Genomic DNA, 57671 nt, shown 5'->3' with positions numbered 1-57671 from the left:
ACCGGCACCGTCTACTGTGCGGTCTGCGGCGAGAAGATCCGCGACGGCATCACGACGCCGGCCAAGGGCCATGTCTATGACGAGGGCAAGGTGACCAAGCAGCCCACGGCCACCGAGACCGGCATCCGGACCTACACCTGCACGGTCTGCCACGAGACCAAGGAGGAGATCATCCCCTGCCTGGGCGGACAGGCCCCGACGGTATCCCTCAAGGTGGAGGCCGCCGCCAACGGCCGCATCAAGATGACCGGCTGCTTTGAGGACTACGCCAATGTGGATTCCTACTACAACGTGACGGCGCACGGCCTGGTCTACTACTCGGCCGCCAAGCTGGGCACCAAGATGCTGAGCATCAACACGCCGGGCCGCACCCGCGTCAGCTTTACCAAGTACGGCGCCGACGGCACCTTCAGCTACACGATGACCCCCAGCGCGGCGTCCACCCGCTATGCGGTGCGTGCCTTCCTGACCTACACCGACCCCGACACCGGGCGCTCGGCCACGGTCTATTCCGACACGATGTACGTCAGCTACAACAATCTTTCCTGATCCGACAGCAACCACAATCCAATAAAAATGTGCCGCGCATCCCGGAAACGGGGTGCGCGGCACGCTTTTTGTCTTGGATAGGTTCAGGCGAGGATGTGGGCCTCACGGAGTTTGCCGAGGAATTCCTTCACGTCGGCGCGGAGCTGCGGCTCCTCAACGTCGTATTCCTCCAGCAGGGTGCGGACCAGGGATTCCTCGTCCGGGGCATCGGGCAGAAGCTCCCAGATGCGCGCCCCCACTTCGTTCAGGCCGGCCATCCCGTGAAAGGACTCGGCGGTCTCGCCGACCGGGACCAGGACATATTCGTCCAGGATCTGACGCAGGACGAATTGCTGTTGGATCTGCATGGAAAAAACCTCCTGTGCGCGAATGGTTCATTCTGCCTTTATTCTACGATACGGCGCACGCCGTGTCAAGCGTGGAAAACGTGGGCTTCCAGTCGGTCAAAGGCCTCCTGCACGCGGGAGAGCGGCAGCGCCAGGTTCATCCGGATGGAGCACGGACCGTGGAAGGGCCGGCCGTCCTGCCAGATCACGCCGACATCCCAGCCGGCGCGCAGCAGCTCGTCCAGCGTGCGGCCGTGTGCGGCGCACCAGTCGGTGCAGTCCAGGAACAGCATGTAGGTGCCCTGCGGCTTGCTGACCCGCACACCGTCAAAGTGCTCGGCGATGAAGCGGCAGGCATAGTCCACATTGCCGCCCAGCACCTCGCACAGCTCGTCCACCCACTGGGCGCCCTCCGGCTTGTAGGCGCCGATCAGCGCGTGCATCGACAGGACGTTCATCGAATTGTAGTGGGTCTTGGAGGAGACCGAGTCCACCCGGTCGCGCAGCGTCGGGTTGCAGATGATGTGGTAGCTGCCGATCAGGCCCGCCAGGTTGAAGGTCTTGCTGGGGGCATAGAGGGCCACCGTGCGGCTGCGGGCGTCCTCGCTGACCGAGAGGGTGGGAATGTGGGTGTGGCCGGGCAGGATGATGTCCGACCAGATCTCGTCCGAGATGACAATGCAGTCGTTGGCACGGTAGACTTCCATCGCCTTTTCCAGCTCCCAGCGCTCCCAGACGCGGCCGCAGGGGTTGTGCGGGCTGCAGAACACCGCCACATGGATGTGGTGCGCCTTGAGCTTGGCGTCCATGTCCTCGTAGTCCATCCGCCAGATGCCCTGCTCGTCGAGGCGCAGCGGCGAATGGACAATCGTGAAGCCGTTGTCCTCAATGCAGTGGGTGAAGCCGATGTAGGTCGGGCTGTGCAGCAGCACGGCGTCGCCGGGGGTCGCAAAGGCCCGCAGCGCCGACACAACGCCGCCCAGCACGCCGTTCTCATACCCGATGCAGTCGGCCGTCACGCCGGTCAGGCCGTGGCGCTCGCGCTGCCAGCGCAGAATGGACTCGGCATAGTCGGGCCGGGTCGAGAAATAGCCGTAGGCCGGATGGGAGGCGCGCTCGATGATCGCCTGCGGAATGGTCGGCACGGTGGGAAAGTTCATGTCGGCCACCCACATCGGGATCACATCAAAGCCCGAGCCGGGTTTGGGGGCGCCGGGGGCGAAACCGCCCTGGCCGGGTCCGTCCACCGCGATGGCATCCATGCCGTGCCGGTCCATGAGGGAAGTAAAATCGTACTGCATTCAGACAGCCTTCTTTCCGTTGAAAATCCCCGCGGGAAGCCCGCGGCAAAAAACAAAGTCCCCCGTGCCGGGCACGGGGGACTGGGTCAAACCGATTATTCCGGCTGGATTGCGCCAGTGGGGCAGACACCCTCACAGGCACCGCAATCGATGCAGGCGGAAGGATCGACAACAGCCTTGTCTTCCATGGTGATCGCACCAACGGGGCAGGTGTCAACACAAGCGCCGCAAGCGACACACTCGCTGCTAACCTTATGGGCCATGATATACTCCTTATCTCCGCACTGTCTTAGTTCCGACCGGGCCCTGTGCGGTGGGGTCGCCCCGCCCGGCACGCTTCTATGCGTTTATCCCATTTTAACACCAACGCCCTGTATTTGCAAGGGATTCGGCAAATTTTGTCACTTTCCGCGGCGGGCGTCCAGCGCGCGCTGGACGGCCTTGACCAGCTCGACAAGCGGCAGGATCAGCACGGCCAGCGCCAGCGCCGTCAGGTACTCGGGCAGCGACACCGGCGTGAATCCGAAGGCCGCCGCAATGGGCGGAACTTCCAGCACGACGGTGGTCAGCACCAGGCTGCCCAGCATCGCGCCCCACAGCACCGCGTTGTGGCTGTGCAGCGTAAAGACGCTGCGCCGCTGGCTGCGCATGTTGAAGCTGTGGATGATCTCACAGATGCTCATGGTCAGGAAGGCCATCGTCATGCCGTCGGGGCTGACGCCGTGCGGCATCTCGAACCGGCCGATCTCCATGCAGTGGCCGATGATGTAGGACGCCAGCGTGATCAGGGTGATCAGCACGCCCTGGTACAGGATGTCAAAGCCCATGCCGCCCGCAAAGATGCCGTCCTGCGAGCTGCGGGGCGGGCGGCGCATACTGTCGGGGTCGGCCTTCTCCATGCCGAGGGCCAGCGCCGGGAAACAGTCGGTGATCAGGTTGATGAAGAGCAGATGCACGGGGTTGAGCAGCGTGAAGCCGAGCAGCGTCGCCGTAAAGACGCCCAGCACCTCGCTCATGTTGGAGGCCAGCAGGAACTGGATGGAGCGGCGGATGTTGTCGTAGATGCGGCGGCCCTCGGCCACGGCGTTGACAATCGTCGCAAAGTTGTCGTCGGCCAGCACCATGTCGGCGACGTTCTTGGTCACGTCGGTGCCGGTGATGCCCATGCCCACGCCGATGTCCGCCGCCTTGATGGAGGGCGCGTCGTTGACGCCGTCGCCGGTCATCGCCGTGACGGCGCCGTTCTGCTTCCAGGCCTTGACGATCCGTACCTTGTGCTCGGGCTGCACCCGGGCATAGACGCTGATGCGGGGCACCAGGCGGCGCAGCTCGTCATCGCTCAGCCCGTCCAGCTCGGCGCCGGTCACGGCCTGGTCGGGGCTGTCCAGAATGCCCAGCTCGGTCGCAATGGCCACGGCGGTGTCGCGGTGGTCGCCGGTGATCATGACCGGACGGATGCCCGCCGACCGGCACTCGGCAATCGCGGGCTTGACCTCGGGCCGCACCGGGTCGATCATGCCGGTCAGGCCCAGGAAGCACAGATCCCGCTCCAGCTGTTCCGGCTCATGCCCGGCGGGGCGCTCCGGCCACAGGCGCTGCGCCGCGGCCAGCACCCGCAGCGCGCGGTCCGCCATCGCCTTGTTGGCGGCCAGGAACTCCCGGCGCTTCTCCTCGGTCATCGGCAGGACCTGACCGTTCTCCTCATAGCTCGTGCAGAGCGACAGAATCACGTCGGGCGCGCCCTTGGTGTACTGCACCCAGCCGGATTCCCGGCGGTGAATCGTGCTCATCCGCTTGCGCATCGAGTCAAAGGGCGCCTCGTCCACGCGGGGCTCCCGGGCTTCCAGCGCCGGCTTGTCCAGCCCGCGGGACGCCGCAAAGGCCACCAGCGCGGCCTCGGTCGGCTCGCCCTCCACGGTGCCGTCCTCCCGCAGCGAAGCGTCGCTGCACAGCGCCATCGCGGTGGCCACCCGGTCGGGGTCGCCGCACCAGTCCACCACCGTCATCCGGTTCTGGGTCAGCGTGCCGGTCTTGTCGGAACAGATCACCTGGGTGCAGCCCAGCGTCTCGACGGCGGTCAGACGCCGGATCACCGCATGGCGGCGGCTCATATTGGTCACGCCGATGGACAGCACGACCGTCACGACGGTGGCCAGCCCCTCGGGGATCGCCGCCACGGCCAGCGACACCGCCACCATGAAGGTGGACAGCACGCTGTCCAGCGTGAAGCTGCCCGCCGCCACAAGGTCAAACACAAAGATAAAGACGCAGATGGCCAGCACCAGCTTGGACAGCGTCCGGCCCAGCTCGTCCAGACGGCGCTGCAGCGGGGTCTGCTCGTCGCCGGTGTCGGCCAGGGCGCCGGCAATCTTGCCCATCTCGGTATCCATGCCGGTGTGGGTCACCAGCATCCGGCCGCGGCCGTACACCACCGACGACCCCATATACACCATGTTCTTGCGGTCGCCCAGCGGCACGTCCTTCTCGCCGGGGGCCAGCCCCAGCACCGACGCAATCTTGCCCACCGGCACGCTCTCGCCGGTCAGCGCCGATTCCTCCGCCTTGAGGCTGGCGCTCTCCAGCAGGCGGCCGTCCGCCGGCACACTGTCGCCGGCTTCCAGCAGCACCACGTCGCCGGGCACCAGCGTGTCGCTGTGCACGGTCAGCGTCCGGCCGCCCCGCACCACCCGGCAGGTGGCGGCCGTCATCGTCTGCAGCGCCTCAATCGCGGCCTCGGCCTTGCTCTCCTGAAAGACGCCCAGCACGGCGTTGAGCAGCACCACCACCAGAATGATGACGACATCGGCCATCCCTTCGCCGGACAGCGCGCTGGTCACGGCGGACACCGCCGCCGCACACAGCAGGATGATCAGCATCGGGTCGCGCAGCTGACCCAGAAACCGCTGCCACAGCGTCGGTTTCTCGGCGTCGCGCAGCTTGTTCGGACCGACGCGCTCCAGCCGGGCCGCGGCCTCCGCCTCGGTCAGGCCGTCCGGGCCGCTCTGCAGCTCGCGCAGCAGCTCGTCGGCTTCGCGGATGTACTCTTGCTTCATGACACTCTCTCCTTTTGTGGGGCTGACAGGGCCAAAAAAAAGACCCATGTACAGCCTGAACTGTACATGAGTCTCATTCAAAACCAGTTGTCCGGGCCCGCTGCGGGCCGTCATGACGGGCAGACTGCACGCGGATGCGCGGAATTACTCCCCCATGAATGCGGGACCTATTATACCGCGCTGCCCGGCAACTGTCAAGAAGATCATTCCTGTTCAGGGTCGGGGGCCACCGGAACCCGGCGCCCGCCGCGCAGATAGACGCATTCGCTGCGTTTGTAGATCTTGGGGGCCAGGCTTTCGATGTTGCTGCGCACCTTGAGGGTGCCTGCCACAACGTTGACCTCCATCACGGTGCCCTCGCCGTCCGGCGTCCGCACAATGCTGCCCGGCGTCGGGGTGATGGAATTCAGGTACTCATAGCTTTTCTGCTCGTAGGCCAGGCAGCACATCAGCCGGCCGCAGGCGCCGCTGATCTTGGCGGGGTTCAGGCTCAGGCCCTGTTCCTTGGCCATCTTGATGGAAACCGGCTGGAAATTCTTCAGGAACCGGCTGCAGCAGAAGGGCTGCCCGCAGACGCCCAGGCCGCCCAGCATCTTGCTCTCATCCCGCACGCCGATCTGCCGCAGCTCAATGCGGGTGCGGAACAGCCCGGCCAGGTCCTTGACCAGCTCGCGGAAATCCACCCGGTTGTCCGCCGTGAAATAGAACACCAGCTTGTTGCGGTCCAGCGTGTACTCGGCGTCCACCAGCTTCATCTGCAGGCCGTGCGCCGCAATCCGCTTTTCGCACAGCACAAAGGCGGATTTCTCATCGGCGCGGTTCTGCTGCATCCGGCGGATGTCAATGCCGTCCGCCATCCGGATCACCGGCTTGATCTCGTGCGGGAACCCGCCCGAGGGCAGCTCGTGGGGGGCACGGACGACCTCGCCGCATTCCACGCCGCGGGCGGTCTCGACGATCACATGGTCGCCCTCCCGCACCGCCAGCTCCTGCGGGTCGAAGTAGTAGGAGCGTCCGCTCTCCTTGAATTTTACCGATATGACTTTCATGGATTCTGTACTCCTTGTGTAAGGTCGATCGCGCAGATCGTCAGCGCCAGCCGGGCGTTGCCGTTGGCCCGCAGCGCGCGGTCCGCCGCCTCGGCTGCCCGCAGTACCCGGGCCGCCGTGTCGGGCTGCAGCCCGTCAAAGCCGGGCCGCCGCAGCGCCGCACCGGCCGACTGCCCCAGCTGCCACAGCACGGCCAGGGCGCCCTCGCGGTCCTTCTCATACCCGGCCAGCAGGGCGGCCGCCCGGTAGGTGTCCTGCTGGGACGCCTGCCGCGCCAGCTCCCGCGCCGCCGCCCGGGATGCCCGCGCCGCGTCCTCCTCGACCGCCCGCAGGCAGGTCCCGAGATGCCCCTCGTACAGAAAGGCCAGGTCCAGCGCCTGCCGCTCGCTCAGCTCGCCGTGGGCGGCGCGCAGCGCGTCGGCACATTCCGGCTCGGGCACCGGCGCCACCGTGTAGGCCGAACACCGGCTGCGGATGGTCGGCAGCACCGCCGCCGCACTGGAGGCCGTCAGCAGGAACAGCACCCCCTCGGGCGGTTCCTCGAGGATTTTCAGCAGCGCGTTGGCCGACGAGCCGTTGAGGTTCTGCGCACCGTAGAGAAAGAGCACCCGGCCCCGGGCGTCCGAGGAGAGCGCCGAGCGCTGGATGGCATCCCGCGCTTCCCGGATGCGCTCGACGCGGATCTGGCCCGAGGCGCCCTCCCCGCGGACGGTCAGACTTTCGGGGTCCTCCCCGCGCAGGACGGCCTCGGCATGGGCGCCGCCGTCCGGGTACAGATAGTCCGCGGCCAGACAGCGCGCGGCAAAGCCCGCCCCGCAGCCCGGCTCCCCCACAAGGAGCAGGCTGTGCGGCAGGCGGTCGGTGCGCAGCGCCGTCGTCAGGTCCGCTTTCAGCGCGCGGTTGCCCGCGAGCCGGTCCAGCATCGCCATTACAGTTTTTCAAACCGCTCCACGTTGGTCACAAAGACGGTGGCGCCGCCGACCGTGACCTGAATGGGCATCGTGCTCTCCAGCCCGACGCCGATCGAGGCGGTGCCGGGCACGATCTCGGTGCGCTGCTTGCAGCACTTGGAGATGCAGGCGATGCAGTCATCCACCCGCTCATCCTCGGTGCCGATCATCAGCGTCATGTTGCCGGCCATCAGAAAGCCGCCCGTCGTGGCCAGGCGGGTCACATAGAATTTGTGCTTGAGCAGCTCGTTGCAGACAGCGCGGGAATCTTCCTTGTTGACAATGGCAGTGACAAGTTTCATGATCATATCCTCCCAATACGATAGACAATCATTTGCGGCCGGTCCGTTTTTCCCAGTCCCGGCGGCGTCGATAACTCACGATTTCCTGACGGATGAAATGGAACATCTCCGGCCCGAAAAAGACCAGGAAGCCCGCAATGCCGAACAGCAGGCTCACCTTGGCGGAAAGCCCGCCCTGCAGGAATTCCAGCACCCAGACGGCCGCCGCCGCGTAGCCCATCCACTTCATCCGGATGGGAATCACGAAAAAGAGCAGCACCTGCTGGTCCGGCCACATCCAGGCGTAGGCGAAGAAGAGGCTCAGGAAGATGCCCGAGGCACTGCCCGCGCCGCTGATCAGGCAGCTCAGCACCGCGCCGATCACCCCGATGACCAGGTAGACGAGAAACCGGAAATCGCCCCAGGCACGCTCGAGGGCGTTGCCCACCCACCAGCGGAAATACAGCGTCAGCAGCAGCTGCAGGATGCTGGTGGTCAGCGGCGGCAGGAACAGGAAGCTCACCACCCGCCAGATCTGGCCGTGGGCCAGCCCGTCGCGGTAGAGCGGCAGCAGCACCAGCAGATCCTTGTTCACAAACAGGATCAGGAACCACACAAGAAACTGGCCGATCAGGATGGCGTTCATCAGGTTGGGAATGCCGTACCGGCCAAAACGGCGTTCCAGTCTGTCAATCCAGCGCATAGGACCTCCGGAAATGTGGAATTGCGGGCGGGTTTTCCACAATGGGTCCGCCCGTTCTTATTTTTGTATTGTACCATTTTATCGGTCGGAGTTCAATATTTTGTTGTCGAACCGGCAGCATTCCCCATCAAAAAACAACCTTTGCGTGTGGTTGGTGGAAAACCGGGCGGGTTTTCCACGGTTTCAACAGAGTTTTCAACAATTTCACAGTGGAAAGCCGCAATACAGAGTGTTATCAACCGCCCGGCCAGATACGAACTGTTGAAAACTGTTTTTCCGTCCGGGAATGTGCTATAATGCTCCCCGAAGGGAAGGGAAATATCATGACAGAAACACAGTCCGCACAATACCGCAAGATGACCCAGACGCCGGTGCCGCGCCTCATCGTACAGCTGGGCATCCCGACGACCATCTCGATGCTCGTCACCAACATTTATAATATGGCCGATACCTGGTTTGTCGGCCAGGTCGGCACCAGTGCCTCGGGCGCCGTCGGCGTGGTCTTCGGCCTGATGGCGGTCATCCAGGCCTTCGGGTTCATGTTCGGCCACGGCGCCGGCAGCATCATCAGCCGCCATCTGGGCGCCAAGGATGTCGGCAGCGCCACCCGCTATGCGACGACGAGCTTTTTCGGCTCCTTTGCGGCCGGCACGCTGATCGCCGTGCTGGGCTTTGCCTTCATGGACCCGTTCATGCGGCTGCTCGGCAGCACCGAGACCATCCTGCCCTACGCCCGCACCTACGGCGCCTGCATCCTGCTGGGCGCCCCCTTCATGGCCAGCTCCTGCGTGCTCAACAACATCCTGCGCTATGAGGGCCGCGCCGCCCTGGCGATGATCGGCCTGACCAGCGGCAGCCTGCTGAACATCTTCGGCGACTGGCTGCTCATGAACGTCTTCGGCCTCGAGGTGCTCGGTGCGGGCATCTCGACGGCGGTTTCCCAGCTGGTCAGCTTCTCGCTGCTCTTCTTCATGTTTTTGTCGGGCCGCACCCAGAGCAAGATCCGCCCGCGCTCGATGGGCAGTGTCTCCGACCTGCTGCAGATCTGCCGCACCGGCCTGCCCAGCCTGATCCGGCAGGGCATGGGCAGTGTCTCGACGATGACCCTCAACAGCTGCGCCCGCCTCTACGGCGACGCCGCCGTGGCCGCCATGAGCATCGTCACCCGCATTGCAACCTTCGTGTTCAGCGTCGCGCTGGGCATCGGCCAGGGCTTCCAGCCGGTCTCGGCCTTCAACTTCGGCGCCAGAAAGTACAGCCGGGTGCGCACCGGGTACTTCTTCACCCTCATCTCGTCGGAGATCCTGCTCGGCACCGTCGCGGCGGTGGGCTTCTTCTTCTGCGGCCCGCTCGTCGGCTTCTTCCGCAATGACCCCGAGGTCATCGCCATCGGCACCACCGCGCTGACCGCCCAGTTTGTCGCGCTCTTCTTCCAGCCGCTCACCATCTGTTCCAACATGCTGTTCCAGAGCATCGGCCACAACCGCGTCGCCTCACTGCTCGCCTCGCTGCGCAGCGGACTCTGCTTCCTGCCCGCCGTGCTGCTGCTCAGCACCGTGCTGGGGCTGCGCGGCATCCAGATTGCCCAGCCCGTCGCGGACATCTGCGCCTTCGTCATCACGCTGCCCTTCGTCGTGCGGTTCTTCCGCACGCTGCCGCCGGACGGCATGGACCTGTAAAACAAAAAGCGGGACGGTTCCTGCGGGGCAAAACCCCCGGGAACCGTCCCGTTTTTGGATCAGCCGGATTCCTTGGCCGCGGACTTGCCGTAGCCCGCATAGCCGCTGTACCCGCCGTAGCCCGAGCGCCCGTAGCCGCCGTAGCCGTAATGGCCGTATCCGTGGCGGCCGTAGCCGTACTGGCCCACGCTCTGGGAGGAGGCGTTGAAGACATAGCCGAGCAGTTTGGCCTTGTTGTCGGACAATGCCTGCAGGCTGGTGGAAATCTGGGAGGCGCTGACGGTGTCCTCCCGGATCACATAGACCACCCCGTCCGCAAAGGGCAGGAAGGGGGCGGCGTCGCTCAGCAGCCCGATGGGCGGCGTGTCGATGACGAGATACTGGGCCTCGGCCCGGAGCATCCCGATGATGCGTTCCAGCTTGTGGAAGTGGAGCAGCGAGGCCGGCGACCCGACCCTCGCCGCACCGGTGATGAGCTTGAGGGTCGTGCCGGGCAGCGACCGGGCGGCCGCCACCGGATCCGGCTCGGCGCTGCGGAGCAGCTCGGCCAGGCCGGGGCCTTTCTGCGAGATGCCGAAAAAGGCGTGCAGCGACTGAACGCGCAGGTCGGCGTCCAGCAGCACCACATGCTTGCCGGCCTGGGCCAGGCTCAGCGCCAGGTTGGCCGCCACGGTGGATTTGCCCTCGCCGGGCATCGTGCTGGTGACCATCAGCACCTTGCACTCCCCGTCGGCGGGCAGCCGGTGCAGCACACGGCTGCGCACCGTGCGCACGGCCTCCTGGTAGGCGGGGGAGAGCGCGTCATTCTGGATGGACAGCCCCGTCGTCTTGCCCTTGGAGCGCCGTTTGCTGCGCACCGAGGGGATCATGCCCAGGCAGGTCAGGTTGGTCAGGCGGCGGATCTCGGACGGCGAATGAACCGCCGTCCGGGTGCGGGAGAGCAGCAGCGTCAGCGCCAGCATGAGCACCACGCCGAGCAGCGCCCCCTTGACGGCCGCCGACTGCCAGTCGCGCGGATTGGTGGGCGCGGTGGGCAGTACCGGCTCCTCGATCAGCTCAATCTCGGTGTTGCCGATGACCAGCGCCGCAACCGAGGGATAACAGTCAATCACCGCCATCAGCACATCGTAGGCGCTCTGGGCGTCCGAGCTTGTGACGGTCAGGGTGAAGAGGTTGGAATTCGCAATGCTCTGCGGCACAATCGAGCCGTTGATCGTGTCGGTGCCCAGCCGGGCCAGCATCTGTTCGCGCATCGCGTCGGTCGTGATGATGCTCGAGAAGGTGCTCACGATCTGTTTGGTGCTCACCGTCGAGCTGTAGTTGCTGCCGTAGCTCTGGATGTCCGTCGCGTTGGTGTAGACGCTCGTGTACTGCGCCGACAGCACGGCCTGGCAGCGGTAGAGCGGCCGGTAGGACAGGTAGGACCTGGCGCCGGCCAGGGCGCCCAGCAGCGCCGCGGCCACCAGCACCAGCGGCCAGGTGCGGCCCAGCAGCCGGAAGAAACTGCGCAGAATGGCGATCAGGTCAATGGGCTGGAGGCTGGATTTTTCCTTGTCGCTCATGCTTCGCCTCCTTTGTCTTGCTCGGCGGCCTGCTCATACTTGGCATAGCCGCCGTATTTGCCATACTTGCCGTATTTGCCGTACCCGTAGCCGTAGTCCGACCCGTAGGGGGCCAGCACCGAGGGCATCAGCACCCGCACGTCGTTGAGCACGCAGCCCAGGAAACGGGCCCGCCGCTGCTTGAGGGTGTCGATCGCGTCGTTGATGACCGGCGCCGGAACCAGGTCCTGCCGCACCACCAGCACGCTGGCGGCGTCGAGGTCGGACAGCATCTCGGCGTCCGAGAAGAGTTCGAGCGGCGGGGTGTCCACGACCAGATAGCCGAAGGAGCTCTTGAGCTGGGCCAGCAGCCGGGAGAACCGGCCCGACACGAGCAGCCGCGACGGGTCCTTGAGCAGCGTGGGGCTGTACAGCACATAGAGGTTGGAGGACTTGACGTGCGCGCAGCAGAGCTTGAAGTCGTTGTAATCGTACTGCTGGACCTTCCAGTCCTTGGCCTTGTCACAGAAGCGGGAGCGCTTGCGGAAGTCCGCATCGACGAGCAGCACCGAGCGGTGCTTCTGCGCCAGCGAGAGCGCGACGTTCTCGGCCAGGGTGGATTTGCCCTCGTGCTCCATCACGCTGGTGAACAGGAAGATGTTGGTGCCCTCCGAGGCTTTCTCCTGTTCGAGCCGGGCGCGCAGCCGGTGCACCGATTCCGAGAAGGTGAAGCTCACCGTCGGCTCGGTCAGCAGCAGCGGACGCCGCCGCTTGCCGGAGCGGTTTTTCTCGTGCGCGATGCTCAATAGCAGCCGGGCGTCCAGCTTGTCCCGGGCGGCCTGGGTGGTCTGCACGGTGTCGTCGCGCAGCATCTCCAGCACGATGACCAGCACCACGACGGCGGCGCAGGCCAGCGCGGCCAGCAGCTCCATCCGGCGCAGACTCATCGGCAGCGTCGAGATCGTGTAGTTGATCGGGGCGTTGAGCACCGAGATGACCGCCCCGCGGAAGAGGTACTGGGTCAGCTGGTTGTAGTTCTTGGTGATGGAACGGATGACCAGAAAGGCTTCGCGGGCGGTGTCCGCCGTGACCGTGACGGTGATCAGGTTGGTGTCGGCGGTGTTGGCGGCGGTCAGCGTGCCGGAAAAGCTGTCCAGCCCGGCGCCCTCCAGGATCTGGCGGCGCATGAAGTCGCTGCCCAGCAGTTCCGAGAAGGTCGAGGCCACCGAGTTCGCCGTCGAGGCATCCTGCGAGGCCGAGGTGGAGGAACGGGACATCACCACAAGGGTCACCCGCGCGCCGTACCGGTCACGGAACTGGGTCCGGGCCAGCGTTGCGGCGGCCGCCACGCCGATCAGGGCTGCCAGCAGGATCATCCAGGCGCTGCGCAGCACCCGCGTCAGGACGCACCAGGGCTCCAGCGCGGACCAGGCGGAAGTTTCGCTGTTGTTCATCAGAATACCTTTCCCTTCTTATTGTTCCTCCACCACAACGGTCAGCGCCGTCATGGCCGTGCGGGCGGTCGTGCCGTCGCCGGACTGGTAGGTGTAGAACACCCGGTAGCTGCCCGGCGTGCCGGTATCGACGTTGGAATCCACCGTCACGGCGCCGCGCAGATCGACGGTCTGGGGCTCCTCGCCCTCCTCCTCGTCTCCGGCGGCCGTCGGGGCGTACAGCGGGTCGGTCACCTCGGCCAGGTAATCCTCGGCCCGGAAATCCGCCCCCACGGGCAGGTAGACCAGCGCGTCGGTCAGCGTGATCTCGGGGTCCTGCGGCGACAGCACCGCAAAGATCACCGGCAGCTCCAGCTGTGCGGCATCGCCCATGCTGTTGGTCACCTGGACCGTCAGCGTGCCGGTGCCCTCGGCCGTGTTGTTGAAGTTGGAGGACACCAGCCGGATGGACCCGCTCAGGTCGCCGTCCAGCACATCGTCGGCGCTCAGCCGGTCGGTCAGCGTGACGGTGGAGCCGACGCGGTAGATCAGCGGCTCGCTCAGCGCAAAGTGGGGGGAGCGGTAGTCGCTGTAGACGACATTGCGCGACGCCGTGCCGATGTTGTCCGCCGCGTCAAAGACAATGTAGCTGACCAGCGCGGTGCGCGGCTCGATGAACTGCGAGATGCTGCGCACCATGACCTGACCGCTCAGGTCGCCGTCGCGGTTGTCCTGGGCCGTGACGCCGGCCAGCAGGGCGGATTCGTCATCCCCGACGCTGACCGTGACGGTGTCACTGTCAAAGCTGATGACGGGGGCGGTGTGGTCGGTCAGCAGCGAGTCGCGCACCCGCACCGCACCGTACAGCCCAAACACGATGACGGCCACCACCGCCAGCAGGATCTTGAAAGACCTCATTGCGATACCTCAAATCTCATCCGGGGCCAGCAGCTCCCGGTTCATTACAATGCGGCGCGGATTGCGCAGCAGCAGCACCTCGGCGTAGGCGGGGGACCAGGTCCGCGCCAGCACCGACCGCACCTCGCTGAGCACCGTCGTGCGGCTGCGGGTGCCGTGGGCGTCGCTGGCCACCAGATGCGCCAGCCCCCGGTCGAGAATCCAGCGCACCGTGCGCTCCGGCCCCGGGCCGAACCGCCCCAGCACGCTGCCCTTGTTGACCTGGATCACACAGCCCCCGTCAAACCAGTCGGCAATCGGGCCGGGGTCCTCCTGAATCGTGAAATACCGCTCCGGGTGGGCCAGCACCGGCACCAGACCGTGGTCCTGCACCGCCTGCAGGCAGTCCGCCATGTACCCCGCCGAAGCGTCAAAATCAAACTCAATCAATAGATAGCGGGAGTCCGCCAGCGTCAGCAGCTGCCCGCTCTGCAGCGCGCGGTCCAGCCCCGGCGTGCACAGCACTTCCATGCCGGGGAACAGCCGCAGCTCCACCCGCTGCCGGGCAAGAATCTCGTTCATCAGCCCGGCGGCCCGGCGGATGCGCCGGGCCCGCGCCGCCAGCCCCGGATCGTCGGCGTTGCAGTGCGGCGTGCAGACAATCTGCCCCGTGCCGCTGTCGGCGGCCATCTCGGCCATCAGCAGCGAGGTGCGGGCGTCCGGCGAGCCGTCGTCCAGCGCCGGGAGAATATGACAGTGCAGATCGATCATCGCGGGATTCCTTTGCTCGGCTCCGGTCCTGAGAGCGGATCGGAAAAAATTTGTCTCTTGCGGAATGCTCTTATCATAGCATAATTCAAGGCCGAATTCAATGAAGGTTTGTCTCCCTCTGCAGCCCGCCGCACACCGGAAAACAGGAAAAAAGTGCGTATCGAGGAAGATTTTGGAAAAACAAAGGAGAAAATTGCCAGATAAAACGTTGATTTTTGTTCAATCGCGACAAAAACGCGGCAGCGGGAGGGAGAAATGTTCGACGACCTTACAAATAGGAATTATTTATAAATTTGGCTGGCATTTTTAGTTGAATTATGTTACAATAAATAAAGTCATTTGTCTTTGACAGAAGGGAGTGAGATACGCCGGATGAGCTGGAGCATCGGATTCAAGAACAAGCGCAAGCAGCTGCTCATGCTGACGGACCTTGTTCTCTACGCGGCGGTTTACCTGTTCGGCTACCTGATCATGGGGCTGTCCTCGGCAAGCTGCGATCTGCCGCCCGCACGGTACCTTCTCAACGCGCTGGTCTTTGCGGCGTTCATCTTCGGCATGCGGTTTGCGATGCGGGTGTACACCAACGTCTGGCGCTACGCGGATTCCAAGTCCTACCTGCAGCTGGTCTGCGCCGACCTCGCGGGCGGCCTGACGGCCACCGCGCTGACCTACGGCGTGCGATACATTTATATGGGGATCTGGCAGAGTGCCTCGCTGGTCGCGATGGTCAACGTCATCACGCTGACCTCGCGGTTTGTCTACCAGCGGTACTACCGCCACTGCAACGTGGACGGCACCGAAATGAACAAGATCGGCGTTGCCATCGTGGGCGCCGGCCAGGTCGGCGCGCTGCTCGCCGAGGAACTGACCTGCAGCAGCGCCTCGCATTACCGCCCGGTGTGCTACATCGACAAGGACCGCGCCAAGATCGGCGGCCGGGTTGCCGGCCTGCGGGTCTACGGCGAGGACGAGTCCATCATCGAGCGCCTCAAGGCGATGCCGGTGCAGGAAATCTTCATCGCGCTGCCCTCCATCGACGGCGACGCCGCGCGGCACCTCTACGACTTTTACAGCCGCACCGGCTGCAAGATCAAGCTCTATGATTTCCCGTTCACCGACGCCGGCACCGAACTCAACGCCGAGCGCCGCGTCATCCGGGAAATCAAGATCGAGGACCTGCTGTTCCGCGACAGCATGAAGATCGACGACGCGGCCAGCCGGGCGTTCTACGCCGGCAAGGTCGTGCTGATCACGGGCGGCGGCGGGTCGATCGGCAGCGAGCTGTGCCGCCAGGTTGCCCGGTGCGCACCGCGCCAGATTGTCATTTTTGACATCTACGAGAACAACGCCTACGCGATCCAGCAGGAGCTGATCCGCCGCTACGGCACCAGCCTTGACCTGGCCGTCGAGATCGGCTCGGTGCGGGACCGCGCCCGGCTGGAAAGCGTCTTTGCCCACTACCGGCCGCAGGTCGTCTTTCACGCGGCGGCCCACAAGCATGTGCCGCTGATGGAGCACAGCGGCTGCGACGCCGTCAAGAACAACGTGTTCGGTACTTACAACACCGCCGACATGGCGGAAAAGTACGGGGTCGGCAAGTTCATCCTGATCTCCACCGACAAGTCGGTCAACCCGACCAACATCATGGGCGCCACCAAGCGGCTGTGTGAAATGGTCATCCAGTGCCGCACCGACAGCAAGACCTCCTTTGCGGCCGTGCGGTTCGGCAACGTGCTGGGCAGCAACGGTTCGGTCATTCCGCTCTTCCAGAAACAGATCGAGAAGGGCGGTCCGCTCACCATCACCGACAAGCGCATCATCCGCTACTTCATGACCATCCCCGAGGCCAGTCAGCTGGTCATGCTGGCCGGCGCGATGGCCCGCCGCGGGGAGCTGTTTGTGCTCAACATGGGCAAGCCGGTGCGCATTCTGGACCTGGCCGAGAACATGATCCGGCTGTCCGGCCTGGTGCCGTACCGGGACATCGACATCCGCGAGATCGGTCTGCGGCCCGGCGAAAAGCTCTATGAGGAACCGCTGATGAAGAACGAGAACCTCGAGAGCACCGACAATGACCGCATCTTCATCGAACACGACACCCCGCTGCCCCGGTCCGAGGTGGACCGCCGGCTGGAGGAACTGCGCGGCGTGCTGCGCCATGCCGAGACCTCCATCGGCAGCGAGGAAATCCGCGAAGCCATGAAGCGGGCGGTGCCCACCTTCCGCGACCCCGAGGAAGTCAATGAACATCTGGACCGTGCGGCGCTCGCCGGTATGGCTCTGTAAAGCAACGAATTGCAGCGGGAAGAACCCTATGGGACGGTTGGTAAAATGAAATTTCTGGTTGTAACAAATCACTCTTATATGTTATGGCAGTTCCGGCGGGAACTCATCGCCCGGCTTCTGGAACTCGGTGAGGTCATCCTCAGCATGCCCTTTGTCGGCCACGAGGAGGACTTTGCCCGCATGGGCTGCCGCTGTATCGAGACCAAGCTGGAACGGCGCAGCATCAACCCGGCCACCGACCTGGAGCTGTACCGCTTCTACCACCGGCTGATCCGGACCGAACGGCCCGACATGGTCCTGACCTACTCCATCAAACCCAATATCTATGCAGGCTACGCCTGTTCCCGGCTGGGGGTGCCCTACTGCACCAACATCCAGGGCCTGGGCACGCCGTTTGAAAAGCGCGGCCTCGCCGAGCTGGTCAGCCTGCTGCACCATGTGGCGCTGCGCAAGAGCGGCACCGTCTTCTTTGAAAACGGGGAGAACGCCGACCTCTTTGTCCGCCGCCGCATCATCCCCCGCAGCAAGGTCACGGTGCTGCACGGTGCCGGCGTCAACCTTGACTACTACACCTTCCGCCCCTACCCGTCCGAGGAGGAGGGCATCCGGTTCCTCTATCTCGGCCGCATCATGCGCGAGAAGGGCGTCGATGAGCTTTTCTCGGCCGCCCGGCGCCTCAAGGCCGAGTACGGCGACCGTGTACATTTTGATCTGGTCGGATTCTTCGAGGAGGAATACACCTCCACCGTCGAACAGCTCGCCCAGGAGGGCATCGTCAAGTTCCACGGGTTCCGCCAGGACCCCCGCCCCTACTATGCGGCCGCCCACTGCGTCGTGCTGCCCAGCTACCACGAGGGCATGTCCAACGTCCTGCTGGAATCCGCCGCCACGGGCCGCGCCCTCATCACAACGGATGTCTCGGGCTGCCGCGAGGCCGTCCGGGACGGCGTCAGCGGGTTCCTCTGCGCGCCCCGCAGCGAACAGAGCCTGTATGACCGGATGCACCAGTTCCTGGAACTTTCGCCGGAACAGCGCGCCGCCATGGGCCGCGCCGGCCGCACCCTGATGGAGGAATCCTTCGACAAGAACGGCGTGGTGGACAAGACGCTGCGCCAGATCCTCGCCCACTGCAAAGGCACCGCCCCCGCGGTGCAGACCACACAAAGCTGAAACCGACAAGCCTGCTCTTCCCGCACCGTGCGGGCGGGGCGGGCTTGCCGTGCTGTCGGGTCCCGAAAGGCGCTGATGAAAAATGCGACGTAGAAACGCAGTCTTTGTGCTCCTTGGCATCGTCCTGGCCGCGCTGGTGTTCTCTTTGTACGGCTCGGTGGCGCTGCTCACCACGACAACCCTGACCGTCCCGGCCCCGGTTAGCGAACCGCTGCGCGTCGTTCAGCTCAGCGATCTGCACAACGCCCGGTTCGGCCGCGACAACGATACCCTCGTCGAGGCGGTCCGCAGCGCCGCCCCCGACCTGATCCTCTGCACCGGCGACCTCTTCAACGCCGATGAGCAGGACACCTCGACGGTCTCGGCCCTGCTGGGCCGGCTGACCGACATCGCGCCGGTCTACTGCTCACTGGGCAACCACGAGGAACAGTGGGGCCGCAACTTCGGCGCCGACCCCGCCGCCGTCTACCGCGACGCCGGCGCCGTCCTGCTTGAGCAGGAATTCGTCGATCTCGAGGTCCGCGGCTGCGCGCTGCGCATCGGCGGGCTGTACGGCTATGCCTGCCCGCCCGACCGCGGACAGGAGTGGGGCAGCCAGCCCTGGTACGACGGCGAGTGCCGCTTTTTGCAGGAATTCTGCAACACCGACCGCACCACCCTGCTGCTCTGCCATATGCCGGTCGCCTGGCTGGACTACGGCAGCCTGGACAGCTGGGATGTCGATGTCGTCTTTGCCGGCCATGCCCACGGCGGCCAGGTCCGTCTGCCGCTGGTGGGCGGACTCTATGCCCCCGACCAGGGTTGGTTCCCCGGCCGGGAAGCCGGCCTCTACACCTCGGCGGACGGCCTGCACACGCTGGTGCTCTCCCGCGGGCTGGGCAGCAGCGGAATGCGGCTGCCGCGCCTCAACAACTTCCCCGAACTCGTCACGGTGGACCTGGTGCCCCGTGCCTGATGGAAAGGATTTTCCCATGGATACAATCGACCAGGCGTTCCTGCAGGCTCTGCGCGCCGCCCTGCGCGGCCGCGCCGTCAGTTGGGAACAGCCCCGCAGCGCCGAGGAGTGGATGCGGCTGCTGCGTCTGGCATCGGTCCACAACGTGCTGCCTCTTGTCTTTGAGGCCATCTATCCCTGCCCGGCCTTTGCCTCGCTGCCCGAGGCGCTGGCCCGCCGCTGCAAGACCGAGGTCCTGCACACCGTCGCCCGCCAGATGGCCCACACCGAACAGTTCCTGCACCTCTACCGCACCCTGTCGGACGCCGGGCTGGAACCCGCCGTCGTCAAGGGACTGGTCTGCCGCCGCCTCTACGCCCATCCCGACAGCCGCCCCTCCAGCGACGAGGATCTCCTCGTGCCGCCCGGCCGTTTCCGGGACTGCCACGACCTGCTGATCCGCAGCGGCCTGCGCATCATGAACCCCCAGGTGGATCTCGACACCGCCTTTGAGGTCTCCTACCTCGACCCCGCGACCGGCCTCTATCTCGAGGTGCACAAGACCCTCTTCGAGCCCGGCTCGGACGCCGTCGGCGACTTCAACGCGATGTTCGAGGGCGCCTGGCAGCGCACCGGTTTCTGTACGGTCTCGGGGGTCCGGGTGCGCACGCTGGGCGCCCATGACCATGAGCTCTACCTGCTGCTCCACGCCTTCAAGCACTTCATCCACAGCGGCGTAGGCATCCGCCAGATCTGTGACTGCCTGCTCTGGGCCGAGGACTGCGGCGACCGCATCGACTGGGACCGCCTGCTCGGACAGTGCCGCACCCTCCATGCCGATGCCTTCGCGGCGGCAATGCTGCGCATCGCGGCCGAGCACCTCGGCTTCGATCCCGCCGCCGCCCGCCTGACCCCCGCCTGGAACAACAACCCCGTCGATGCCGGCCCGCTGCTCGCCGATGTCCTGTCGGGCGGCGTCTACGGCGCCGCGGACGGCGACCGGCTGCACAGCAGCACGATCACCCTCAACGCCGTCGAGGCCGACAAGACCGGCGGCCATGCCTCGCTGCTCCAGACCATCCTGCCCTCCCGCGCCAAGCTGGTGGGCCGCTATCCGGTGCTGCGCCGCTGGCCCGTGCTGCTGCCCGCCGTCTGGGCCGACCGCCTGATCCGCTACCGCCGCGAACTGCACGACCGCCGCAGCGAACAGGGCGCGTCCCGCAGCGTTCATATCGGCCGGCAGCGCAAGGAACTGCTGCGCCTGTACAAGATCATCCGCTGACCTACCCGGAGGAACCTCTTGCTATGAAAAAGTCATCCGCTTCGTTCAAAACCTACTGGAAAACCCACAAGGTCCAGCGCGTCCTGCTCATCATCCTGCTCGTCGTGCTGCTGCTCTTCCTCGCCGCGTTCGGCTTCTACCGCTCCAAGCTGGCCCTGCTCAATTACAGCGACGGTGTCTCCCACGGCGACACCATCGACGAGTCGGACAGCGAGACCCTGGCCGAATCCGACGCCATGAAGGAGAGCACCGCCGGCCTCGAGGAAAAGGATGCCGTCGAGGCCACCGGCGACATCATGAGCGATGAGAACGTCATCAACATCCTGCTCATCGGCACCGACGAGCGCACCACCGACGGCTTCAGCGACAACGCCCGCGGCGACTCCTGCCTGCTGCTCTCGCTGGACAAGCGCAACAACGCCGTCAAGCTCGTCAGCTTTGAGCGCGGCATGGGCATGCCGATCCTGGACGGCGAGTACGAGGGTCAGTATGACTGGCTCACCCATACCTTCCGCTACGGCGGCGCCGCCCTCATGATGAAGGAAATCACCGAGTGCTTCAAGGTCAAGGTGGACCGGTATATCCGCGTCAACTTCGGCACCTTCATCAAGGGCATCGACGCGGTCGGCGGCGTCGACATCGACCTGACCCAGGAGGAAGTCACCTACTTCAACACCGGCAACCACGAAAACTTCCATGTGGGCGTCAACCACCTCGACGGCGAGCAGGCCCTCGGCTACGCCCGCCTGCGTGAGATCGATTCCGACTGGTCCCGCATCCAGCGCCAGCGCCGGGTCATCCAGGCCGCCTGGGACCGCGTCGCCGACCTCAGCGTGCTGCAGCTCAACACGCTGCTGGACCAGATCTTCCCGATGGTCCAGACCAACCTCACCGACTCCGAGATCACCACGCTGCTCCTGCTCGCGCCCTCCCTGCGCGGCGCCACCGCCGAGCAGCTCACCATCCCCGAAGCCCATACCTACGGCAGCATGACCGGCATGGGCGGCCGCAGTATGTTCGCCGTGGATTTTGAACTCAACTCCCAGGCTCTCCAGGAATTCGTCTACGGCACCACCAACGATAACTGACCCTGATCCTGCTGCCCGGCCCTGCAAGTAGCGGAGAATGACACTTTTTGCCGGCCGACGCGGCGGTTCTGTTCCGCCCCGACACGCCAAGGCCCTTTAGCCGATCCCTTGGCTGGTGTGCTCGCCCTGCCCCGGCATGCCCCGGCCTTTGCCCGCACCCCCGTTCGCCCCAATACCCCTCGCACCGCCAGGAAGCACGCCTCTGCCCCTTTTGCCGGCCCCGCCCGGCGCGGTAGTTCTGTGCGCTGACCGGTGTGCCTGGCCCGTCCTGGCGCATGCCCCGGCACAGAAATTTGCACAACGCCGCCCAAACCCCTTGCATTTTGCCCCGCAGATGTGGTAATATAGAGAAGGTCGCCGGAACCATCCGGCTCCGGCGATCCTGTATGTGCGGTCGTAGCTCAGCTGGATAGAGCGTTGGACTCCGACTCCAAAGGCCAGAGGTTCGAATCCCCCCGGCCGCACCAAAAAGGTCGCTGTATTGCAGTACAGCGACCTTTTTTATTTTGTCACGGCTCAGTGCTTGTCAATCCATTTTTTGACTATGTACGCGGTAACATCGGCCATGACAGACACGAAAAAACTGATAAGATAGCTCATGGAATCTCCTTTCCGTGCTGGTTTTGTACATTGGGCAGCACGAGAGCTATTTTATCAGTTTTTGTTTTTATGGGAAGATTGTTTTCATCTTTCTGCCAGATTCCATATCTGCAATCCCTGCTTCTCCGCATATCGCAGCGTATACGCCGTACCACCGGTAGTTCTCGTGCAGTAACCGATGCAGTAGGCCGAGCCGTCCACCAGATGCCGGTCGCGGGCCAGAAAGGCCTCACGGCTGGGGGCATCGCAGCAGTAGACCACCTTATCGACCCGGGATTCGATCCGCGCAGCGCGGGCCTGCTGGGCCGCTGTCCAGCGGCTTTGGTAGCCGCGGAACGGAAGCACCAGAATCACCCGGATTTGCGGATACTGCCGTCGCAGATCCAGCAATTTTTCCGCGACCAGCGTATCAAACCCCAGCGCACCGCCTACCCCGAAATAACGGACACCCCGCTCCAGCAGAGGAATCAGATGTTCTTGTACCCGCTGCCAGATGGCTTCCTCCTCCCCGGCAGGCAGATGGCGGTGGCCGGTAAAACAGCAAGTTTGTGCGCGTTTGTCCATGGAGACCCTCCTTGATTACGTTGTGTATTACATATTTGTAGTATATAAATAATACATCAATGTGCGCCATAATAACTACAACAAAATGCTCGGGAGGTACACGATGGCGCAGGAGGATAAATTTATTGTGCCGCAGCGCAAACCCGCGGTAGGAAAGTCCACGGTAGTATCGGTGCGGCTGCCCGACACCATGCTGGCGAAGCTGGAGGATGTAGCGTCCAAAACAGGCCGTTCCCGCAATGAGCTTGTGCAGATGTGCATCGACTATGCGCTGGCCCGGCTGGAGATTACCGAAGAATAAAAAAACAGGCAGTTGCCCTCGGAATGAAGGCAACTGCCTGATTTATTTTCGTGATACGAACACTGTGAAACGCGGTGCAAACAATATTTCTTGTCACAACCCCATCACCTTCCCCAGCTTTTCCTGTGCCTCTCGCTTGGTTTTGTCAAAGGAGTGGGCATAGATATCCAGTGTGGTACTGGGCTGGGAATGGCCAAGCAGTCCTGCAACGGTGCGGACATCCACGCCCTGGGCAATGAGCAGGCTGGCGTTGGTATGGCGCAGGCTGTGGACAGATAAGTTTTGAGGCAACCCGTTTTCCTTGAGGATTTTCTTGAAACGGAAGGTAAAGGTCGTGGGCACCATGGGATCGCCGCCCGGCTGCCGGAAGAGGTAATCTTCCTCCGTCAGGGTCTGCCCTTCTGCCTGTTCCATCTGCCATGCACATTCTTGCTTCCACGCTTTCAACAGCTTGCACATCTCTTTACTGATGTACACCCTCCGGTTGCCGCTTGTGGTTTTCGGCTCCTTGGTAAAGATCTTTTGTCCGCTGAGTTTGACTACCGTCCGCTGCACATGGATGGTCCGGTGCCTCCAGTCAATGTCAGACCAGCGTAATCCGCAGGCTTCGCCGCGGCGCATCCCTGTGGCCAGTACCAGTTTGAAGTACACTTCATATTTCATGCTTTGTGTTTCCAGAGCGGCGATCAGCTTCTGCACCGTTTCCTCGTCGGCCACCGGGCGCTCTTTGCGCACGCCTTTAGGTTTGTACACCCGCCAGGCTGGGTTATGGGTCAGGTAGCCTTCATCCACGGCACCGGACAAGATGCTGCACAGTGTGTTGTGCAGTCCCTCCACGGACCGTTCCGATAGCGGCTGTCCATCCGTCAGTTTAGGCTCTGAGCGCATGGCTTCGTAGAAGGCACGGATGGTTTCCTTGCGCAGGTCGGTCAGTTTGTAATGCCCCAGTGCTGGCAGGATGCGCCGGATATCCTGTTGGTCACGGGAATAGGTACTGGCTGCCAGCTTGCCTGGGGCGATATCCCGCAGCCAGTGTTCGGTATACGCTGCCAGCGTCATGGCATGGTTCACGGGTTGTGGGTCATGCCGTACTTCTCGTTCGAACAGAACTGCCTGTTCGTTCAGCCATTTTTTGCACTGGCCGGGCGTGAGATCTTTCGGTGGATGTACTGTTTTCTGTGCGGCTTTCAGCCGGTTCCCTTCGTAATCGTAGCCGCGGGATACTACGATGAGATAACTGTTTTGTCCTCGTTTTCGGATGCTTGCCATTTTGACCACTCCTTTGTATGTATTGACACAAAGGATACCAACCTCTGCGATACAAAGCTATCACCAAACCCAACGAAGAACGGCCACGATACTTGTGCAAACCGGGCAAAACACCAAAAGTTTGCAAACATAACTAATAGTGAGGATTCCCCCAAAAGGGAAAATCCTCACTGTGGGTGTGCCGGACAAACAAAAACCCCGGGCGCATTGCCCGGGGAATGTTAGTCCTGCAAAGTGTCGTAGTATTCTTCCTCTGCCGGTGCCAGCAGAGAATCAAACAACCCGGCAGCCTCCTCTTTGCAGATATCCTGCGGATGGCAGTAGGTTCGTTCCAGAAAGGCGGTATCTGCGTGTCCCAGCAGGTCGGCTGCTACCTGCTTGCTGGTGCCATGTTCCAGCAGATAGGTGGCGAAGAAATGCCGCATGGTGTGCAGGTGGTATTCCTCGGGAAAACCGTTCCGGTCATACAGATGCCGCAGGTGACGGCTGAAGCTGTCAGGATGAACCGCCTTCCCCTTACGCTGGAAAATCAAACCGTTCCAGTCAGCTCCGTTGTTTTCCAGGGCCTGCTCAGTGAACAGCTCTCCCAGATCGTCGAAGACGATCTGCGGCATGACCACGATGCGGGTGCGGTGGTTCTTGGTGTCACTTTCCAGTACGCCCTGCCCTACCACAGTGCTGCGGGAATGTTGGATCTTCACCTGATTCCCGCCGTGCAGATCACACCACCGAAGGGCACACAGCTCACCGCGGCGCAGACCGGTGGAGAGGGCCATCAGATAGAATACACGATAGAGCAGCGGCTCCTGCAGAAGGCACTGCAGGAGCTTTCGCATCTCCCATTGTTGGGGAATGCGCTGCTGAGGTTTTTCCACCCGTACTTTTTCAACCCGATGGGCAGGATTATAGAGCAGGATGTCATTTTTCGCTGCGTCCTGCAGCACAGCAGAAACGGCATCCAGATATTTATGTACGGTGTTTTCGCTCAGAGGTTTACCGCCCCGCCCTGGCCTCTTGCGCAGTTCTTCTGCAAATTCCTCCAGGACCATAGGCCGGATCTTGCAAAGCGGCAAACCTCCAATATAAGGGTACGCCACCTCTAACATTTTTCGATAACCAGCCAGAGTACTGGCTTTGTATCGCTTGGCCACCCGGTCCAGCCAATGCTCCGCATAGGTTTCAAACTTGGTGTTTTCACTTTCGTCGATGCCGGTGCGGAAGCGTTTTTTCAATCGCTCCGCTTCGGCGTACACATATTGTTGGATGCTCCGCTTGGGGATGTCTTTGGGCACGTCGATGGTGCGCGCCTGCATCCGTTTTTTCCCTGTCGTGGTGTATCCATTACAAACTGTAATTTTATATTTTCTTTCTCCGCGTTGTTGAATATAGGCCATGTACATCCCTCCTGCATTATGACGCCTGTGACGACAGTGACGGTGATGACGGTTGTGACGGCACATCCCGTGCCTGGCCCCCACTGTCACAACCGTCATTGCCGTCACCCGTGTCACTTTCTGTCAGGCAAAGAGACAGAAACCGTTTGTGGTTGCTGCGCTTTGTGTCCAGCAAAATTCCCTGCGCCGCCAAGGCGTCCTTGTGGCTTTGCAAATACCGGGAAAGCTGGGCCGGACCCCATAAGGAGCCCTGTTGTCCCAGCTTTTCCACCAACTCTGTGGCAGACCCGAGAAACTCGCCAGAGGCAAGCAGCTGCCGGATAGCCGGCAAGAGGTACATCAGCTGCAGCTCATCCGGCGAGCAGCTGCGGCTCCAGCAGCAGTCGGAGAATTCCAGCGTCAGTTCCCGATCTTCGATATCCCGCCCGGTGGCCGTCAGCAGGGCCGTTCCCTCCTGGCGCTTCTGGCGGATGAGAATGATGGTGCCGTCGGCGGCCCCGGTCAGACCATTGGTGCCGGACAACCGGTTGAAAGGGTCCTCGTCCGGCATTTTGCGCAGGTGGTGAATGACCAGCAGACAGACGTTGCAGCGGTCGGCCAGTTCTTTCAGTGCGGCTGCATCCTGATAGTCGTTGCCGTAGGATGCGTTGGCACCGGCAACCATCCGTACCTTTTGCAGCGTGTCAATAATGACCAGCCGGATGCCCAGGTGCTCGGCCAGCATCCGGTCCAGCTGCTGCTCCAGCCCCTGCCCGATCATGGGTGCATGGCCGCAAAGGTGCAGACCGGCGGGCGCTTCCTCGGTCAGGCGTAAAGCGCGGGCGTGCAGCCGCCGCGGCCCGTCCTCCAAGGCCAGATAGAGTACCTCACTTTTCCGGGTGTGAAATCCAAGAAAAGGGTCGCCGCGGCATATTGCCAGACAGAGCTGCAGCGCCAACCAGCTTTTGCCCACTTTGGGCGAACCGCCCAGGAAGTACAAGCCGGGTGCCAGCAGCCCTTCCACCAGCCAGGAGATGGGTTCCATAGGCCGTGCGTAGAGTTCCTGGAGGGTATAGGTTTTGAGTTCGTTTGACATAGACATTTCCTTTCTTGAAAAACAAAAAAAGCACCCGGTGCCCTCGACATTTCTGTCAAAGGCACCGGGTGCTTTGTAGGTATGATAGAGTAAAAAAGGGGTACACTTTCCCCCTGTGTCTTTTGAAAAGTTATAAAAAATACAGCGCAACGCGCTTTTATAAAAACCACTTGCACAGGCAAGTTCTATATTTAATAAAAGAAAAGTATCAGTCCTGTTTGCCGCTCGCCCCCGGACTGGAGGAACACAACCGGCAGGGCGCCATCGCCCGTTCGCCTGCAGTCGTTGGAGGTCTAAGGATTGCAACCTGAAACGTGCAGCCCCATCTGACGTGTGGGGAAACCTGCGTATCATTGTCACCACTCGAAAGGTCCTGGCGGAGAAATCCCGGTGGCTGATGGGATTTCCCTTGGATCGTTGTGGAATCGCTCCGGCCATAGCGGCCATCCTGGCGCCAACATCTCTCGCTCTCTTTCCGTGGAACGTACCGATCGTGCTGAATATTCAATTTTCAAGGTCCAGAAAGTACTTTTTACTATACACGCCAAATATGAAATTTTCTTTGTTGGTTGTCACTCATTTTTTAAGAGTAGCTTGCAAGCCCGCGGCAGCGCAACGGGGTTTGGGGAGAGCCCCCAAAATTTGCGTTTGGATATCCAAACGCTATGCTAGCAAAACCGTCTGCCAGCAGGTTGGGGGCCTTTGGGCCCCTTTTCCTTCCCAGTCGGTGGGAAAAAGCCGGTGAGAAAGTGAATCATGCTATGATTCACTTTCCTGGGCTTTCCCTCGTCATGTGAAAAAAGTGAATCATGCTATGATTCACTTTTTCTGAAAAGCAGCTGTCCTTGTGAATCTTATTAAGATTCACACCTGCCTGGTTCAATCAGACAGTGAATCTTAATAAGATTCACTGCCCCCTTGTTTATCAGCTTAATGCGCAAATAGGAAATAAACCTTACGATTTAAACAAGGATTCATAAAGAATTTACAGATGGCATGACAAACACTCTGTTTTGCAGCCACCCATAATCAGCCTATCAGCTAAATATGCCATATCCTGGCATATTTAAAAAATGTTCTCAGAAAATTCATAATAGAAAAGCTGCTTTGCTGGGAGCATAACAGAAAAACCTAACAACTTTTGTTACATTAAAAAAAGTTTTTTTGCATTATCTCCTTTTGCGCTACCATCATAGCAGGCAAACCTCGCAACTTTTGCGATATTTATCTCATTTTTTTGAAAAAAGGAGGAAAAGAAAGATAAAACTGCTACAATACAAACAAAAAGCCGCCGATCAACGGCGGCATAGACTTGCGATACCCATTATAGGACTTGCGGTATGGTACAATGTATCTATAAAAACCAGAGGATTAGGAGGCAAGCAACCATGAAAGACTGGGATTTCGGCTATTTTGGCAAGGGAATTGATGGGTACGTACATTATACACAGGCATTCAATCGCAATTTTCCACAAAGCTCCAAGCAGTCCGAAGCAAAACGGGCGGAACAGAAGCCGCACAATGTGCCTCCCAAGGAAGAGGGGGACTTGCTGCAGAGCCTGGCCGAACTGGGAGGGCTGTTCATGATCATTGTGATCCTTCTTGGCATATTGTCGCTCCTAAAGTAACGGATCAGAAAGGAAATCAGGATGCCAACGATTTTGATTGACGCAGACGGCTGCCCGGTGGTGGACCTGACGGTGCGAATTGGCCGGGTCCATGGTGTGCCGGTGAAAATCCTCTGTGATACGGCCCATCGCATCGAGCGGGAGGGTGCTGAGACGCTGGTCTTTGACAAGGGAGCTGACAGCGTGGATTTTGCCCTGGTCAACCGGGTGCAGCCGGGAGATATTGTCATCACCCAAGACTATGGGCTTGCCAGTATGTGCCTGGCCCGGCGGGCCAGAGGGTAGTGTCAACATTCTTTCGCAAATTTAGTTTGCAGTCTCTGGAATAAATGAAGTCAGCCAGCAATAGAGGCATCCTCAAGAGCCGCCTCCAAGTGCTTCATGTTCATGTACTTCTTGTTGCCCCACTGGGTACCTGCCACATGGCGCAGTCGGGCGCAGACCAGTATGAGAGCGGAATTACCGTCCGGGAAACTGCCAACCACACGGGTGCGGCGGCGGATCTCCCGGTTCAGGCGTTCAATGACATTGTTGGTGCGGATACGGGTCCAGTGTTCGCTAGGAAAATCGCAGTAGGTCAGCGTTTCTTCAATGCCGTCCTCCACCTTCTTGGCTGCTTCTTTCAGCTTCATGGAGCGTAGTTCCCCTACCACGGCTTTGGCTTTCTCGCGGGCAGCTTTCTTGCTCTCTTGGGCGTGGATCGCTTTGAGCATCTTTGCTACTAGCTTTGCTTTGGAACGCGGTGTAACAGCAAACACATTCCGGTAAAAGTGGACTGTACACCGTTGGTATTTAGTCTCAGGGAACACTTCGCCCACGGCTTCTAACATGCCAAGGCACTTGTCGCCAACCACTAGTTTGACACCATCCAGACCACGGCCTCGGAGCCACTGAAAGAAATTGACCCAACTGGCCTTGTCTTCTTTCATACCCTCAGCTGCGCCAAGAACTTCGCGGTAGCCATCCTCGTTGACCGCAATGGCTACCAGAATGGCTACATTTTCAAACTCTCCACCCCAGTTACGGCGCAGATAGATTCCATCCACATAGACATACGGATACCGTCCTCCTTGCAAAGGGCGGTTCCGCCAATCCTCAATGTGGACATACGCTTTCTTGTTCAGCTCACTAATGGTGGATGGCGACACCTTGCTACCCCACAGGGCCTCGGTAATATCCTCCACGCGCCGGACGGATACGCCTGCCAGATACATCTCAATGAGAGCTTCTTCTACACTGCTCTCCCGACGGCGATACCGCTCAATGATGGCGGTCTCAAAAGAGATGCCCTTGAGCTTGGGCACCTTGAGTGTGACGTCTCCGGAAGTGGTGGTGAGATTACGGTTGTAGTGGCCGCTGCGGTAGCCTTGGCGATGCTCATTGCGCTCATACCGGGCAGCTTGGGTCAGCTTGTTGGCCTCTGCCTCCAGTAGTTCGTTGAGTGTCTCCTCTACACTGCCTCGTACGAGTTCTTTGAGCTGACCCTTGATAACTTCCTCGTTTAGCTGTACAATCTTTTCAGGCATGGTTTGCTATCTCCTTTCGAATGTTTGTGTCGCAACTTCATTCTACCAGAGATCTGCAAACCATGTCTCTTTTTATTTACTTTTCATTTTGCGAAACTTATTCTACCTTATCTAAACAATCAGTCCTGCCGAAAATCCATTCCGAAATTGCGGCCTCCGCTTCTCTCGCAAGAGACTCCTGTTCGGAATTTATCACATCAGACATATCAACCGAATTTTCTACCATCCCTTCGGGGTTATTGGACTCAATAAAACTATGAACCGCATTTGCGTACTCTATCACGTCCGGTTCCAAGCCTGCAGATTCCATATCTTTTATTTGCACATATATCCTGTAAACCTTTCGTTGATTTTGGAGGTGTAGTTTGAATCGTTTAGCGTTAATGGTACTGAAAAACCTGGTACATATCCCAGCAGCATACGGCAAATTGTGCAACTATGCAAAACATACAGACCGGTATTCCGAACAAGAAAAATGGACCCATATTCAATATATTTTCAAGTTAGCAGTGCAGGCTGGAAATGTAGATTTGAAAGTGTACGGGCAAGAAAATATTCCGAAAGAAAACGGCTTTTTAATGTATGGCAATCATCAAGGTATGTTTGACATTGTAGCTTTTGTGGCTTCCTGCGATACTCCAATGGGAGCTGTTTTCAAAAAAGAACTCACGAATATTCCGCTCATAAAGCAAATTGCAATCTGCACTAAATCTTTTGCAATGGATCGCTCAAATGTCCGGCAATCTATGAAGGTGATTCAAGCGGTCACAAATGAGGTCTGTCAGAATAGAAATTATATTATTTTTCCAGAGGGGACCAGAAGTAAACGAGGAAATCAAATGCAATTACGTTTCTCGATGCTGCTTGCGCATACTCGCTCGCAACAGCGGCAGCGATCAATTTATCTGTGTTCATACGTCGTTCTCCTTTCTTGTGCTGCTTAAAGCATAACAGCTTAGTCTGAGGAAAGGAACGACACAAACCATCGGATGTGTTGAGTTCAAAAAATCCAAATTAATATTTCATAAATATTCTTCAAGCACTTTTCAAACAAAGCTTCTGTAATATTACAATCGTTGGTACAGCGTACCGGCAGAGCTTTTTCAATGATTTATAGAAGAGGCAGGCGTAAGACAATTCCATGACTTGGTTTTATGAAAGGCGGTTGGCTTAAATGAAAAAAAGAAATATTGCTTTAGCAGCGCTTCTTGTACTTGGCAGTGCTGTACTGGCGGCATCTATGGTGCTGGTTGTGGTCCCTCAGATGAAATCTGGTACGGCCACGGATATGTCAGAGAGAACCCAGGTCATCCAGAAGGAAATCCAGCAGCGGATTGACGGGTACAAGGTTGACGATGTGGAGCAGGACTCCATCGTGGAGGAAAGTCTGGATCAGACGAGGGAGATTGTAGAGGAAGCCCAGGAAATCGCCGGTCTGAAGTAATGGTGAGGGTTTAATATTTCAGAAACAAAACTCAAATCTTTCACAAATATCTGTTTCGTAAAATAGAGACATCAAAACAAACAACGACTGTTATGGGAGGTAATCATCCATGAAAAAGAAAGACTTCGTTACTCTGATTATGAGTACAATCGGCGGTATCCTGTTCGCACTGGGAATGTGCATGGCACTTTTGCCGGAGTGGGGTGTGCTGAATCAGGGCATTGTCATCGGTGCGGTTGGCGCAGTTATCCTGCTGGCTATGCTGCTTGTGCGGCGCAAGATGGACGGTAAGCCCGCCATCGTTTTCAATGCAAGAGCCATCGGCATCACCCTGTTGGGTGTGGTAGGAGCTATTGTTCTGGGTGTCGGTATGTGCATGACGATGATCTGGAACATGATGATCCCCGGCATCATCGTGGGTATCGTGGGCATCGTGCTGCTGCTGTGCCTGATCCCTGTGGTCAAAGGTCTGGAATAAAACCAAACACGCAGGCGGACCAAAGTGGTATCGCCTGCGTGTTTGGTTTTGTGCCGATGGAGAAGAAAAAGGTGTAAAAGTGGATAAGACAGGTACTGGATTAGATGATCTTTTTATAGAAAAATATCTTGCAAAAAGCGGTGAATCCATCGAGGAGGCTAAAGAGAGACTGGAAAAGCAGAGAACGCTCTGCTTGGAAAAGGAACAAGCAGAAAAGGCGAAGAAAACACGCAAAAGTCAGGTGGCTTGCGATCCTATTTTCAAGTCCTCAGAGTATATTGGCCAAGCCTCATTTCTTGATGATCAATTTGTAGCGCACTATTTGGTCCGGGATGGTGAATCTGTGGAGGATGCTAAGAAAAGGTTGAGAAGTACGCATTCGGATAAGCTTTCACCCGATTAACAAATCTCAAACATTACTCTAACAGTACAACAACACGAATCGCTTATCATACCAATGATTCTATCATTATACTGGCAAAAGACTAAAAAGTCTTTTTCGAATTTTAGGGTACAGGTTGAAAGCGTATGCGTTTTAAGAACAAACAATCACCGGAGAAAAAAGAGAATACAATTCGGGATAAAATATGCCGGTTTAGGCCGCCGCTTATTTTGTCCTGCCTTGGTGCATTGATTTTCTGCACGGCTTCTTTGGTAGCTGTTTCTACACAGCGGGAAAAAACAGTTCCCGCACCCATTTTGTATAGTATCTATGTCTTGGCAGCCATATTTTTATTTGCGGCTATCTGGGCAGTCGTGTTGTTGTTTAAGAATGATTCACCGTTTCAGGCAGCCTCTGGTATAGCGCATCGGCATATACTTCTTTCTAAGCTGTTGGACGATGATACATTCAGGATCGTCTCCGTGGGATATGGGTCTTTGGTGTTCAACAGCGTATTGGCCGCATCCAAGATCGTGGCCGGATGGTGGTTTTCTTCCAAGTGGCTTATGGTATTGGCCGGATATTATCTGGTTCTATGCGTGACAAAATTCCTGATTCTGCGCAATGCTCGCGCTGAAACTGCACAATTCCATGGACAATCGCAATTTATAAAAGAATGGAAAGCATATAGATTATGCGGGGGCCTTCTTGTTGTACTATCCTTTGCTTTGCAGGGCGTAGCAATCATGATCGTCAAAGAAGGGAACGGTTTTCGTTATCATGGCTATCTGATTTTTGTCGTAGCCCTTTATGATTTTTATTGCCTCATCACATCGGTTGTGTATCTGGTGAGAAAAAGGAAAGTCCATTCCCCGGCAATTATGGCCATTAAGTATATCAGTCTTGCGACATCTCTTGTATCCATGCTCTCCCTTCAAACCGCAATGTTTGCTTCATTTGACCAAGAAATGACGCTGGAAAACCAGCAATTGATGAATCTGTTGACTGGCACAGCGGTTTGTGGCATTCTGGCGGTTTTAGGAGTTGCTATGGTAATGGTGGCCAACAAGAGATTAAAGAACAGCCACACTCCTTGAATGCATAACAGGGATTTATATTGGATTACAAATCCAGACGCTTGACGCAGAGATATCCTTTCTCACTGGAAGGTAACAATCGAAATGTCTTTCGTACATAACAAAAAACCTTGCCCCTTTACACTCCCTCCACAGCCCTGAGCTGCCGTGGATAAGAAGCAAAAAAGAAGCAAGGTTCCTCGTGGATTCTGGCTGAAGTTATGAAACCTTTTGCCTGAATGATTGTGAAATGTACGGTTCTGTGTTGTTATTGCCTCCGGAAAACGCTCAAACCGAAGGAGCCAAAACACAGTCGCCGCACCGGAGAAAGTTCAGCAAGCGAGCTTTGTGACGTGAAAACGGAAAATTCCAGATTCTACAAAATGTAAAAAAGTATGGGGGACGAAATAGACGATGATCCATATAAGCCACCGGAACCCTTAAATCGTTCGTCCCTGAACGGGGATAAATCTATGAAGAAACCTCCCCAGTGCTTTCCCACCTCTGCTGATGAAAACCACCTCCCATATTGCACAATTCCCCCGGGATTGTTTTAGGAATATCGACAAAGTTCATGGGGGATTTTGTCGAAATCCTTTTTATCGGATAGGACCTCTGGTACACTGGTTATAACTACCAGAAGAAGAGCCCTCGCTGCCATGGAAGGGGGAATGATCCGATGCAATTTCACGCCATTACACTGAACAGTGTGCCCGAAGCCAGCTATCTCACGGCGGAGAACGCCTGGCGGTACCGGGCCATCATGCGCACCTTCTACCTGGAATCCCAAAAGGCCCATATCCGGCTGAACAAGACGGAACTGCTGGCGCTGCTGCGGGCGGACACTCATTTTGCGGAGTACACGGCGGAACAACTGGAGCAGGATCTGAACGCGCTGTGCAGTTGGCGGAATCTGGTGCCGATCCAGGACCCCCACCGTCCCACCAGCATCGCCGAATACAAAAACAAGCAGTTCAGCTATTCCATGTCCCAGACGGCCACCGAGATCGAGCGGATGACCATTTCCCTGGAAAATCTCGATCTGCGCACGGCGATCCTCTCCTCCCAGCTGTTCGAGCGGATTCTGGACACGCTGGAACGGATGACGGAGCGGCCCGGGGCGGATGCCCGCGCGCTGAACCAGCTGTGGGATCAGCTGCAAGGGGACTTCCGCCAGCTGACCAACCGGTATCAGGACTATCTGCGGGATTTCTATTCCTCCCATGCCAGGCATATTTTGCAGACCACCGAATTTTTGCCCTACAAGGACAAGGTGGTGCGGTATCTGCAGGAATTTGTGCTGGAACTGCAGCGTTATGCCGAGAAAATCCGCCGGATGCTGCTGGGCCTGCCGCCGGAGCAGGTGGAAACGATGCTGCAGCAGGTATATGCGACCCAGCTGCAGGAAGGAGAGGGCCGACTGATTCAGCGGTCCGAGGACTATCCCCGGCAGCTGCGGGAGGAAATTTACGGTTTCTGGCAGGGATTTTACCGCTGGTTTGTGCCCGGCGAGAGCGGGCAGAGCGACAGTGAGCATGTGCTGGAACTGGCCAACGACATCATCCAGCGGATCCTCATGAATGCCGAGCTCATCCTGCAGGCGCACAGCGGCGGTGCCAACCGGAAGGCGGAATACAAAAAATTCCTGGAGCTGTTTGCCGCCTGTCCCACCCTGGCCGATGCCCGGCGGCTTTCCGGCATGGTGTTCGGCGCCCAGCGGTCGGTGCATCTCACCGGCATCGAGCCGGAAGACCTCTACGAGACGGGCAGTTGCTATGACGGACAACCCTTTCTCTACCAGTTGCGCAACCGCCGGCGTCCCGGCCGTCCCCCGCGGGAGAAAAGTTTCTTTGAGGACAAAAGCCTGGAGAAAGCGGCCCAGAAGCAGGCTTACCTGCAACGAAAGGCGGCCCTGCAGGCCCGGTTGGAGCGGCTGATCCGGAAAGGCCGGTTGGATTTTTCCACACTGGAGGAAGTGGTCACGCCGGAAATCCGGATGAGCCTTTTGAATTGGGTGGTGAAAGCCAACGCCAACGTCAGCAAATCCGCCCGCACCGAATTCGGCCAGGCCTATCGTCTGACCTGCTTGCCGGGGCAGACCTGTGTGCTGCACTGTACCGACGGGGACCTGACCATGCCCGCCTACTGTCTGGAATTTGAGGAGGCGCCCGCCCATGGATGAATTTCGCGCACTGCTGGACCGGTTCTGGATCCGTCGGGAGGAGGACCGGGAACTCTTTTATCAGGTGCGCCGCAAACTGCCTGCCCTGCGCCGGGCGCTGCGGGAGCAATTCGGATGGGAAGTGATCTGTACCGAGCAGGTGATCCGCCTGGTGAAGGAACCGGCCCGGGCGCAGGAAGCCTTCGGAATCCCGGAATTCACCGAGGTGCAGGACTACTGTCTTTTGTGTGGGGTCCTGCTTTTGCTGGAGGACAAGGACGATGGCCAGCGCTTTTTGCTCTCGGAACTGACCCAAGCCGTGCTGGCCTACACAAAGCCCTGGCTGCCTGATCTTTCCTGGGAGCGGTACTCCTGCCGTACCTCGCTGGTGCGGGTGCTGCAATACGCCGAGGGTCTGGGCCTGCTGCGCAGCTTCGAGGGGGAAAGCGACGGCTTCGCCGCGCACCAGGACCAGGAAGTGCTCTATGAGAATACCGGGCTGTGCCGGTATTTCAGCGTACATTTCCATCGGGATATCACCGGGTATACCTCGGTGCGGGATTTTGAAAATCCGCCCGAGGACGGTCCCGATCAGGAGCGAGGCACCTTCCGCACCTGGCGCGTCTACCGGCAGCTGGCGCTGGCCCCGGCGGTCTACTGGGAGGACCCGGCCGACTCGATCTATGCCTATATCAAGAATCAGCGGGGCATCCTGCAGCGGAATCTGGACGAAACCATCGGCGGTAAACTGCAGATCTATCACAACGGCGCCTTCTTCCTGCCGGAGGATGGTGAGCCCTGCGGCAACTGCTTTCCCCGGGACCAGATGCGCAGCGATATTGTACTGCTGCTCTCCGAGCGGCTCAGCGAAAAAATCCAGTGTGGGGCATTTCCCCGGGACCCGGACGACCGGGTGCATCTGACACAGGAGGCCTTTTCCCGGGAATTGGAAGCCCTGCGGCAGGAATACAAGGACCAGTGGGGCAAAACGGTGGCCGAAAAGGACCTGGCGGCGCTGACCCAGGAGATTCTGGAGGAACTGTGCTACTGGGACTTTGCCGCCGTAGAGGGGGAAGTGGTGACCCTGCAGCCGGGCTTTGCCCTGTGGCAGGGGATCTATCCCCGGAAGCGATAAGGAGGGATAACCATGCAGGAACGCTGGCGGATGAACAAACTGGGATTTGTAAACTTCTGGCTCTACGACTGGGAGGAGTTCCCCTTCAGCGAGGGTCGCCTTTTGCTGCGGGGTGAGAACGGCGCGGGAAAATCCGTCACCACCCAGAGCTTTATTCCCTTTATGCTGGACGGCGATCTGCGTCCCTACCGGTTGGATTCCTTCGGCAGCAAGGACCGCAAAATGGCATATTACCTGCTGGGGGAGGAGAAGGAGGAGAGCACCGGCTATCTCTATCTGGAATTCATCAAGCCGGAAACAAGGCTCTACCGCACCCTGGTGGTGGGGCTGCGGGCCCGGCGCAGCAGCAGCGGGGTGGAATTCTGGGGATTCTGCCTGAGTGACGGCCGGCGCATCGGCACCGGGCCGGAGGACTTCGCTCTGTTTGAAACCAAGGGCTCCCAGCACATCTCCCTTACCAGGCAAGAGGTCCACAACCGGTTCGGCGACGGCGAAAACTGGGTGGAACGGGGCAGTGACTACAAACAGATGGTCAACCGCATGCTCTTCGGCTGTGCCGAGATGGAGCAGTATGACCGGTTGCTCCGCCTTTTGATCCAGCTGCGAAAACCCAAGCTGAGCAAGGACTTTTCCCCGCGGCTGGTGCAGGAGATTCTCAATGCCTCGCTGCAGCCGCTGAGCGAGGAAGACATCGCTCCCATGGTCAATTCCATGGAAAAGATGGACACCATCCAGCACCGGCTGGAAGCGCTGGGGCAGAGCTTGCAGGAGGCCCGCCAGCTGCGCAACGAGTATACCCGCTACAATCAATATATACTGGGGAAAAAAGGAAATCGTTATCTGGCGGCCCGTCAGTTTACCCAGCAGCGGCAGACCGAAGTAAAGAGCCTGGAAGATAAGGTCGCCCTGACGCAGCAGGCGCTGGAGGAGGCCCGGGCAGGCCACCAGGAGGCGGAACAGCAGGTGGGGGAGCTTTCCCGTCAGCTGGAAGTGCTGCGGGAGGGCAGTGACCTGGACAGCGCGGTGCTCCGCAAGGAAGAATGCCGCCGCCAGGTGGCGCAGCAGCAGGAGAACATCGACCGGGAGCAGCAGGAAGAACGCAGAAAGCAGGCGGCGCTGGATACCAAGGAGAGGGACCGCCGTCAGGCATCACGCCGCTGTGACGACGAGAGGGAAGGGCTGGAAGAGGCTTTCCAGGAACTGGGGGAGCAGAATGAGGAACTGCGTTATCCCGGCCACCCGGCTACCCTGCAGGCGGTGGATTTCCGGCAGGAACAGCCGGAGATCGCCCGTTTTGCTACCAAGCTGCGCAAGGCGGAGGAAGGGCTGCGCCGCCAGGAGGAAGCCCTGGGACGGCTGGACCGGTACCAGCAGGAGCGGGATACGGCCGCTCTGGCTCTGCGCCACACCCAAGCCGAGTGGGAAGAAGCCCAGCGCACGGTGGGTGCCATGCGGGATAAATTAAGCGAAGCCTTCGCGGCGCTGGAAGAACCGACCCGGGCCTTTTGCCTGCGGCATGAGGAAGTGATGGCGCTCTTTGCCCAGATCACCGCCTACGAAGGGCTGGCCCAGGAACAGGAGATGCAGAGGATTCTCAACGGAGCGCTGCAGCGGCTTTCCGCGCCGCTGGCCCAGGAATATGCCCTTCTGGACCGGCAGCAAAAGGACGGCCAGCAGCAGCTCAACGAGCTGGCCGCCCGCCGCAGGGAGCTGGAAAACCAAAAAGACCTGCCGCCGGCGCGCAGCGAGGCGGTGCAGGCCACCCGCGCCTATCTGCGGGAGCGCGGCATACCCCATGCCTCCTTTTACGAGCTGGTGGATTTTGCGCCGGATCTGCCGCCCCAGCGCCGTGACCTGCTGGAAGCACAGCTGGCGGATGCGGGGATCCTCGACGCGCTGGTGGTGCCGCCGGAAACACGGAAAGAGATGCCGGAACTGCTGGCCGAACATCCCGATCACTTCCTATGCCTGGAGGACCTGTCCCCGGCGGCCGCGCCGCTGCCCCTGCGGCCGGAAGCGGAGCTGCCCCCCTGGGCCGATATGGCCGGGATCCTCGCCTGCCTTTCGGAACAGCCGGCGGGCCATGCCTGGTTTGCCGCCGACGGCCGGTACCGCCAGGGGGTGCTGCAGGGGCGGAGCGTGGCCCTGCAGCCGGCCGGGTATATCGGGGCTTCGGCCCGGCGGGCCAACCGGGAACGGCAGATCCAGGCCCTTGCCCGGCAGATGGAAGAAAAGCAACAGGAACAGGAAGAGATCCGGGCGCGCCTGCACCAGAACGAGGCGGCCCGGCGGCAGCTTCAGCAGGCCTATGAATCCCGCCCCACCACTGCTGATCTGGCGATGGCACTGGACCTGGCAGCCAAACAGCGGGACGAGGTGGAACGCTCGGAACGGACCCTGGATGACTGCACACAGCAGGTCCAGCGGCAGCAGAAACAGCTTGCTGATCTGCGCGCGGAGATCCTGCCGCTGACCCGGGGGCTCCCCTATGAGCAGGATGCCGCTACCTATGAGCAGATGGAGGATCTGTGCGAGGAATACCGGGAACAGTACCGGACCATTTCGGAGGGCAAGGAAAAGCTGGAACGGTGTCAGAGCCGGGTGCAGGAACTGGAACAGCAGATGAATGACCTGAACGAGGACCTGCTGGCCTGCACCGACCGGGTCCGCCGCCAGCAGGCCGAACAGCGCAAGACAAAGGCCGCTCTGGAGGAGCTGGAGCGCTATCTGGCCCGGCCGGAAATCCAGGCCCTGGCCCAAAAGCTGGAAGAGCTGAACGGGGCGCTGGAGCGGGCAAAGAAACAATACCATGATACCGATACGCAGATGCAGCTGCGGCAGAACGATCTGGACCACCAGGGCCCCGAACTGACCTGGAAAAAGCAGGACCTGCAAAAGGCCATCGGGGAGGAGGAAGCGCTGCGCCGGATCTTTGAGGAAGAACTTTGCCGGGGCCCCGGTCAGCCGGGGCGCGGGGAGGAGCCTCTGTGGCAGCAGGCGGAAGCCGCCCGGGACCACATCCGCCAGAAGGACCGCAACCTGGGACCGGACGACTTGCGTACATCCTTAGAAAAAAATATGCATATGGCCAGTACGCTGAATACCTACCGCATGGGAATCCAGCCGCTGTTTGCCAGTGAGGAAGGGCGGCTGCGCAGCCGCGTCTGTATCGAACTCTACCTGGACGGCCAGCGGCTGGATCTGCTGGACTTTATCCGGCGGCTGGAAAACCAGCGGGAAGTGGAAGAACAGCTTCTCTCCCGGGAGGACCGCCGTCTGTTCGAGACAATCCTCAACCAGACGATCATCACCAAGCTGAGCCACCGCATCAACAACAGCCAGGAATGGACCCAGCGGATGAGCGGCATCATGGAACAGCTGAACACTTCCATGGGACTGCGGTTCAGCCTTGTGTGGAAGGGGAAGCCCGCCGACCAGCAAAAGGAACTGGACACGGGGGAACTGCTCAAGCTGCTGCGCAAGGACCCGGCCTTGATGGGGGATGCGGACAGGCAGAAGATCACCGATCATTTCCGCGCCAAAATCAATCGGGCGCGGGAGCGCTCCCAGATGGAAGCCACCCCGGCCACCTACTCGGAGCTGATGCGGGAGGCCCTGGATTTCCGGAACTGGTTCACCTTCCGCCTTTTCTACCAGAAGGGCGGTGTGGAAAAGCAGACCAAAAAGGAACTGACCGATTCCGCCTTCAACAGCTTCAGCGGAGGCGAGAAGGCCATGGCCATGTATGTGCCGCTGTTTGCGGCGTTGGCGGCCCAGTACATAGCAGCGGGCAAAGAGGCTCCGCGGCTGATGGCGCTGGATGAGGCCTTTGCCGGTGTGGACGAGACCAACATCGAGAGCATGTTTGCCCTGGTGCATGAGCTTGGGTTTGACTATATCATGAACTCCCAGGCACTGTGGGGATGCTACCCCGCGGTATCCTCGCTGAACATTGCAGAGCTGTGGCGCCCCCAGAATGCCCAAATCGTCACGGTGCTGCGCTATCACTGGGACGGTCATGTGCGAAGACTGGAGGAATCATGAAAGAATCATCCCTGCGGGACTATTTTGTTTCCACACCCGGTTGGCAGCGGCAGCTGGCCCAGCTGCGCAAAAGATGCCTGGCCGGCTATGCCGACGGTGTGATCCGGCTGCAGGATGCCACCCCGGAGGAATGCCGCGCCACCGAAGGACTTCTGGGCCGCCATTTTGTGCCGCCCCTACTGCGCTACAAGGTGTCGGATTTTGAAAAAGCCCTGCGGGACAGCCGATTTGCGGTGACCGACCTGGCGGAATTCTGGCAGCAGCTGGACGGGGCGCCGCTGCGCTCCCACGCACGGCAGAAAGCCGACCGCCAGGAGGAAGTGCACCGCTTTTTCGCCGCAGAGGCGGCTATGCCCCACGGCGAGGCGGCACGCAGCTGGCTGCAGGCTATGGAAGAAAAGAAAAGCCATGGCTTCGGGGTTCTGCAGGACCGCATCGGGCAGCCCGAGGCCGCCCGGTGGCTGCACTGGGTCTGCTGCACGCTGGACCGTCGGCAACAACACGCCGAGCCGGAGGAGCTGGCCCTCTGCAGTTATGCCGTCTCCACCGACCCCCACGCCCTGGACGGGAAAAATCCGGCGGGCAGCCTGCTGCTCCACGCCCTGGCGTTCTGGCAGGGGGTGCCGCTGCCCGCCCGCGCCCGCCAGCGTCTGGCGTTGCTGCGCCACTGCGGGTTGATGCAGGACGATATTTCGGATTTTACGGTGCAGCGCGGCCTGATCCTGACAGGGGCCGACGGCCGGGAGCATCCGGCCTGGGCACAATTGCGGCAGGCAGGCAAATTCTGCCTGCTCACTTCCTCCCAGCTGGCGGAGATAACCGGCGCAGCCAGCCCCACCGGCCGGGTGTATCTGCTGGAAAACCAAATGCTGTTTTCCTCTCTGTGCCGGCAAAGCCGGCTGCAGCACCCGCTGGTCTGCACCTCCGGCCAGTTGAAGGAGGCCTCCTGGCAGCTGTTGGACCTGCTGGCGCAAACCGATTGCCGGTTGTATTACGCCGGGGACTTTGACCCGGAGGGCCTTTCCATCGCCGACCGGCTATGGCAGGAATACGGGGAGCGGGTGCGTTTCTGGCACATGGAACCGCAGGATTACCGGCGGGCCATCTCGGAAAAGAAGATCGAGGGGGAAGGCCGCCTGCGCCAGCTGGAACAGATCGCCTGCCCGGCCCTGCGTCCCACCGCCCAGGCTGTCCTGGCGGAAAGGCGTGCCGGATACCAGGAGGCGCTGGCGGAGCAATATCTGGGCGATTTGCAAAATCCGGGAGAATGAACCCTTTTGGGAGTGCTTATTTAGCTGGATAAGTTGACTATCACAGGCGTTTTTATAAAATAATGAATGATGCAAACAGCGCGCTAAAACACGCGAAACGCGTTTGTTCTTGATTGATAACGCACGCGTGCGTTTTTGGCGCGTTCCATGTGTGTTATGCCTCCTGACCACCATCTGACCACTCCTTCTTCCCAGCCGGTTCCGTTTATTGTTTTTTACGTCCCAACATTCTTTTATAACCACTACAACCAGCGTCGGAAGTTGTGCACACTACACAATTTCCGGCGCTGTATCATGCTATTTTCCCGTCCGTCACAGTTCTCCGACCAGACTACTACGTCCAACTGGACTATGGACGACTGATCTGAGAACAACTGAGCTATGTGATGGTTTGAATTGTACGTTTTTACGAAAAAAACAAAATGGCGGCCGCGTTTTTGAAATGTGTTTTTGATGCTTGGATTCTTCACGGTGCAGTTCTTCCTAAAATTCTGACTTCAAAGGACAGAGGTTTGAATCCCCCGGCCGCACGAAAAGGGTCGCTGTATTTCCGTACAGCGACCCTTTTTTGATCTATGACATTTGCTTCTGCCTCTTCAGGACAATAGTACAAGTATAGGGGAAAATTCAGTAAATTCACGACGGCAGATGGACCACAATGGTCAGCGTCATGCCATCGGGGCTTTCCGCCCGGATTTTTCCCTTGTGGGCCAGCACGATGCTTCGGGCGATGGACAGTCCCAGGCCGTAGCCGCCCGTCTCGCTGTTGCGGGACTGGTCGGTGCGGTAGAAGCGGTCGAACAGGTGGGACAGCTTGTCCTGTTCCATGGGCTGGGCGACGGGGTTTGACACGGTGAGAAGGATCGTGCGGCCCTGTTTTTCCAGCTCCAGTTTCAGCGGGGCGCTGTCTGCGGAATATTTCAGGGCGTTGTCCAACAGGATGGAGAGCAGCTGACGGATGGCCTTTTCGTCTCCGGTGAAGGAGAGCATGGGCTGAATCTGGAGAAGGAGCTCTTTGCCCTGACTTTTGGCCAGTGCCTGGAAGGACTGGGCCATCTCCTCCGCCACGTCGGAGAGGGGAAATTCAATGGGCTGGAGTTTGGGCTGTTCCTCCTCCATGCGGGACAGATAGATCAGATCGTTGGTCAGCCGGGTCAGCCGCTGGGCCTGGCGGCGGATGTCGGCAATCCACTGGTTTTCGCCGCACTCCATCTCGGCCAGGTCGGCGTCGGCGCCGATGATGGTCATGGGGGTCTTCAGCTCGTGCCCGGCATCGGTGATGAATTGCTTCTGTTTTTCGTAACTCTCCGCCACCGGCCGAACAATGTGCTTGGAGAGGATCAGCAGCAGCACCAGGACGGCCAGCAGCCCCAGCAGTGCCAGCAGCACGCTGGTCAGCAGGGTGGAGAGGAAGGTGGAAAGGCTGCGCCCGCAGTCCAGAAAGACGATCAGGGTACCCTGCGCCTCCTCGCAGACAAGATAGCGGTAATATTCCAAAAAGCCCGAACGGCGGCCGGACGCCCAAACCTTTTGTGCATACTCCACCGCCGCCGCCTCGTCCACGGCCACGACCTGCCCGGTATCCACCTGCAGGGACTGGCCGTCGGCGTCCAGCAGCACCGAAAAGAAGCGGGATTCATAGGGGGTTTCCGGCGAAATTCCCCCCGGGTCAAAGGGATTTTTCCGGGCGGGGGGCTCACCGTCCGGCCGGGTCCCCTCGGCGCCGCGGTTTTTCGGGAAGTTCCCTCCGTTGGCGTCCAGCAGCGCCAGGATGGCATCCGCATCGGTGACCATCTTGTGATAACTCATCAGATTCACGCCGCCCAGGATCACCGCCAGGACCAGGGCCAGCGAAACCATGCAGGCCAGGATGAGCTTGCGGCGAAGCCGGCGGATCATGGCTGTTCCTCCAGGGAATACCCGGCATTCCGGGTGGCCTTGATCTGGATATTGGCCTTGAGGGCGGTCAGCTTTTTCCGCAGGTAGGAGATGTAGACCCACACCACATTTGCCTCCGCCTCGCTGTTATAGCCCCAGATCCGTTCCAGGAACCGTTCGGTGGAAATAAGCTGCCGGGGGTTGCGCAGCAGCAGTTCCATCATCTGGTATTCTTTGTTGGCCAGCCGGAAGCTGCCGTGGGGGGAGGAAAGCTCAAAGGTGGTCTGGTCCAGCGTCACATTCCCCAGGCTGAGGCGGCTGGTCACATGGCCGCCGGTGGCGCTTCGGGTCATGGCGCGGATGCGGGCCATCAGCTCGGCGGTGGAAAAAGGCTTGGTCAGGTAGTCGTTGGCCCCCATATCCAGGCCGGTCACCTTGTCCTCCACCTCGGATTTGGCGGTAAGCAGCAGTACCGGGATGGTGTTGCCCTTTTCCCGCAGCCGCCGCAGCACCTCCAGACCGTCCAGTTTCGGCATCATGATGTCGAGGATCACACCATCATAGTTGCCCCCGTCCAGAAAATCCAGCGCCGCCTCGCCGTCATACACGGCGTCCACCGAGTAGTTGTTCCGTTCCAGCAGCGCGCAGACCGCCCGGGACAGGGAATGCTCGTCCTCTGCCAGCAAAATACGCATTTCATCGCCTGCTTTCCTTTATAATCCTGTAAGGACAGTATACCGCCGCGGCCTTAACTGTACCTAAAATCATACCACAGGTTCCCCGCACTGTCAGCTGTTACCGGAGGGCATCACCGATATTTTGAATTTCTTTCGCAAAATACACACCCGGGCTTTAAAGTCCAGTTATGGTTCGTTTTTTACACTGGCTTTACAATACCTTCAACAAGGAGGACCTGCCCGTGAAAAATCAGATGATCTTTCAGCGATATGAATTCAAATATCGGATGAATTTCCGTCAGCTGCAGGCTGTACTGGCCGCCATGACGCCCTATATGGTTCCCGACGAGTACAGTCACAGTTCCATCCGCAACCTGTACCTGGACACCCCGGATTTCCGGTTGATCCGCCGCAGTCTGGAAGGGCCTGTCTATAAGGAAAAACTCCGGGTGCGCAGCTACGGCCGTGCGGGAAAGGACGCGCCGGTCTTCGTGGAACTGAAAAAGAAGTACCGCTCGGTGGTCTACAAGCGGCGGATCGCCCTGCCCCAGCGGCAGGCCCTTGGCTGCGTGGCGGGAACGGACCCCTGGCCCGAAAGCCAGATCGGCGCCGAGCTGGCCTATGCCGCAGACTTTTACAAAACGCTGCGCCCGGCCGTCTTTCTCAGCTATGAGCGGGATTCCTTCCGCGGGGTGGCAGATGAGGAGTTCCGGGTGACCTTTGACCGGAAAATCCGCTACCGCCGGGACCAGCTGACGCTGGATTCCGACACGGCGGGCATCTCCATCCTTCCGCCGGACCAGGTGCTGATGGAAGTCAAGGTGGCCGGCGGACTGCCCCTCTGGATGGCCCGTGTTCTGTCGGAGCAGAACATTTTCAAAACGTCCTTTTCCAAATACGGCACAGCCTATGGGGATATCCTGCGCAAGAGCCGGAGAGGAGAAATTACCTATGCTTGATACCCTGTTTCGCGGATTGTTTGACACAACGCTCACCGATACCATTGCACCCGGGGACTTTCTTCTCTGTGTGGGGGTATCCCTGCTGGTGGGGCTGCTGCTCTGCGGCATGACCATGTGGCGTTCCCGGTTCAGCCGGAGCCTTGTGGTCACCCTGGCGGTTCTTCCCGCCGTAGTCTGTGTGGTCATCATGATGGTCAATGGAAATGTGGGCACCGGTGTGGCGGTGGCCGGCGCCTTCAATCTGGTGCGCTTCCGTTCCGCCCCCGGCTCCGCCCGGGAGATCGCGGCCCTGTTTGTAGCCATGGGCGCAGGGCTCATCACCGGCATGGGGTATCTGGGATACGGCATCCTGTTCACCCTGATCCTGGGGGCGGCCATGATGGTCTATACGGCCCTCAGCCTGCGGGCCGGGCGCATCGACGCCACAGAGCGCACCCTGCATATCACCATCCCGGAAGATCTGGATTACACCGGCGTCTTTGAGCCGGTACTGGACAGATACACCCGCCGGTATTCTCTCACCCAGGTCAGGACCACCAATATGGGCAGTCTGTTCCGGCTGACCTATGAGCTGACCCTGAAAGATCCCGCACGGGAAAAACAATTCCTGGATCAGCTCCGGATCCGCAACGGAAATCTGGAAATTTCGCTGGGCCACCAGGACAACACGGTGGCCACACTGTAAAAGGAGACAATCTTTCTATGAAAAGAATCCCATATACAACCACCGCCGTCGGACTGTCTGCGCTGGTTGTCCTCAGCGGCTGCGGCGCGCAGCCGGCATCGTCCGGCACGGTGGAGGCGATATCTTCCGCCACAGAGGAAACAGCCGTCACGACGGCTTCCGCCGCCGGTACCGACAGCCTGTTCAGTGACCGCGACCTGCAGGAAACCTACGACGAGAGTTCCGCCATCCCCATCCAGCTGAACGGAGACAGCGCCGCCTGCGACGCCGACGGGGTCACCATAGAGGGCAGCCGGGTCACCATCCGGCAGGAAGGTGTCTATCTTCTTTCCGGCACCCTCACCGATGGCCAGATCGTGGTGGATGCAGGAGAAAGTGACAAGGTACAGCTGGTGCTGGACGGCGCCGATATCACCAGCAGTACCTCGGCGGCCCTCTATGCCCTGGAGGCAGACAAGGTCTTTGTGACGCTGGCCCCGGGGACGGAAAACACCCTGACCAACGGCGGCGAATACGTGGCAGTGGATGACAACAACATCGACGCCGTACTCTTCGCCAAGACGGACCTGACCCTCAACGGTACCGGCAGCCTGACCGTCAACGCCCCGGCCGGGCACGGGGTGGTGTCCAAGGATGATCTGGTCATCACCGGCGGCAACTATACCATCACTGCCGCCAGTCACGGCCTGTCCGGCAAGGACAGCGTTGCCATCGCCGACGGCAGCTTCACCATCACCGCGGGCAAAGACGGCATCCATGCGGAGAATACGGACGACCTCTCCCTGGGAAGCCTTTCCATCGTGGACGGCAGCTTTACCATCACCGCCCAGGGGGATGCCATCAGTGCCCAGGGCGCCCTGCAGATCGACAGCGGCACCTTTGCGCTGTACACTGGCGCAGGCAGCGCCAGCGTGGATATGACTACTACCCAGACCAGCCAGCCGGGTGCCCGGGGACAAACGGAAGCCACTTCCACCGCCACCGACGAGGAGACGGCCAGCCAGAAGGGCATCAAGGGGGAAAGCGGTTTCACCATCACCGGAGGAACCTTCACCATCGACAGCGCGGATGATTGCCTCCATGCCGGTGGGGCCATGACCCTTGCCGCCGGAACCTTTACCCTGAACAGCGGGGATGATGCCATCCACTGTGACGATGCCCTTACGATCCAGAGCGGTACCTTCACCATTCCCTACTGCTACGAAGGCATTGAAGGAGCGTCCATCACCGTGGAGGACGGCACCTTCGACATCACCGCCAACGATGACGGTATCAATGCGGCGGGCGGGGCAGACAGTTCCGGTTTCGGCGGGTTTGGTAAAGGCCCCCAGGATACCTTTGCGTCGGACTCCGACAGTTTCATCACCATCAACGGCGGCAGCCTGACGGTGGTATCCTCCGGGGACTGTGTGGATTCCAACGGTGCCCTGACCATCAACGGCGGCACGCTGGAACTCACCTGCAACGGCAGTGGTGACACAGCTCTGGACTGTGACGGCACCTACACCAACAACGGCGGCAATGTCAGTACCAACGACGGCTCGGAAAGCAATCCCGGCCAGATGGGCGGAGGCAAAAACGGCGGTCAGTCCGGCGGCGGACGAAAAGGCGGCGCAGCGGGCAGTGCATCTCCCGATGGGCAGACCGGCGCCACAAGTTCCTGAATGGGTTCTGCTTTTAAGGTCTGGTTAAGGTTCGGGGGATAGGATCATACTGTTATGAAAAACAGTCTTATGAACAGAAAGGAATCGTCCGATCCATGAAAAAGCAGATCACAGCCGCGGTGATGGCGGCGGCACTTCTGGTTTCGGTGACCGCCTGCGGCAAAACCGAAAGCGAGGCAACCAGTCTTTCCAGCCTGGCGGGGCAGACCTTCACCGGCACGGTGAGCGCCGTGAGCGCCAAGGAACTCTCGCTGGATACCGAGGCGTCGGGCACGGTGGATATCCCCCTCTCGGAGGACACAGTATTCCAGCGCGACCAGCCCGGGATGGGCGGCGGGGTACCCGGCGGAGCCGCCGATGGAGAAACACCGCCCGAGAAACCCGATGGGGAAGCCACCGACAGTGAAACACCCCCGGAAAAGCCCGAGGGAGACTCCACCGACAGCGGAACACCGCCCGAGAAGCCCGACGGAGAAGCCACCGACGGCGAAACACCCCCGGCTGCGTCCGGGGAAGGCACCACCGATGGGGAAACGCCCCCCGAGAAACCCGACGGAGAATCTTCCGACGGGCAGACGCCTCCCGAAATGCCGGACGGCGCTGCCTCTGATGGCCAGACTCCGCCGGAGGCTCCCGGCGGCGCCACCCCCGAAAACGGGCAGCCGGAAACCCTGACCTATGAGGACGTCACCGTGGGAGATACGGTGACTGTGGAAGTGGGGGAAGACGGCGTAGCCGCAACGGTCACCCTGCCCGGCGGCGGGCCGGGCGGCGGTATGGGCGGACAGTCTGCCGCGCCGGAAAGCTATGCGGCGGCCAACACCTATGCGGAGGACACCCAGGTGTCGGGCGGTGAGCTGACCTCCACCGGCACCGACGAGAACGCCGTGCTGGTGGCCACCGAGGGCATCACCGCAGACCTCCAGGATGTGACCATCACCCGCCAGTCCGACGAAAGCACCGGCGGGGACAGCTCCAGCTTTTACGGCGTGGGGGCTGCCGCCCTGGTGACGGACGGCACGCTGAAGATCTCGGACAGCACCATCACCACCGACGCCGCCGGCGGCGCGGGCGTCTTTGCCTACGGCGACGGCACGGCCTACGTGTCGGATACCACCATCACCACCGCCCGGGACACTTCGGGCGGCATCCATGTGGCGGGGGGCGGCACGCTCTACGCCTGGGACCTGAACGTCGAGACCAACGGGGAATCGGCGGCGGCCATCCGGTCGGACCGGGGCAGCGGCACCATGGTGGTGGACGGCGGCAGCTACACCTCCAACGGCGAGGGTTCCCCCGCCGTCTACAGCACGGCGGACATCACCGTCCACAACGCCGACCTGACGGCCAACGGCTCGGAGGCCATCTGCATCGAGGGTCTCAACACCATCCGGCTGTTTGACTGCAACCTCTCGGGCAGCATGCACGACCTCGACCAGAACGACTGCACCTGGAACGTGATCCTCTACCAGAGCATGTCGGGCGACTCGGAGCAGGGCAACAGCACCTTCGAGATGGTGGGCGGCAGCTTGACCGCCCAGAACGGCGGCATGTTCTACACTACCAACACCGAGTCCACCTTCATCCTCTCCGGCGTGGACATTACGGGGGCCGCCGACAGCGAATTCCTGCTCAAATGCACCGGCAACGCCAACGGCCGCGGCTGGGGCACGTCGGGGGCCAACGGCGCCGACTGCCATTTCACCGGCATCGGCCAGACGCTGGAGGGGGACGTGATCTGGGACTCCATCAGCAACCTGGATCTCTATCTCACCCAGGGCAGCACCCTCACCGGCGCCGTCCGCCAGGACGAGAGCTGCGCCGGGGAGGGCGGCGAAGGTTACGCCAGCCTGTATATTGACTCGGACAGCCGCTGGGTGGTCACCGGCAACAGCACGGTGACCAGCCTGCAGTGCGCGGGCACCATCGTGGACGGGGAGGGCAACACCGTCTCCATCGTGGGCACCGACGGCACTGTGTATCTGAGCGGCGACAGCAGCTATACCGTCACGGTGTCCTCCTATACCGCCGAGGCTGATGTGTCCGGGGCTTCCGCCGCCGACAGCTGGAGCAGCTACGAGGTGGCCCGGTCCTGATCCCATCTGCCGCCAAAAACCAAAGGGAGGAGCCCCTGAAAAGGGGCTCCTCCCTTTCTGCTGTCTTTTCAAAGCCCGTTGTGCAGCCAACGGATTTTTGAGGACAAAGCGCCTATACTTACCGTACCGAACAAAAAACACACCCCACCGGAAAGCCGGCGGGAAAAATCGGTAAGGCCGCCACCGGCGGCAGAAAAGGAGCGTATCATGGTCATGTATTTCTGGAAGCGCAGCGCCTCGGTCTGGATCGCGCTGCTGTGTATTCTGATGGGCGGGCTGCTCATGGCATTTCCCGCCGCCACCAGCACCCTGTTTGTATGGGCGCTGGCAGGAGGCGCCGCAAGCTACGGCTTGAGCCATCTTTTGCGGTACGGGCAGGACCGCAAAAGGGGCGCCGGATCCCCGGCGGACCTCTTCCTGACGGTGCTGCCCCTGGCCTTCACCGTCTTTGCGCTGATCTGGCCCCAGGCGCTGCTGTCCGTCCTGCCGCTGGTGCTGGGCTCGCAGCTCCTGCTGGACGGCCTGGGCAAACTGCCCCTGGCCGTGACGGCAGCGCGGGCGGAAGCCCCCGATGCCGTCGCCCTGCTGCTCTCCAGCCTGATCCCGCTGGTGCTGGGGGCCGTCATCGTCCTCAACCCCTTCCAGACCGTACAGCTGGTGGTGATCGTCTTCGGCCTGGGCCTCATCGCCGACGGCCTCGCGGATTTCGCCGCCCTCTTCACCGCCCGCCGCGCCCAATAGCCCAATAACAGAATAGACCAGAACCGCCGCCCCCACGGGGCGGCGGTTCTTTTTTTGTACTTTTCAGGACCCGTTGGCTGCACAACCGTTTTGCGGGGGCATTCCGCGTATACTGTGATCACTGGACCGGGAAAGACCCGGACCCCACAAAGAAAGGCAGAATACTATGAACAACATGAATTATAAAAACGACGCAGAAACGCGGAATACTAACGTCAACGAGGCCATCCTGGCCGCCTTGCACGCCGCACACAAGATGGCCTCGCCCACCTCCACCGCGCCGGAAGACCTGAAGCGGCAGCGGCTGGGGCAGGAGGCCCTGGGACGGCTGCTGACGCCGCCCATCGGATTCAGCTGGGAGCCCTTCCTGGTGAAGGGAATCCCCGCAGCCTGGGTCCGGCCGGAAGGCGCCCACGACCGCAGCAAAATGATCCTGTACTGCCATGGCGGCGGCTACACCAGCGGTACCCTGGGGTACGCGCGAATGCTGGCAGTCCGGATGGCAAAGGCTACCGGGTATGAAGTGCTGGCGTTCCAGTATCGGCTGGCGCCGGAGTTCCCCTACCCGGAAGCGCTGGAGGACGCACGCCTGATCTGGGAGTATCTGATGCTTCAGGGTTGGGGTGCCAGAGAGATCATCCTGGCCGGCGATTCCGCTGGTGGGAATCTGGCGCTGGAACTGGCCCTGGATCTGCGGGATACCCAGCGGATGCTGCCCTGGCGGATGGTGCTGTTTTCGCCCTGGACCGATCTGACGGCCTCGGGGGAGAGCTACACCGAATGCCGGGAACGGGACCCTCTGCTGACCCGGGAATACATCGAAGCGGTGCGGGGCGCCTACGCCCCCGGGGCGGACTGGAGCCTGCCGGAATATTCACCCCTTTTCGCCGACCTGCGGGGGCTGCCGCCCACGCTGATCCAGGTGGGCGGACGGGAGATCCTCCGGGACGATTCCACCCGGCTGCACCAAAAGCTGCAGGAGGCCGGGGTCCCGGCCATGCTGCAGAGCTGGCCCGAGATGTGGCATGTTTTCCAGATGTACCCGCTGAAAACGGCGGAGGATGCCATGGAAGAGATGGCGCAGTTCCTGGAAACGCTGCGCTGAAACAGCAACCCGCAGAACAAACAAGACGCCCGCTGCCCTAGACAAGACCGGGGTTGGAATGGTTCTTACAAATCAAAAGGACAGGGAGTAAACGATGACAACAGTATGGGTGGCCGTGGCCGTAGCGGCCGTATTGGCGGCAAGCCTGCGCGCAGGGGGACGGGGCGTCCCGGCGGGGATGGGATGGTACGAATGGTTCTTTCTCTTCCTCAGCAGCGCCTTTTTGGGGGACTGCTTCGAGACGGTCTTCGTCTATCTGAACACCGGCGTCTGGATGAGCCGCAGCAGTCTTTTGTACGGGCCCCTCAGCGTAGTGTGGGGAGCGGGAGCGGTGCTCATGACCCTGGTGCTCACCCCGCTGGCCCGCAAGGGCATCGCCGCCCTCTTTGCCGCGGGGGCCGTGCTGGGCGGCGGCTTTGAATATCTGACCAGCTGGGTGCTGGAAAAGCTCACCGGGCGGCTGTTCTGGGACTACTCCGCCATGCCCTTCAACCTGGAAGGCCGCACCAACCTGCTGTTTGCCCTCTTCTGGGGAGCGGCCGGGGTGTTCTGGATCCGGTTCGCCGCCCCGCGGCTGCTGGGCTGGCTGCACCGCATTCCCCGGCAGTCCGGCCGGTCGGCGGCCACGGTGGCCGCCCTGCTGCTGGCCGCCGACATGACGGTATCGGCCGCCGCGCTGGTCCGCATGGAGGAGCGCAGCCGGGGCATGGTGGCCTCCAACACGGTGGAGCAGGCGCTGGACGTGCTGTACACCGACGCCCGGCTGGAACAGCGGTACCGGAATATGCAGCTGCCGGGGGAGACCCTGGCCCTGTGAGGCACCCTTTCCCGGGAAAACCGGAAGTCGGTTGTCTGGCCCACCGTATTTCCGCCCCGGAAAGACTATACTGTATACACGCTGAAGGAAAAAAGAACCAAGCCCCTCAGCGATACGATAAAAAAACGCGGCGTTTCGCCGCAGGAGGAATTATGAAAAAAACCATGATTTTGTCGGTGGAGCAGGCGGCACAGGCCGCCCGCAAGCGGATTCTCAACGGCGGCGTGGCGGTGGGCGTACTGCTCACCGGACTGGGCGTGGCGGCGGTATTCGCGCCGCTGCTGCTGGGCTGGTCGCTGGCCGTGATCCTGATGGCAGGGTTTGTCCTCTACGGGGCGGCCCAGCTGCTGGCCTACCTGGAAACTGACCGCCAGCGCCGCAGCCTTTGGACCCTTCTCACCGGTCTGGCCCTGGCGGCCTTTGCCGGGTTCTCCCTCTGGGCCGCCTTCGCCACACCCTACGGCAGCGCGGCACTGATCGCTGGCCTGGGCACGGCGGTGGCCCTCTTCACGGTGGTGCAGGGCATCAGCCAGATCATCACCTTCGACGAGATGCGCCGCAACGGCGTCCCCGGTGCGGGCTGGGTCCTGGCCGCCGGCCTCCTCAACGCGGTGGCGGGCAACCTCATCGCCATGCAGCCCGTCATCGGCTGGGTGAGCATCAGCACCGTCTGGGGCATCTACCTGATGGTGTCCGGTGTGGCCCTGGCCGCCGAATCCCTCTCGGACCACAGAGGCCGCAGCGCCGACGCCTGAACGATAGAAAAGAGCCTTCCGCCGAAGCGGAAGGCTCTTTTTGTGGAAAATCATTCATTCGTCGTTGGGGTCCGGCTCGTCCTCGGTGATGGGCATTTCCACCCGCAGCTCAAACCGGCTGCGGTCAAATTGCAGCAGCCCTTCATCCCGCATCTTGCACAGCTCATAGGAGAGGGCGCTGCGGTCCGCAAAGAGAAAATCCGCCATCTCCTGCCGGTTCAGCGGGATGGAGAAGGTCCGCTTGTCGCCGCCCTTGTGATACTGGGCGGACAGATAATCCTGCACCTTGTCCCGCATGGTACGGCGGACGCTGTCCTCCAGCTTGCGGGTCAGGTACTGGCCTTTCTGGGCCACGGCCAGCGTCAGGTTTTGCAAAAAGCGGATCTGGGTGGGCGCAGTGAGCACATTCCTGCGCAGCAGCTGGTCCACGCTCAGGTAGAGGATCTCGGTGGGCTCCTCGGTGGAGATGGAGGCGTGCAGCCGGTAGCGGCCCACCGCGTTCAGCTCCCCCACCGCATCCCCGGGATTCAGCACATAGAGCAGGTTGTTGTTGCCGTTGCTGTCCACGTGCTCCAGGTGCAGACTGCCCGAAAGGATGATGCCGATCTCGGGGAAGAGGTCCCCGTCCTGGGCCACCGACGTCCTTTTGGGGTACCGCGCCCGGTGGGGCGCCATGGCGGCCACCGTCTGCCGGATCTCCTCGTCGGTCATATTGCGGAACAGCATGCCCTTCCGCAGCAGTTCCAGGTCCAGTTCCTTTTCGGTCACAGGCTGTCCCTCCCTTTATGGTATGGTTCCAGTATAGTGGCAAAACCCGGATTCTGCAATAGGGGCGTGCCCGTCCCTGCAGGGGCTCCCATCACAACCCCTCCACAAACTTCCCAATCACCCCGTTCACTTCCTCCGGTGCGTCGGTGTTGGCATTGTGTCCGGCTCCGGGAATCCACACCAGCGGGATGCCGGTGCTTTGGTGCCAGGCCTTGTTATACCGGATACAGGGACCAGCTAGGTTCCACTCTCCGCAAACCGGCAACCCGCACCCAGGCAGCAGACATACCGTTCCTGGTTGCCGTCGCCGGTCATCATGTCGTGCGTCAGGGGTTATCCGTCTGACCATCCTCTGACCACTCCTTCTTCCCAGCTGGTCCCGTGTGCCGTTTGTACGTCCCAACATTCTTTTATAACCATCAAAAACAGCGCCGGAAGTTGTGCACACTACACAATTTCCGGCGCTGGTTCATTGTATTTTCCTGCCCGTCACAGTTCTCCGACCAGACTACTACGACCAACTGAACTATAGCCGACTGTTTTTTGTACAGCCAAGCTCCGCAAAGCAAAAAACAAACGAATTGTCGTCTTTTATCCCGGGAGTGTGAAGCCAATGGAACGAATCCTTCCGCGCGTCAGGTCAATATCAGGAAGTTCTTTTTGGAAGGACTCTGACAATCTACCGAGGCCTGTTCCTCCCCACTATGACTGCTGACAATTCCATGCGCTGAGGGCCACGCCGGGGCCAGCCCCAACTTTTTCAAGGGACTGGAAATGGTGGCAGTCCGCCACAGCCTGCCCTGAACGGGAAGAAGGAATCCCCTATGTAATTACAGCGCTAAATGGCAAGCGATTTGTCAAGGGGGCTTTTTTCTTTCCGTGATAAAATATGCCCACACCCATCGGATAACCATAGCAATCTGGCAACTCTTCCCAATCGGCTCGCACGTCCAAAATGTCGGCCAATGCCTGGTGGGTAGGGCACTTATGAGGAAAGGTGGGAGACTTGACAAAATATGCGCCTTACAGATCCGGCGCCGAAGGGCAAATCGGAGGGCCAAATGAAAAAGTGCAAACGCCGGCGGCCCCTGAGCCTCGCCCCGGCAAAATAAGCCGGATTTCGGACGAGATAGACAATCCCCCTTGAGCGGCGGCGGTGGGCCCTGTATACTGCGTAATAAAAGATGGACAGGAGGCGCCGTTCATGTGGGATTTGCTGATCGTGGGCACCGGCCCGGCCGGGGTATCTGCCGCGTTGACCGCCAGGGCCAGGGGGCTTTCGTTCCTCTGGTTTGGCAGCCGGCGGCTCAGTGACAAGGTCGAAAAGGCAGAGCGTATCCTGAATTACCCCGGCCTGCCCCGGGTGACCGGCCGGGAGCTGCGGGACGCTTTTCTGCGGCAGGTGGATGATCTTGGCATCCCAATCCAGCAAGCACGGGTGGCGGCGGTCTACGAGATGGGCGGGCACTATGCTGTCTGCGCCGGGCCGGATTTCTATGAAGGGCGCTGCCTGATCCTGGCCACCGGCGTGGCGGCACGCGGGCAGATCCCCGGCGAAAACCGGCTGCTGGGCAAGGGGGTCAGCTGCTGCGCCACCTGCGACGGCGAGCTGTACCGCGGGCGGAACATCGCGGTGGTGTGCGAAAGCCAGAGCCTGGAGGAGGACGTCCGCTTTTTGCAAAGCGTGGCGGGCCATGTGGAACTGTTCTGCACCTACGCGGGCGGCCTGGCCGATACACCGGGCTGCCACAAAGGCCGGCCCCAGACCATCGAGGGGGACGACCGGGTGACCGGGGTGCGCTGGGCGGATGCGACCCTCCCGGTGGAGGGTGTGTTCTGCCTGCGGGAAACGGTGGCCCCGCAGGCGCTCCTATCCGGCCTTGCCATGGAAAACGGCCATATCCAGGTGGACCGGGCCCAGCGCACCAACCTGCCCGGCTGCTTTGCCGCCGGGGACTGCACCGGCCGCCCCTACCAGTACGCCAAGGCGGCGGGCGAGGGCAATGTGGCGGTGCACAGCGCGCTGGCTTTCCTGGCACAACCGCAGGAGGAACCGCGATGAAACCCGGCTGGCTGGGCTACCTGGGGCGGCTGGCGGGCGTGCTGGCCGGCAATGCGCTGCTGGCCTACGGGGTGGCGGCGGTCTACCTGCCTGCCGGGCTGGCAGTGGGCGGCGCCACTGGCGTAGGGCTGATCCTCCACACGTTGTTTGGGCTGGACACTGCTGTGTCCGTCTTTGTGCTGAACCTGGGCCTGCTGGTGGCCGGATGGGCCTGCATCGGGCGGGAGTTTGCCATCAACACAGCGGCCGGGTCGCTGGCCTATCCAGTGTTTCTGGGGCTGTGCCAGCGTTTGCCCGCCTTTTCACTGCTCGAAACCGACCGCTTCGCGGCCCTTGTGTGCGGGGCCTGCTTTGTGGGGGCCGGCGTGGGGGTTACACTTCGGGCCGGCGCTTCCACCGGCGGCAGCGACTCGCTGGCCATGATCCTGCACCGGACAATCCGACTGCCGGTAGCGGGGGTCAAAATGGCCGCCGACTACGGCGTGATGGCCATGGCGTTCTGGATGGCTGGCGGGCGCAACCTCTGGTTCAGCGTGATGGCCCTGGCCATCGAAACTTTTGTGATGAACCGGACCATGGTGGCAGGCGCCGCCCAGCTTCAGCTGCTGGTGATCTCCGACCACTACGAGGAGATCCGGCAAGCCCTGCTTTGCGAGGCGCAGGCCGGCGTGACAATGCTCCACGCAGACACCGGCCTGCGGCGGACGGCGGGCAGTGTGGTGTTCTGCGTCATCCCTAACAAGAAACTTTACGGCGTTAAAGCAGCTATCCACCGCATCGACCCCGGCGCATTTTTGACCATCGCCACCGTCCGGGAAGTGCAGGGTCAGGGGTTCACCGCCGCGCGCATCCCATTGCCGGTGGGAAAATAGGAGGAACATATGCAATCCAAACTTGTTGCTGCCAAGGACTACCATGAGGTGGCTTTGGACATCCCGGCGTTTGTGCCCGACCAGGCCGCTTTGCAAAAAGAACTGGACCGGCTCCGCAACCCGTATGTGACCTGGAAACCGGGCGGCGCGGTGGCTGCCGGCGATATGGTCCGCTGCTCGCTGCGCTCCGCGCTGCCGCGCTTTCAAAAAGACAGCATCCGCTTTGTGGCGGGCAGCGGGATGTACAATCCAACGCTGGAAGCCCTGGCCATCGGCGTGCAGGCCGGCGAGTCCCGCACGGCGACCCTGCCGGAGGGGAAGGTCACCCTGACCGTGCAGGCCGTGCAAAAGCGGGTTGTGCCTGCGCTGACCGACGAGATGGCCGCCGCGTGCAAGCTGCCGGGGGTGTGCACGGTGGCCGGGTACCGGCGCTATCTGCTGGCGCAGCAGCGGGACAAAGCCGCCGCACAGGCCGCCTGGACGCTGGCCGCCCGAATCAAACGGACGGTACTGGACGGGTCCGCGTTTGTGCTCTGCAAAGCGGACTGGAAGCAGGCGGTGGAGCGGGAGCTGGACCGTTGCCGGGCCATCGCCCGGCAGAGCGGCATGGTGCTGGAACAGATGACCCCTGAACAGTTCGCCGGAAATATCCCGGTCAAAAGCTACGCCGAGCTGGTGGCCATGACCCAGGACACCTGCTTTGACAGCCTGCGCTGCTGCCTGCTGGGGCGGCATTACGCCCAAAACGACGGCTTTGCCGTGACCGAGGCGGGCTACGCAGCGTTCCTGCAGGATTACGCCGCCACATGGCATACCACCGCGGGGGAGGCCCGGGCCGCCATGCCAAAAGAAACCTATACGTTCAACCAGTACGCCGCCCATGCCGAGGAAGTCTGGCGCGCCCACGCGGACCGGCTGTACCGGGACAAAAACCCGCTGCCCGACGCG

At 60.7% G+C, this 57671-nt stretch carries 49 protein-coding genes, 1 tRNA gene and 1 pseudogene (1 of these 51 running past the window's edge); 31 read left to right on the top strand and 20 right to left on the bottom strand.

Annotated elements, in window-relative coordinates; genetic code table 11:
• Positions 1-549: the final stretch of a glycoside hydrolase family 2 TIM barrel-domain containing protein gene (locus tag U0L91_RS09955; RefSeq protein WP_330046573.1), read on the top strand. The gene continues 4302 nt to the left of window position 1, outside the view; 549 of the gene's 4851 nt are visible here — the last part of the coding sequence; its start codon lies off the left edge, out of view; its stop codon occupies positions 547-549.
• Positions 550-632: 83 nt separating this feature from the next.
• On the opposite strand, the gene U0L91_RS09950 is transcribed toward U0L91_RS09955, so the two are convergent.
• From U0L91_RS09950 to U0L91_RS09915, 8 genes are all read right to left on the bottom strand, one after another.
• On the bottom strand, positions 633-896 hold the full coding sequence (locus tag U0L91_RS09950; protein ID WP_330046571.1) for a PqqD family protein: 264 nt from the start codon (positions 894-896) through the stop codon (positions 633-635).
• A 65-nt stretch (positions 897-961) separates the two neighbouring features.
• Entirely contained in the window at positions 962-2176 is a 1215-nt protein-coding gene (locus U0L91_RS09945; RefSeq protein WP_330046569.1) for a MalY/PatB family protein, read from the bottom strand.
• Between the two features lie 95 nt (positions 2177-2271).
• Positions 2272-2439: a DUF362 domain-containing protein gene (locus U0L91_RS09940; protein ID WP_330046567.1), complete on the bottom strand. Its 168-nt coding sequence runs from the start codon at positions 2437-2439 to the stop codon at positions 2272-2274.
• 138 nt (positions 2440-2577) lie between these two features.
• Entirely contained in the window at positions 2578-5229 is a 2652-nt protein-coding gene (locus U0L91_RS09935) for a cation-translocating P-type ATPase (RefSeq protein WP_330046565.1), read from the bottom strand.
• Positions 5230-5432: 203 nt separating this feature from the next.
• Positions 5433-6278 (bottom strand): PSP1 domain-containing protein, encoded by an 846-nt coding sequence (locus U0L91_RS09930; RefSeq protein ID WP_330046563.1) that lies wholly within the window; start codon positions 6276-6278, stop codon positions 5433-5435.
• Positions 6275-7207, bottom strand: coding sequence for a hypothetical protein (locus U0L91_RS09925; RefSeq protein WP_330046561.1), 933 nt, complete (start codon positions 7205-7207; stop codon positions 6275-6277). Before U0L91_RS09925 ends, U0L91_RS09930 begins: the two co-directional genes overlap by 4 nt.
• The gene (locus U0L91_RS09920) at positions 7207-7530 is read right to left on the bottom strand and encodes a cyclic-di-AMP receptor (protein WP_330046559.1); all 324 of its coding nucleotides are present in this window, start codon (positions 7528-7530) and stop codon (positions 7207-7209) included. Before U0L91_RS09920 ends, U0L91_RS09925 begins: the two co-directional genes overlap by 1 nt.
• 28 nt (positions 7531-7558) lie before the next feature.
• Positions 7559-8212 (bottom strand): rhomboid family intramembrane serine protease, encoded by a 654-nt coding sequence (locus U0L91_RS09915; protein WP_330046557.1) that lies wholly within the window; start codon positions 8210-8212, stop codon positions 7559-7561.
• 323 nt (positions 8213-8535) lie between these two features.
• Here U0L91_RS09915 and U0L91_RS09910 point away from each other — a divergent pair, with 323 nt between their 5' ends.
• Positions 8536-9891 carry an MATE family efflux transporter gene (locus U0L91_RS09910; protein WP_330046555.1) on the top strand — a complete coding sequence of 452 codons (1356 nt, stop codon included), beginning with the start codon at positions 8536-8538 and terminating at the stop codon, positions 9889-9891.
• Positions 9892-9950: 59 nt separating this feature from the next.
• Here U0L91_RS09910 and U0L91_RS09905 read toward each other — a convergent pair whose 3' ends face one another.
• The 4 genes from U0L91_RS09905 to U0L91_RS09890 are packed head-to-tail and all read right to left on the bottom strand — an operon-like array spanning position 9951 to position 14533.
• Positions 9951-11453, bottom strand: coding sequence for a tyrosine-protein kinase domain-containing protein (locus U0L91_RS09905; protein ID WP_330046554.1), 1503 nt, complete (start codon positions 11451-11453; stop codon positions 9951-9953).
• Positions 11450-12886 carry a polysaccharide biosynthesis tyrosine autokinase gene (locus U0L91_RS09900; RefSeq protein ID WP_330046552.1) on the bottom strand — a complete coding sequence of 479 codons (1437 nt, stop codon included), beginning with the start codon at positions 12884-12886 and terminating at the stop codon, positions 11450-11452. Before U0L91_RS09900 ends, U0L91_RS09905 begins: the two co-directional genes overlap by 4 nt.
• 18 nt (positions 12887-12904) lie before the next feature.
• A complete protein-coding gene (locus U0L91_RS09895; protein ID WP_330046551.1) occupies positions 12905-13783 on the bottom strand; it encodes a hypothetical protein in 879 nt (292 codons plus the stop codon).
• Positions 13784-13792: 9 nt separating this feature from the next.
• Entirely contained in the window at positions 13793-14533 is a 741-nt protein-coding gene (locus U0L91_RS09890) for a tyrosine-protein phosphatase (protein ID WP_330046550.1), read from the bottom strand.
• Between the two features lie 372 nt (positions 14534-14905).
• On the opposite strand from U0L91_RS09890, the gene U0L91_RS09885 reads away from it, so the two are divergent.
• The 6 genes from U0L91_RS09885 (at position 14906) to U0L91_RS09860 (ending at position 21760) form a co-directional block, all read left to right on the top strand.
• Positions 14906-16819, top strand: coding sequence for a polysaccharide biosynthesis protein (locus U0L91_RS09885; protein WP_330046548.1), 1914 nt, complete (start codon positions 14906-14908; stop codon positions 16817-16819).
• Positions 16820-16864: 45 nt separating this feature from the next.
• Positions 16865-17989 carry a glycosyltransferase family 4 protein gene (locus tag U0L91_RS09880; protein WP_330046546.1) on the top strand — a complete coding sequence of 375 codons (1125 nt, stop codon included), beginning with the start codon at positions 16865-16867 and terminating at the stop codon, positions 17987-17989.
• Between the two features lie 82 nt (positions 17990-18071).
• Complete coding sequence (locus tag U0L91_RS09875; protein WP_330046544.1) at positions 18072-18944, top strand: metallophosphoesterase; 873 nt, start codon at positions 18072-18074, stop codon at positions 18942-18944.
• A gap of 16 nt (positions 18945-18960) precedes the next feature.
• Positions 18961-20205: a nucleotidyltransferase domain-containing protein gene (locus tag U0L91_RS09870; RefSeq protein ID WP_330046542.1), complete on the top strand. Its 1245-nt coding sequence runs from the start codon at positions 18961-18963 to the stop codon at positions 20203-20205.
• 23 nt (positions 20206-20228) lie between these two features.
• Positions 20229-21293 (top strand): LCP family protein, encoded by a 1065-nt coding sequence (locus U0L91_RS09865; RefSeq protein WP_330046540.1) that lies wholly within the window; start codon positions 20229-20231, stop codon positions 21291-21293.
• Between the two features lie 390 nt (positions 21294-21683).
• Positions 21684-21760, top strand: a tRNA-Arg gene (locus U0L91_RS09860).
• A gap of 217 nt (positions 21761-21977) precedes the next feature.
• On the opposite strand, the gene U0L91_RS09855 is transcribed toward U0L91_RS09860, so the two are convergent.
• Positions 21978-22457 carry an SLOG family protein gene (locus U0L91_RS09855; protein WP_330046538.1) on the bottom strand — a complete coding sequence of 160 codons (480 nt, stop codon included), beginning with the start codon at positions 22455-22457 and terminating at the stop codon, positions 21978-21980.
• A 103-nt stretch (positions 22458-22560) separates the two neighbouring features.
• On the opposite strand from U0L91_RS09855, the gene U0L91_RS09850 reads away from it, so the two are divergent.
• Positions 22561-22758 carry a ribbon-helix-helix domain-containing protein gene (locus tag U0L91_RS09850; RefSeq protein WP_193501203.1) on the top strand — a complete coding sequence of 66 codons (198 nt, stop codon included), beginning with the start codon at positions 22561-22563 and terminating at the stop codon, positions 22756-22758.
• Positions 22759-22851: 93 nt separating this feature from the next.
• On the opposite strand, the gene U0L91_RS09845 is transcribed toward U0L91_RS09850, so the two are convergent.
• The 3 genes from U0L91_RS09845 to U0L91_RS09835 all read right to left on the bottom strand — a co-directional run bounded on the left by U0L91_RS09845 (position 22852) and on the right by U0L91_RS09835 (position 26496).
• Entirely contained in the window at positions 22852-24027 is a 1176-nt protein-coding gene (locus U0L91_RS09845; protein ID WP_330046536.1) for a tyrosine-type recombinase/integrase, read from the bottom strand.
• Between the two features lie 221 nt (positions 24028-24248).
• Positions 24249-25421, bottom strand: a complete 1173-nt coding sequence (locus U0L91_RS09840) for a tyrosine-type recombinase/integrase (protein ID WP_330046535.1) — start codon at positions 25419-25421, stop codon at positions 24249-24251.
• A 16-nt stretch (positions 25422-25437) separates the two neighbouring features.
• Positions 25438-26496: an AAA family ATPase gene (locus U0L91_RS09835; protein ID WP_330046533.1), complete on the bottom strand. Its 1059-nt coding sequence runs from the start codon at positions 26494-26496 to the stop codon at positions 25438-25440.
• Positions 26497-27884: 1388 nt separating this feature from the next.
• Between U0L91_RS09835 and U0L91_RS09830 the strand changes: the two genes are divergently transcribed.
• Positions 27885-28124, top strand: a complete 240-nt coding sequence (locus tag U0L91_RS09830) for a hypothetical protein (RefSeq protein WP_330046531.1) — start codon at positions 27885-27887, stop codon at positions 28122-28124.
• Positions 28125-28145: 21 nt separating this feature from the next.
• A pseudogene (locus tag U0L91_RS09825) lies at positions 28146-28403 on the top strand (DUF188 domain-containing protein); the annotation flags it as partial.
• A 56-nt stretch (positions 28404-28459) separates the two neighbouring features.
• Here the strand turns inward: U0L91_RS09825 and U0L91_RS09820 are convergent.
• Positions 28460-29650: an IS256 family transposase gene (locus tag U0L91_RS09820; RefSeq protein WP_330046529.1), complete on the bottom strand. Its 1191-nt coding sequence runs from the start codon at positions 29648-29650 to the stop codon at positions 28460-28462.
• Between the two features lie 365 nt (positions 29651-30015).
• Here U0L91_RS09820 and U0L91_RS09815 point away from each other — a divergent pair, with 365 nt between their 5' ends.
• The 9 genes from U0L91_RS09815 (at position 30016) to U0L91_RS09775 (ending at position 41641) form a co-directional block, all read left to right on the top strand.
• Positions 30016-30594: a lysophospholipid acyltransferase family protein gene (locus tag U0L91_RS09815; RefSeq protein WP_330046527.1), complete on the top strand. Its 579-nt coding sequence runs from the start codon at positions 30016-30018 to the stop codon at positions 30592-30594.
• 344 nt (positions 30595-30938) lie between these two features.
• Positions 30939-31094 carry a hypothetical protein gene (locus tag U0L91_RS09810; protein ID WP_330046525.1) on the top strand — a complete coding sequence of 52 codons (156 nt, stop codon included), beginning with the start codon at positions 30939-30941 and terminating at the stop codon, positions 31092-31094.
• A 109-nt stretch (positions 31095-31203) separates the two neighbouring features.
• Positions 31204-31572 (top strand): hypothetical protein, encoded by a 369-nt coding sequence (locus U0L91_RS09805; RefSeq protein WP_330046522.1) that lies wholly within the window; start codon positions 31204-31206, stop codon positions 31570-31572.
• 79 nt (positions 31573-31651) lie between these two features.
• On the top strand, positions 31652-31975 hold the full coding sequence (locus U0L91_RS09800; protein WP_330046520.1) for a hypothetical protein: 324 nt from the start codon (positions 31652-31654) through the stop codon (positions 31973-31975).
• Positions 31976-32100: 125 nt separating this feature from the next.
• The gene (locus U0L91_RS09795; protein WP_330046517.1) at positions 32101-33051 is read left to right on the top strand and encodes a hypothetical protein; all 951 of its coding nucleotides are present in this window, start codon (positions 32101-32103) and stop codon (positions 33049-33051) included.
• Positions 33052-33709: 658 nt separating this feature from the next.
• Positions 33710-35212 (top strand): TIGR02677 family protein, encoded by a 1503-nt coding sequence (locus U0L91_RS09790; RefSeq protein ID WP_330046515.1) that lies wholly within the window; start codon positions 33710-33712, stop codon positions 35210-35212.
• Positions 35205-36326: a TIGR02678 family protein gene (locus tag U0L91_RS09785; protein ID WP_330046513.1), complete on the top strand. Its 1122-nt coding sequence runs from the start codon at positions 35205-35207 to the stop codon at positions 36324-36326. Before U0L91_RS09790 ends, U0L91_RS09785 begins: the two co-directional genes overlap by 8 nt.
• A gap of 12 nt (positions 36327-36338) precedes the next feature.
• On the top strand, positions 36339-40370 hold the full coding sequence (locus U0L91_RS09780) for a TIGR02680 family protein (RefSeq protein ID WP_330046511.1): 4032 nt from the start codon (positions 36339-36341) through the stop codon (positions 40368-40370).
• A complete protein-coding gene (locus U0L91_RS09775; RefSeq protein ID WP_330046509.1) occupies positions 40367-41641 on the top strand; it encodes a TIGR02679 family protein in 1275 nt (424 codons plus the stop codon). Before U0L91_RS09780 ends, U0L91_RS09775 begins: the two co-directional genes overlap by 4 nt.
• Positions 41642-42277: 636 nt before the next feature.
• On the opposite strand, the gene U0L91_RS09770 is transcribed toward U0L91_RS09775, so the two are convergent.
• Both U0L91_RS09770 and U0L91_RS09765 read right to left on the bottom strand, forming a co-directional pair.
• A complete protein-coding gene (locus tag U0L91_RS09770) occupies positions 42278-43540 on the bottom strand; it encodes a sensor histidine kinase (protein ID WP_330046507.1) in 1263 nt (420 codons plus the stop codon).
• Positions 43537-44214 carry a response regulator transcription factor gene (locus U0L91_RS09765; protein ID WP_330046505.1) on the bottom strand — a complete coding sequence of 226 codons (678 nt, stop codon included), beginning with the start codon at positions 44212-44214 and terminating at the stop codon, positions 43537-43539. Before U0L91_RS09765 ends, U0L91_RS09770 begins: the two co-directional genes overlap by 4 nt.
• A gap of 224 nt (positions 44215-44438) precedes the next feature.
• On the opposite strand from U0L91_RS09765, the gene U0L91_RS09760 reads away from it, so the two are divergent.
• From U0L91_RS09760 to U0L91_RS09725, 8 genes are all read left to right on the top strand, one after another.
• Positions 44439-45155 carry a polyphosphate polymerase domain-containing protein gene (locus tag U0L91_RS09760; protein ID WP_330046503.1) on the top strand — a complete coding sequence of 239 codons (717 nt, stop codon included), beginning with the start codon at positions 44439-44441 and terminating at the stop codon, positions 45153-45155.
• The gene (locus U0L91_RS09755; RefSeq protein WP_330046501.1) at positions 45148-45843 is read left to right on the top strand and encodes a DUF4956 domain-containing protein; all 696 of its coding nucleotides are present in this window, start codon (positions 45148-45150) and stop codon (positions 45841-45843) included. The genes U0L91_RS09760 and U0L91_RS09755 overlap by 8 nt, the downstream gene beginning before the upstream one ends.
• 17 nt (positions 45844-45860) lie before the next feature.
• Positions 45861-47507 (top strand): carbohydrate-binding domain-containing protein, encoded by a 1647-nt coding sequence (locus U0L91_RS09750; RefSeq protein ID WP_330046499.1) that lies wholly within the window; start codon positions 45861-45863, stop codon positions 47505-47507.
• A 95-nt stretch (positions 47508-47602) separates the two neighbouring features.
• Positions 47603-49603, top strand: coding sequence for a hypothetical protein (locus U0L91_RS09745; protein ID WP_330046497.1), 2001 nt, complete (start codon positions 47603-47605; stop codon positions 49601-49603).
• Positions 49604-49810: 207 nt separating this feature from the next.
• On the top strand, positions 49811-50344 hold the full coding sequence (locus tag U0L91_RS09740) for an HdeD family acid-resistance protein (RefSeq protein WP_330046495.1): 534 nt from the start codon (positions 49811-49813) through the stop codon (positions 50342-50344).
• Positions 50345-50510: 166 nt separating this feature from the next.
• Positions 50511-51449: an alpha/beta hydrolase gene (locus U0L91_RS09735; protein ID WP_330046493.1), complete on the top strand. Its 939-nt coding sequence runs from the start codon at positions 50511-50513 to the stop codon at positions 51447-51449.
• Between the two features lie 94 nt (positions 51450-51543).
• Positions 51544-52266, top strand: coding sequence for a putative ABC transporter permease (locus tag U0L91_RS09730; RefSeq protein WP_330046491.1), 723 nt, complete (start codon positions 51544-51546; stop codon positions 52264-52266).
• A gap of 152 nt (positions 52267-52418) precedes the next feature.
• Positions 52419-53021, top strand: coding sequence for an HdeD family acid-resistance protein (locus U0L91_RS09725; RefSeq protein WP_330046490.1), 603 nt, complete (start codon positions 52419-52421; stop codon positions 53019-53021).
• A 54-nt stretch (positions 53022-53075) separates the two neighbouring features.
• Here the strand turns inward: U0L91_RS09725 and U0L91_RS09720 are convergent, their stop codons facing one another.
• Complete coding sequence (locus U0L91_RS09720) at positions 53076-53789, bottom strand: Crp/Fnr family transcriptional regulator (protein ID WP_330046489.1); 714 nt, start codon at positions 53787-53789, stop codon at positions 53076-53078.
• A gap of 1204 nt (positions 53790-54993) precedes the next feature.
• Here U0L91_RS09720 and U0L91_RS09715 point away from each other — a divergent pair.
• The 3 genes from U0L91_RS09715 to U0L91_RS09705 all read left to right on the top strand — a co-directional run.
• Positions 54994-55851: an NAD(P)/FAD-dependent oxidoreductase gene (locus tag U0L91_RS09715; protein WP_330046488.1), complete on the top strand. Its 858-nt coding sequence runs from the start codon at positions 54994-54996 to the stop codon at positions 55849-55851.
• Positions 55848-56723: a YitT family protein gene (locus U0L91_RS09710; RefSeq protein WP_330046486.1), complete on the top strand. Its 876-nt coding sequence runs from the start codon at positions 55848-55850 to the stop codon at positions 56721-56723. The genes U0L91_RS09715 and U0L91_RS09710 overlap by 4 nt, the downstream gene beginning before the upstream one ends.
• Positions 56724-56732: 9 nt before the next feature.
• On the top strand, positions 56733-57671 hold a 939-nt coding region (locus U0L91_RS09705), incomplete at its 3' end, for a trigger factor (protein WP_330046484.1).

The sequence above is a fragment of the Gemmiger sp. genome, assembly GCF_036306485.1.
GTDB lineage: Bacteria > Bacillota > Clostridia > Oscillospirales > Ruminococcaceae > Gemmiger.
This window is presented reverse-complemented; position numbering and strand designations above follow the sequence as displayed.

Coding starts and splice junctions, on each gene's coding strand:
- U0L91_RS09950 (WP_330046571.1), bottom strand. CDS start 896: ATGCAGATCCAACAGCAATTCGTCCTGCGTCAGATCCTGGACGAATAT.
- U0L91_RS09945 (WP_330046569.1), bottom strand. CDS start 2,176: ATGCAGTACGATTTTACTTCCCTCATGGACCGGCACGGCATGGATGCC.
- U0L91_RS09940 (WP_330046567.1), bottom strand. CDS start 2,439: ATGGCCCATAAGGTTAGCAGCGAGTGTGTCGCTTGCGGCGCTTGTGTT.
- U0L91_RS09935 (WP_330046565.1), bottom strand. CDS start 5,229: ATGAAGCAAGAGTACATCCGCGAAGCCGACGAGCTGCTGCGCGAGCTG.
- U0L91_RS09930 (WP_330046563.1), bottom strand. CDS start 6,278: ATGAAAGTCATATCGGTAAAATTCAAGGAGAGCGGACGCTCCTACTAC.
- U0L91_RS09925 (WP_330046561.1), bottom strand. CDS start 7,207: ATGGCGATGCTGGACCGGCTCGCGGGCAACCGCGCGCTGAAAGCGGAC.
- U0L91_RS09920 (WP_330046559.1), bottom strand. CDS start 7,530: ATGAAACTTGTCACTGCCATTGTCAACAAGGAAGATTCCCGCGCTGTC.
- U0L91_RS09915 (WP_330046557.1), bottom strand. CDS start 8,212: ATGCGCTGGATTGACAGACTGGAACGCCGTTTTGGCCGGTACGGCATT.
- U0L91_RS09910 (WP_330046555.1), top strand. CDS start 8,536: ATGACAGAAACACAGTCCGCACAATACCGCAAGATGACCCAGACGCCG.
- U0L91_RS09905 (WP_330046554.1), bottom strand. CDS start 11,453: ATGAGCGACAAGGAAAAATCCAGCCTCCAGCCCATTGACCTGATCGCC.
- U0L91_RS09900 (WP_330046552.1), bottom strand. CDS start 12,886: ATGAACAACAGCGAAACTTCCGCCTGGTCCGCGCTGGAGCCCTGGTGC.
- U0L91_RS09895 (WP_330046551.1), bottom strand. CDS start 13,783: ATGAGGTCTTTCAAGATCCTGCTGGCGGTGGTGGCCGTCATCGTGTTT.
- U0L91_RS09890 (WP_330046550.1), bottom strand. CDS start 14,533: ATGATCGATCTGCACTGTCATATTCTCCCGGCGCTGGACGACGGCTCG.
- U0L91_RS09885 (WP_330046548.1), top strand. CDS start 14,906: ATGAGCTGGAGCATCGGATTCAAGAACAAGCGCAAGCAGCTGCTCATG.
- U0L91_RS09880 (WP_330046546.1), top strand. CDS start 16,865: ATGAAATTTCTGGTTGTAACAAATCACTCTTATATGTTATGGCAGTTC.
- U0L91_RS09875 (WP_330046544.1), top strand. CDS start 18,072: ATGCGACGTAGAAACGCAGTCTTTGTGCTCCTTGGCATCGTCCTGGCC.
- U0L91_RS09870 (WP_330046542.1), top strand. CDS start 18,961: ATGGATACAATCGACCAGGCGTTCCTGCAGGCTCTGCGCGCCGCCCTG.
- U0L91_RS09865 (WP_330046540.1), top strand. CDS start 20,229: ATGAAAAAGTCATCCGCTTCGTTCAAAACCTACTGGAAAACCCACAAG.
- U0L91_RS09855 (WP_330046538.1), bottom strand. CDS start 22,457: ATGGACAAACGCGCACAAACTTGCTGTTTTACCGGCCACCGCCATCTG.
- U0L91_RS09850 (WP_193501203.1), top strand. CDS start 22,561: ATGGCGCAGGAGGATAAATTTATTGTGCCGCAGCGCAAACCCGCGGTA.
- U0L91_RS09845 (WP_330046536.1), bottom strand. CDS start 24,027: ATGGCAAGCATCCGAAAACGAGGACAAAACAGTTATCTCATCGTAGTA.
- U0L91_RS09840 (WP_330046535.1), bottom strand. CDS start 25,421: ATGGCCTATATTCAACAACGCGGAGAAAGAAAATATAAAATTACAGTT.
- U0L91_RS09835 (WP_330046533.1), bottom strand. CDS start 26,496: ATGTCAAACGAACTCAAAACCTATACCCTCCAGGAACTCTACGCACGG.
- U0L91_RS09830 (WP_330046531.1), top strand. CDS start 27,885: ATGAAAGACTGGGATTTCGGCTATTTTGGCAAGGGAATTGATGGGTAC.
- U0L91_RS09820 (WP_330046529.1), bottom strand. CDS start 29,650: ATGCCTGAAAAGATTGTACAGCTAAACGAGGAAGTTATCAAGGGTCAG.
- U0L91_RS09810 (WP_330046525.1), top strand. CDS start 30,939: ATGTCAGAGAGAACCCAGGTCATCCAGAAGGAAATCCAGCAGCGGATT.
- U0L91_RS09805 (WP_330046522.1), top strand. CDS start 31,204: ATGAAAAAGAAAGACTTCGTTACTCTGATTATGAGTACAATCGGCGGT.
- U0L91_RS09795 (WP_330046517.1), top strand. CDS start 32,101: ATGCGTTTTAAGAACAAACAATCACCGGAGAAAAAAGAGAATACAATT.
- U0L91_RS09790 (WP_330046515.1), top strand. CDS start 33,710: ATGCAATTTCACGCCATTACACTGAACAGTGTGCCCGAAGCCAGCTAT.
- U0L91_RS09785 (WP_330046513.1), top strand. CDS start 35,205: ATGGATGAATTTCGCGCACTGCTGGACCGGTTCTGGATCCGTCGGGAG.
- U0L91_RS09780 (WP_330046511.1), top strand. CDS start 36,339: ATGCAGGAACGCTGGCGGATGAACAAACTGGGATTTGTAAACTTCTGG.
- U0L91_RS09775 (WP_330046509.1), top strand. CDS start 40,367: ATGAAAGAATCATCCCTGCGGGACTATTTTGTTTCCACACCCGGTTGG.
- U0L91_RS09770 (WP_330046507.1), bottom strand. CDS start 43,540: ATGATCCGCCGGCTTCGCCGCAAGCTCATCCTGGCCTGCATGGTTTCG.
- U0L91_RS09765 (WP_330046505.1), bottom strand. CDS start 44,214: ATGCGTATTTTGCTGGCAGAGGACGAGCATTCCCTGTCCCGGGCGGTC.
- U0L91_RS09755 (WP_330046501.1), top strand. CDS start 45,148: ATGCTTGATACCCTGTTTCGCGGATTGTTTGACACAACGCTCACCGAT.
- U0L91_RS09750 (WP_330046499.1), top strand. CDS start 45,861: ATGAAAAGAATCCCATATACAACCACCGCCGTCGGACTGTCTGCGCTG.
- U0L91_RS09745 (WP_330046497.1), top strand. CDS start 47,603: ATGAAAAAGCAGATCACAGCCGCGGTGATGGCGGCGGCACTTCTGGTT.
- U0L91_RS09740 (WP_330046495.1), top strand. CDS start 49,811: ATGGTCATGTATTTCTGGAAGCGCAGCGCCTCGGTCTGGATCGCGCTG.
- U0L91_RS09735 (WP_330046493.1), top strand. CDS start 50,511: ATGAACAACATGAATTATAAAAACGACGCAGAAACGCGGAATACTAAC.
- U0L91_RS09730 (WP_330046491.1), top strand. CDS start 51,544: ATGACAACAGTATGGGTGGCCGTGGCCGTAGCGGCCGTATTGGCGGCA.
- U0L91_RS09725 (WP_330046490.1), top strand. CDS start 52,419: ATGAAAAAAACCATGATTTTGTCGGTGGAGCAGGCGGCACAGGCCGCC.
- U0L91_RS09715 (WP_330046488.1), top strand. CDS start 54,994: ATGTGGGATTTGCTGATCGTGGGCACCGGCCCGGCCGGGGTATCTGCC.
- U0L91_RS09710 (WP_330046486.1), top strand. CDS start 55,848: ATGAAACCCGGCTGGCTGGGCTACCTGGGGCGGCTGGCGGGCGTGCTG.